General features: G+C 59.8%; 53 protein-coding genes and 1 pseudogene. 30 read left to right on the top strand and 24 right to left on the bottom strand.

Going from position 1 to position 50,099, the window contains the following annotated elements; genetic code table 11:
* Positions 1-101 precede the first annotated feature (101 nt).
* The 4 genes from ACVJNE_RS23300 to ACVJNE_RS23285 all read left to right on the top strand — a co-directional run bounded on the left by ACVJNE_RS23300 (position 102) and on the right by ACVJNE_RS23285 (position 1,269).
* Entirely contained in the window at positions 102-284 is a 183-nt protein-coding gene (locus ACVJNE_RS23300; RefSeq protein ID WP_499569128.1) for a DUF6894 family protein, read from the top strand.
* A gap of 77 nt (positions 285-361) precedes the next feature.
* Positions 362-535: a hypothetical protein gene (locus tag ACVJNE_RS23295; RefSeq protein ID WP_499569126.1), complete on the top strand. Its 174-nt coding sequence runs from the start codon at positions 362-364 to the stop codon at positions 533-535.
* Positions 536-579: 44 nt separating this feature from the next.
* Positions 580-855, top strand: a complete 276-nt coding sequence (locus tag ACVJNE_RS23290; protein WP_499569125.1) for a hypothetical protein — start codon at positions 580-582, stop codon at positions 853-855.
* A 99-nt stretch (positions 856-954) separates the two neighbouring features.
* Positions 955-1,269: a hypothetical protein gene (locus tag ACVJNE_RS23285; RefSeq protein WP_499569124.1), complete on the top strand. Its 315-nt coding sequence runs from the start codon at positions 955-957 to the stop codon at positions 1,267-1,269.
* A 1,005-nt stretch (positions 1,270-2,274) separates the two neighbouring features.
* Here the strand turns inward: ACVJNE_RS23285 and ACVJNE_RS23280 are convergent.
* Both ACVJNE_RS23280 and ACVJNE_RS23275 read right to left on the bottom strand, forming a co-directional pair.
* Complete coding sequence (locus ACVJNE_RS23280) at positions 2,275-2,553, bottom strand: usg protein (RefSeq protein WP_173194432.1); 279 nt, start codon at positions 2,551-2,553, stop codon at positions 2,275-2,277.
* A 27-nt stretch (positions 2,554-2,580) separates the two neighbouring features.
* Positions 2,581-2,928, bottom strand: coding sequence for a hypothetical protein (locus ACVJNE_RS23275; RefSeq protein WP_499569123.1), 348 nt, complete (start codon positions 2,926-2,928; stop codon positions 2,581-2,583).
* A gap of 334 nt (positions 2,929-3,262) precedes the next feature.
* On the opposite strand from ACVJNE_RS23275, the gene groES reads away from it, so the two are divergent.
* Entirely contained in the window at positions 3,263-3,577 is a 315-nt protein-coding gene (gene groES / locus ACVJNE_RS23270) for a co-chaperone GroES (protein WP_444727693.1), read from the top strand.
* 56 nt (positions 3,578-3,633) lie between these two features.
* Positions 3,634-5,262, top strand: a complete 1,629-nt coding sequence (gene groL, locus ACVJNE_RS23265; RefSeq protein WP_499569122.1) for a chaperonin GroEL — start codon at positions 3,634-3,636, stop codon at positions 5,260-5,262.
* Positions 5,263-5,956: 694 nt separating this feature from the next.
* On the opposite strand, the gene ACVJNE_RS23260 is transcribed toward groL, so the two are convergent.
* The 7 genes from ACVJNE_RS23260 to ACVJNE_RS23230 form a co-directional block, all read right to left on the bottom strand.
* Positions 5,957-6,094 carry a hypothetical protein gene (locus tag ACVJNE_RS23260; protein ID WP_499569121.1) on the bottom strand — a complete coding sequence of 46 codons (138 nt, stop codon included), beginning with the start codon at positions 6,092-6,094 and terminating at the stop codon, positions 5,957-5,959.
* Positions 6,091-6,753, bottom strand: a complete 663-nt coding sequence (locus tag ACVJNE_RS23255; protein ID WP_499569120.1) for a type IV toxin-antitoxin system AbiEi family antitoxin — start codon at positions 6,751-6,753, stop codon at positions 6,091-6,093. The genes ACVJNE_RS23260 and ACVJNE_RS23255 overlap by 4 nt, the downstream gene beginning before the upstream one ends.
* Before the next feature lie 24 nt (positions 6,754-6,777).
* On the bottom strand, positions 6,778-7,050 hold the full coding sequence (locus tag ACVJNE_RS23250) for a hypothetical protein (RefSeq protein WP_499569119.1): 273 nt from the start codon (positions 7,048-7,050) through the stop codon (positions 6,778-6,780).
* 167 nt (positions 7,051-7,217) lie between these two features.
* Entirely contained in the window at positions 7,218-8,396 is a 1,179-nt protein-coding gene (locus ACVJNE_RS23245) for an amidohydrolase (RefSeq protein ID WP_499569127.1), read from the bottom strand.
* A gap of 246 nt (positions 8,397-8,642) precedes the next feature.
* A complete protein-coding gene (locus ACVJNE_RS23240) occupies positions 8,643-9,545 on the bottom strand; it encodes a DUF4189 domain-containing protein (protein WP_499569118.1) in 903 nt (300 codons plus the stop codon).
* A 50-nt stretch (positions 9,546-9,595) separates the two neighbouring features.
* Positions 9,596-10,198, bottom strand: coding sequence for a hypothetical protein (locus ACVJNE_RS23235; RefSeq protein WP_499569117.1), 603 nt, complete (start codon positions 10,196-10,198; stop codon positions 9,596-9,598).
* A gap of 535 nt (positions 10,199-10,733) precedes the next feature.
* Positions 10,734-11,027, bottom strand: coding sequence for a DUF3175 domain-containing protein (locus ACVJNE_RS23230; RefSeq protein WP_499569116.1), 294 nt, complete (start codon positions 11,025-11,027; stop codon positions 10,734-10,736).
* Between the two features lie 116 nt (positions 11,028-11,143).
* Here ACVJNE_RS23230 and ACVJNE_RS23225 point away from each other — a divergent pair, with 116 nt between their 5' ends.
* Positions 11,144-12,136, top strand: coding sequence for a cation diffusion facilitator family transporter (locus ACVJNE_RS23225; RefSeq protein WP_499569115.1), 993 nt, complete (start codon positions 11,144-11,146; stop codon positions 12,134-12,136).
* Here ACVJNE_RS23225 and ACVJNE_RS23220 read toward each other — a convergent pair.
* Genes ACVJNE_RS23220 through ACVJNE_RS23195 form a run of 6 tightly spaced genes read right to left on the bottom strand, consistent with a single transcriptional unit; the run spans position 12,112 to position 18,842 of the window.
* Entirely contained in the window at positions 12,112-12,489 is a 378-nt protein-coding gene (locus tag ACVJNE_RS23220; protein ID WP_499569114.1) for a hypothetical protein, read from the bottom strand. The genes ACVJNE_RS23225 and ACVJNE_RS23220 overlap by 25 nt on opposite strands.
* Positions 12,486-15,056, bottom strand: coding sequence for a cytochrome c oxidase subunit I (gene ctaD, locus ACVJNE_RS23215; RefSeq protein ID WP_499569113.1), 2,571 nt, complete (start codon positions 15,054-15,056; stop codon positions 12,486-12,488). Before ctaD (ACVJNE_RS23215) ends, ACVJNE_RS23220 begins: the two co-directional genes overlap by 4 nt.
* Positions 15,053-16,123, bottom strand: coding sequence for a sodium:calcium antiporter (locus ACVJNE_RS23210; RefSeq protein WP_499569112.1), 1,071 nt, complete (start codon positions 16,121-16,123; stop codon positions 15,053-15,055). The genes ctaD (ACVJNE_RS23215) and ACVJNE_RS23210 overlap by 4 nt, the downstream gene beginning before the upstream one ends.
* Before the next feature lie 3 nt (positions 16,124-16,126).
* Positions 16,127-17,125, bottom strand: a complete 999-nt coding sequence (locus ACVJNE_RS23205) for a cytochrome c oxidase subunit II (protein ID WP_499569111.1) — start codon at positions 17,123-17,125, stop codon at positions 16,127-16,129.
* On the bottom strand, positions 17,122-18,261 hold the full coding sequence (locus ACVJNE_RS23200) for a c-type cytochrome (protein WP_499569110.1): 1,140 nt from the start codon (positions 18,259-18,261) through the stop codon (positions 17,122-17,124). Before ACVJNE_RS23200 ends, ACVJNE_RS23205 begins: the two co-directional genes overlap by 4 nt.
* Positions 18,261-18,842 carry a cytochrome c oxidase assembly protein gene (locus ACVJNE_RS23195; protein ID WP_499569109.1) on the bottom strand — a complete coding sequence of 194 codons (582 nt, stop codon included), beginning with the start codon at positions 18,840-18,842 and terminating at the stop codon, positions 18,261-18,263. Before ACVJNE_RS23195 ends, ACVJNE_RS23200 begins: the two co-directional genes overlap by 1 nt.
* A 164-nt stretch (positions 18,843-19,006) precedes the next feature.
* Here ACVJNE_RS23195 and ACVJNE_RS23190 point away from each other — a divergent pair, with 164 nt between their 5' ends.
* Positions 19,007-21,328 (top strand): membrane-bound PQQ-dependent dehydrogenase, glucose/quinate/shikimate family, encoded by a 2,322-nt coding sequence (locus tag ACVJNE_RS23190; RefSeq protein ID WP_499569108.1) that lies wholly within the window; start codon positions 19,007-19,009, stop codon positions 21,326-21,328.
* 128 nt (positions 21,329-21,456) lie between these two features.
* Here ACVJNE_RS23190 and ACVJNE_RS23185 read toward each other — a convergent pair whose 3' ends face one another.
* On the bottom strand, positions 21,457-21,645 hold the full coding sequence (locus ACVJNE_RS23185) for a hypothetical protein (protein WP_499569107.1): 189 nt from the start codon (positions 21,643-21,645) through the stop codon (positions 21,457-21,459).
* Between the two features lie 246 nt (positions 21,646-21,891).
* Positions 21,892-22,167: a hypothetical protein gene (locus ACVJNE_RS23180; RefSeq protein ID WP_499569106.1), complete on the bottom strand. Its 276-nt coding sequence runs from the start codon at positions 22,165-22,167 to the stop codon at positions 21,892-21,894.
* Positions 22,168-22,342: 175 nt separating this feature from the next.
* Here ACVJNE_RS23180 and ACVJNE_RS23175 point away from each other — a divergent pair, with 175 nt between their 5' ends.
* From ACVJNE_RS23175 to ACVJNE_RS23155, 5 genes are all read left to right on the top strand, one after another.
* Entirely contained in the window at positions 22,343-23,050 is a 708-nt protein-coding gene (locus tag ACVJNE_RS23175) for a gluconate 2-dehydrogenase subunit 3 family protein (RefSeq protein WP_499569105.1), read from the top strand.
* Positions 23,051-23,072: 22 nt separating this feature from the next.
* Positions 23,073-24,833: a GMC family oxidoreductase gene (locus ACVJNE_RS23170; protein ID WP_499569104.1), complete on the top strand. Its 1,761-nt coding sequence runs from the start codon at positions 23,073-23,075 to the stop codon at positions 24,831-24,833.
* Positions 24,830-26,080 carry a c-type cytochrome gene (locus ACVJNE_RS23165; protein ID WP_499569103.1) on the top strand — a complete coding sequence of 417 codons (1,251 nt, stop codon included), beginning with the start codon at positions 24,830-24,832 and terminating at the stop codon, positions 26,078-26,080. Before ACVJNE_RS23170 ends, ACVJNE_RS23165 begins: the two co-directional genes overlap by 4 nt.
* 9 nt (positions 26,081-26,089) lie before the next feature.
* Positions 26,090-26,542, top strand: coding sequence for a hypothetical protein (locus ACVJNE_RS23160; protein ID WP_499569102.1), 453 nt, complete (start codon positions 26,090-26,092; stop codon positions 26,540-26,542).
* Positions 26,543-26,677: 135 nt separating this feature from the next.
* A complete protein-coding gene (locus tag ACVJNE_RS23155) occupies positions 26,678-27,190 on the top strand; it encodes a CopD family protein (RefSeq protein WP_499569101.1) in 513 nt (170 codons plus the stop codon).
* On the opposite strand, the gene ACVJNE_RS23150 is transcribed toward ACVJNE_RS23155, so the two are convergent.
* Positions 27,160-27,675 (bottom strand): DUF2231 domain-containing protein, encoded by a 516-nt coding sequence (locus ACVJNE_RS23150; RefSeq protein WP_499569100.1) that lies wholly within the window; start codon positions 27,673-27,675, stop codon positions 27,160-27,162. The genes ACVJNE_RS23155 and ACVJNE_RS23150 overlap by 31 nt on opposite strands.
* Between ACVJNE_RS23150 and ACVJNE_RS23145 the strand changes: the two genes are divergently transcribed.
* The 5 genes from ACVJNE_RS23145 to ACVJNE_RS23125 all read left to right on the top strand — a co-directional run bounded on the left by ACVJNE_RS23145 (position 27,667) and on the right by ACVJNE_RS23125 (position 32,882).
* A complete protein-coding gene (locus ACVJNE_RS23145) occupies positions 27,667-28,359 on the top strand; it encodes a cytochrome c oxidase subunit II (protein ID WP_499569099.1) in 693 nt (230 codons plus the stop codon). The two genes, ACVJNE_RS23150 and ACVJNE_RS23145, sit on opposite strands and share 9 nt — an antisense overlap.
* The gene (gene ctaD, locus ACVJNE_RS23140; protein WP_499569098.1) at positions 28,356-30,839 is read left to right on the top strand and encodes a cytochrome c oxidase subunit I; all 2,484 of its coding nucleotides are present in this window, start codon (positions 28,356-28,358) and stop codon (positions 30,837-30,839) included. Before ACVJNE_RS23145 ends, ctaD (ACVJNE_RS23140) begins: the two co-directional genes overlap by 4 nt.
* The gene (locus ACVJNE_RS23135; RefSeq protein ID WP_499569097.1) at positions 30,836-31,156 is read left to right on the top strand and encodes a hypothetical protein; all 321 of its coding nucleotides are present in this window, start codon (positions 30,836-30,838) and stop codon (positions 31,154-31,156) included. The genes ctaD (ACVJNE_RS23140) and ACVJNE_RS23135 overlap by 4 nt, the downstream gene beginning before the upstream one ends.
* Entirely contained in the window at positions 31,114-31,758 is a 645-nt protein-coding gene (locus tag ACVJNE_RS23130) for a cytochrome c oxidase assembly protein (protein WP_499569096.1), read from the top strand. The genes ACVJNE_RS23135 and ACVJNE_RS23130 overlap by 43 nt, the downstream gene beginning before the upstream one ends.
* 368 nt (positions 31,759-32,126) lie before the next feature.
* A complete protein-coding gene (locus ACVJNE_RS23125; protein WP_499569095.1) occupies positions 32,127-32,882 on the top strand; it encodes an NYN domain-containing protein in 756 nt (251 codons plus the stop codon).
* 37 nt (positions 32,883-32,919) lie between these two features.
* Here the strand turns inward: ACVJNE_RS23125 and ACVJNE_RS23120 are convergent, their stop codons facing one another.
* Positions 32,920-33,426 carry a pyridoxamine 5'-phosphate oxidase family protein gene (locus tag ACVJNE_RS23120; RefSeq protein ID WP_499569094.1) on the bottom strand — a complete coding sequence of 169 codons (507 nt, stop codon included), beginning with the start codon at positions 33,424-33,426 and terminating at the stop codon, positions 32,920-32,922.
* A gap of 296 nt (positions 33,427-33,722) precedes the next feature.
* Between ACVJNE_RS23120 and ACVJNE_RS23115 the strand changes: the two genes are divergently transcribed.
* From ACVJNE_RS23115 to ACVJNE_RS23105, 3 genes are all read left to right on the top strand, one after another.
* Complete coding sequence (locus tag ACVJNE_RS23115; protein ID WP_499569093.1) at positions 33,723-34,694, top strand: YihY/virulence factor BrkB family protein; 972 nt, start codon at positions 33,723-33,725, stop codon at positions 34,692-34,694.
* Between the two features lie 175 nt (positions 34,695-34,869).
* Positions 34,870-35,118 (top strand): DUF982 domain-containing protein, encoded by a 249-nt coding sequence (locus tag ACVJNE_RS23110; protein ID WP_499569092.1) that lies wholly within the window; start codon positions 34,870-34,872, stop codon positions 35,116-35,118.
* The gene (locus ACVJNE_RS23105) at positions 35,111-35,515 is read left to right on the top strand and encodes a DUF982 domain-containing protein (protein WP_499569091.1); all 405 of its coding nucleotides are present in this window, start codon (positions 35,111-35,113) and stop codon (positions 35,513-35,515) included. The genes ACVJNE_RS23110 and ACVJNE_RS23105 overlap by 8 nt, the downstream gene beginning before the upstream one ends.
* 121 nt (positions 35,516-35,636) lie before the next feature.
* Here the strand turns inward: ACVJNE_RS23105 and xth are convergent, their stop codons facing one another.
* The 3 genes from xth to ACVJNE_RS23090 all read right to left on the bottom strand — a co-directional run bounded on the left by xth (position 35,637) and on the right by ACVJNE_RS23090 (position 37,773).
* Positions 35,637-36,410 carry an exodeoxyribonuclease III gene (gene xth / locus ACVJNE_RS23100; RefSeq protein WP_499569090.1) on the bottom strand — a complete coding sequence of 258 codons (774 nt, stop codon included), beginning with the start codon at positions 36,408-36,410 and terminating at the stop codon, positions 35,637-35,639.
* Complete coding sequence (locus ACVJNE_RS23095) at positions 36,407-37,042, bottom strand: alpha/beta hydrolase family protein (RefSeq protein ID WP_499569089.1); 636 nt, start codon at positions 37,040-37,042, stop codon at positions 36,407-36,409. The genes xth and ACVJNE_RS23095 overlap by 4 nt, the downstream gene beginning before the upstream one ends.
* Positions 37,043-37,302: 260 nt before the next feature.
* Entirely contained in the window at positions 37,303-37,773 is a 471-nt protein-coding gene (locus ACVJNE_RS23090) for an Lrp/AsnC family transcriptional regulator (RefSeq protein ID WP_499569088.1), read from the bottom strand.
* 123 nt (positions 37,774-37,896) lie between these two features.
* Here ACVJNE_RS23090 and ACVJNE_RS23085 point away from each other — a divergent pair, with 123 nt between their 5' ends.
* On the top strand, positions 37,897-40,284 hold the full coding sequence (locus ACVJNE_RS23085; RefSeq protein ID WP_499569087.1) for a thiamine pyrophosphate-binding protein: 2,388 nt from the start codon (positions 37,897-37,899) through the stop codon (positions 40,282-40,284).
* A 572-nt stretch (positions 40,285-40,856) separates the two neighbouring features.
* Positions 40,857-41,126, top strand: coding sequence for a DUF982 domain-containing protein (locus ACVJNE_RS23080; RefSeq protein WP_368805016.1), 270 nt, complete (start codon positions 40,857-40,859; stop codon positions 41,124-41,126).
* A gap of 526 nt (positions 41,127-41,652) precedes the next feature.
* On the opposite strand, the gene ACVJNE_RS23075 is transcribed toward ACVJNE_RS23080, so the two are convergent.
* Positions 41,653-41,862, bottom strand: a complete 210-nt coding sequence (locus ACVJNE_RS23075; protein WP_499569086.1) for a hypothetical protein — start codon at positions 41,860-41,862, stop codon at positions 41,653-41,655.
* A 367-nt stretch (positions 41,863-42,229) separates the two neighbouring features.
* Here ACVJNE_RS23075 and repA point away from each other — a divergent pair, with 367 nt between their 5' ends.
* The 5 genes and pseudogenes from repA to ACVJNE_RS23050 all read left to right on the top strand — a co-directional run bounded on the left by repA (position 42,230) and on the right by ACVJNE_RS23050 (position 46,953).
* Entirely contained in the window at positions 42,230-43,459 is a 1,230-nt protein-coding gene (gene repA / locus ACVJNE_RS23070; protein ID WP_499569085.1) for a plasmid partitioning protein RepA, read from the top strand.
* A gap of 250 nt (positions 43,460-43,709) precedes the next feature.
* Positions 43,710-44,720, top strand: a complete 1,011-nt coding sequence (gene repB / locus ACVJNE_RS23065) for a plasmid partitioning protein RepB (RefSeq protein ID WP_499569084.1) — start codon at positions 43,710-43,712, stop codon at positions 44,718-44,720.
* Positions 44,721-44,906: 186 nt separating this feature from the next.
* Positions 44,907-46,220 carry a plasmid replication protein RepC gene (gene repC / locus ACVJNE_RS23060; protein ID WP_444727671.1) on the top strand — a complete coding sequence of 438 codons (1,314 nt, stop codon included), beginning with the start codon at positions 44,907-44,909 and terminating at the stop codon, positions 46,218-46,220.
* A 214-nt stretch (positions 46,221-46,434) separates the two neighbouring features.
* Complete coding sequence (locus tag ACVJNE_RS23055; protein WP_444727670.1) at positions 46,435-46,683, top strand: plasmid stabilization protein; 249 nt, start codon at positions 46,435-46,437, stop codon at positions 46,681-46,683.
* Positions 46,680-46,953 (top strand): annotated as a pseudogene (locus tag ACVJNE_RS23050) (PIN domain-containing protein). Before ACVJNE_RS23055 ends, ACVJNE_RS23050 begins: the two are co-directional and overlap by 4 nt.
* Before the next feature lie 29 nt (positions 46,954-46,982).
* On the opposite strand, the gene ACVJNE_RS23045 reads toward ACVJNE_RS23050, so the two are convergent.
* Entirely contained in the window at positions 46,983-48,194 is a 1,212-nt protein-coding gene (locus tag ACVJNE_RS23045) for a site-specific integrase (RefSeq protein ID WP_499569083.1), read from the bottom strand.
* Positions 48,195-48,318: 124 nt separating this feature from the next.
* Here ACVJNE_RS23045 and ACVJNE_RS23040 point away from each other — a divergent pair, with 124 nt between their 5' ends.
* Positions 48,319-49,272, top strand: a complete 954-nt coding sequence (locus ACVJNE_RS23040; RefSeq protein WP_499569082.1) for a DUF1403 family protein — start codon at positions 48,319-48,321, stop codon at positions 49,270-49,272.
* Between the two features lie 2 nt (positions 49,273-49,274).
* A complete protein-coding gene (gene scpB / locus ACVJNE_RS23035; protein ID WP_499569081.1) occupies positions 49,275-49,958 on the top strand; it encodes an SMC-Scp complex subunit ScpB in 684 nt (227 codons plus the stop codon).
* The last annotated feature ends 141 nt before the right edge of the window (positions 49,959-50,099 follow it).

Raw genomic sequence — 50,099 nt, 5'->3', positions numbered from 1 at the left:
AGCTGGCGTCCACATCAGGTCTCTCCGAATAGGCTTCGACACCCAATTCGGAATCACGACCGCGCCAGCTACTCAACCCTTTCGAGACGGGCTCTAAGGGGCTGGAATTCAGGAACGAAGAAGAAGCGTTCCGCGAAGCGGTACAAGCAATAACCGAAATGGCCGTCGATGAGGTGCCGGAGGGGAACGATCGTACGTTCCGTATTGTCGTCCTCAATGCCCACAAACAGTCCTTGTTCGAATGCGAACTCACTTTCAAGGCTCGACGCCTGTCTCCCGACTAGCCGGTCATCTCGCGCAGCTTTATCTGGAACGGACTTGCTATGAGCGGGTTGGTGAACATCGGAAAGGAGGTTTTCAAATGAGCAAGACCGATAAAAAAGAGATTCAAGAACGCATCGAAAAAGTGGCCGAACACACAACCAGCGGCGGTCATCTGGGGGGAACAGATTTCGGTCAGAGCGCAGATGCAAAGACGACGACCAGCATCAAGAAGGGTGACAAGGCCCGCTCCAACGACGGCGGAAAATCGTAAGGCGGCAATCCGCTGAGAACAACTTGCGAGAAAGGGAGCAGACCATGAGCAGGCGAAACTATGACGCCAGAACTGATATGCCCAAGGCCCTTTTCGTCGAAGAGCAGGGTCAAGAAGAAGCAGAATCCGGCCCGGTCGTTTCAGACAGGTTGCTGGACGTTGGGGAGCTTGAGTTCAGTTCCGAAGAATCGAGCAAACCTCTAGAAGAGGATGACGACAACGCCTTCCAGCAGAGTGACGAGGCGTTGCCAAATGATGATGACGAGGCCGCCCTGTCGCGAAGGCCTTCGCGCGAAGGAAGTCGTTTCGACGAAGTGTGATGTCTTCGCCACTTCCCAGGATGCGGTGCAGTAGACGAAATGTCCCAAAGCAAGGATGAGTGGGCACGGTTGGTTGCGCTTCCACGGCAGGAGGGCACTATGGCTAGACAGCAGATCTTGACGGACCACAATGCGATACGAGCTTGGGCAGCGGCACGCATGGGCGTCCCAGCCGTAGTCGATGTGTCGTCACAACCGGGCGTTCAACCGCATCTCCTTATCGCCTTCGATCAAGTGGCCTATGAAGATCAGGATCAAGCGGAGCGACCTCCAAATGCCGGCGGGTTCGAGCTCGTGGGATGGGACGAGTGGTTTCGTCTCTTCGATGACGCGGGGCTGGCTCTGGCTGTCCTGACTGAGAAGCCCGGTGTTCTGGATAACAGCCATCAATTCATTAAACGCGACGACCGTTAGTTATAGCAACACGTCGAACGGTGCTGGGAAGCGTCGATCAGTATCCGAGGCGGCCTCCCGCCAGGGGCCGAAACCTGACTTGGGTGCGCAGACAGCGGTTGTTTCACAAAGCCGAGGTTGCCAGTCAGGGGTCGTAGGCCGCAGAGTTCATATCAGGCGCGGGGGCGGCGAACTGACGTGATATGACCGCAACGCCGATGTCCCCGGCATTTCTTCCAACTGAAGCAGGTAACTCGTCAAGGGTGCGAACCAGCCATCTCAACAGTGACAGAACATAATATCCTGCGTGAACCCCCCAGGCTGCCCGCCGACCGTAATATGAAGTGACTGGCCAGCAGGCCCGCAATCTGTGAGACTGGGTACATCGTCAGCCATTTTCTAAGGGCGCTGACGGCTGTTTGCGACCATCATGCTCTCGCCCCAAAGGTTCGGAGATGGCTACGATGTCCGCCAAACCCGTTAACGATGGTATATTCACACCGCGCGATCTCGCTTTGATGTGCGAGGAGTTACGGCGCTCGGAAGCTCCTGACGAAGGTCCTGCAGACCGTGAAGCGCGAGCTGAGATGCTGGTTCAAACCTGGAGCCGTCAGCGGCAAGCCCGAAACGCAGACCAAAGGGAAGGCGGCGAGAGCCGAAACACCTAAGCGGTGCGATCGACGGTTGTCGGTGGAGGACGAACAAGAACTCTATATCGTCTGGCTGCTGCCTTATCTGCGTTGAAAGACCTATCTCTGTTGCGGCGATAAGAAACACGCGGATGCTTTAGTGCCGAACGCCCTGCAAACCGTCATTGCCCAGGTCCACGCTGCTCCCAGCGGCGGAGTGCGCGTGGCTGGATAGCAGAGCTAGGGGCGAGGCCGGCACCTTCTTAGCAAAGTGGACGCAATTGTATCCTCGGAAAGACCTGATGAGACTGCGGCAATATAGGTGGTCACAAGGCATCCGCTGCGCAGCGACGCACCCTAAGCCGTCTGTCGCTCGGCCTACCGCCGACCTTGTCCCTCAATGAACTGATATGATGCCGTCGACGGCCCTCCATTCCGATGGTCTGATCAGACGGTGGTGGGCGACGCGCACGGAATGAAGCGGCCCTTCCAGCGTCTCGCGCCAGTATTCCAGGAACCCGCGCAGTTCGGGGAAGCCGGGCGCAAGGTCGTATTCCTGCCAGACATAGAGCTGAAGAAGGCTGGGATGGTCCGGCATGTGATAGTGGATTTCTGCCGTGGTCAGGCCATATCCTTCCATTTGCAAATGAAACTCTCTGCTCACCGTCTTGGCCATTCAAGTCTCCAAGTTCCCGTTTGAACGTCAGGCATCCAGTCGCTGCCAATGCCCATCCGGCATCGCCTTGCGCGCCATCGCTCTCGCCTCGTCCGGGTGATCCAGTCGATGCAGGGCATCCATGATGACATTAAATGAGATTGGCTGTGGAGTACCCGGCGGGCGGCGCAGGGTCGGCATCGATTCAACCGCGCACGCATCTGACACCCAGGATGACAAAATGGCGCGTTTCTCGCCCATATTTAGCTCCGGGTCGCGAACAACATCATCGGGATGCTTGTAATGGCGCGATGGGGACAACAGGCGATCAAGCGCGACATCCTCTGCTTCAGGCGCGAGTGACGGAATGATCGTTGAGAAATCGGTTCGGCCCATAGCTTACCTCCTTTCGGATTGCCGTTCCAAACTCCAGTTGCGACCATTTTTTGTTGGCGCGTTTCAATAACGCGACCATGGCGAAAATTTTGTCGTCTCCTTCGAAAAAATCAAGCCTTTTTGTGTTCCGGGTGCCGTAGAAAGTTGCACGATTTCAGGCCCCTAGCACTCGTAACGACCAAGTGCCAAAATTTTTCGCCAGCCCTCTTGAAACGTCAAATTTCTCAAACTAGCTCCATGTGCGCGCAATGCCGCAAGGGTTGCGCACCCCGTACCGGACCCGGTCCGGTGCGGAGGAACCTCTCAAAATTTGTTTGTCCTGAAGGAGAACGAGATGACGTTCCGTCCATTGCATGACCGTATCCTGGTCCGCCGCATCGAAGCCGAGGAAAAGACGGCCGGCGGCATCATCATCCCCGACACCGCCAAGGAAAAGCCACAGGAAGGCGAAGTCATCGCCGTCGGTTCCGGCGCCCGCGACGACACCGGCAAGTTGGTCGAGCTCGACGTGAAGGTTGGCGACCGCATCCTGTTCGGCAAGTGGTCCGGCACCGAGATCAAGCTCAACGGCGAAGACCTCCTCATCATGAAGGAGAGCGACGTCATGGGCGTGATCGAAGCGACCGCCGCACTGAAGAAGGCCGCGTAAGGCTTCTTCCATTGCTCAACCAGTCAACGAAAGCTGCCTACTGAAGGAGTGATCCAATGGCTGCTAAGGAAGTCAAGTTCCATTCCGACGCGCGCGAGCGCATGCTGCGCGGTGTCGATATCCTCGCCAATGCGGTAAAGGTCACGCTCGGCCCCAAGGGCCGCAATGTCGTGATCGACAAATCGTTCGGCGCCCCGCGCATCACCAAGGATGGCGTGACTGTCGCCAAGGAAATCGAGCTTGAGGACAAGTTCGAGAACATGGGCGCCCAGATGGTGCGCGAGGTCGCAAGCAAGACAAACGATCTCGCCGGCGATGGCACCACGACCGCAACCGTCTTGGCTCAGGCGATCGTGAAGGAAGGTGCCAAGGCCGTGGCCTCCGGCATGAATCCGATGGACCTGAAGCGCGGCATCGACAAGGCCGTCGACGCAGTGGTCGCCGAGCTCAAGGCGAATGCTCGGAAGATCTCGAAGAACGACGAGATCGCGCAGGTCGGTACCATATCGGCAAACGGCGATAAGGAGATCGGCCGGTTTCTCGCGGAGGCCATGCAGAAGGTCGGCAATGAAGGCGTGATTACGGTCGAGGAAGCCAAGACTGCCGAGACCGAACTCGAGGTTGTCGAGGGTATGCAGTTCGACCGCGGCTACCTGTCGCCCTACTTCATCACCAACCAGGACAAGATGCGCGTCGAGCTCGACGAACCCTACGTGCTGATCCACGAGAAGAAGCTTTCCAATCTTCAGGCACTGCTTCCGGTTCTCGAGTCTGTGGTCCAGTCCGGAAAGCCCCTGCTGATCATTGCTGAAGATGTCGAGGGTGAGGCTCTGGCGACTCTTGTCGTCAACAAGCTGCGCGGAGGCCTCAAGGTGGCTGCGGTCAAGGCACCGGGCTTTGGCGATCGCCGCAAGGCTATGCTCGAGGACATCGCCATCCTTACCGGCGGTACCGCAATCAGCGAAGATCTCGGCATCAAGCTGGAAAACGTCACCCTCCAGATGCTGGGCCGGGCCAAGAAGGTGGTCATTGAGAAGGAGAACACCACGATCGTGGACGGTTCCGGCTCCAAGGCTGGAATCGAAGGTCGCGTGAAGCAGATCAGGGCGCAGATCGAGGAGACGACCTCGGACTACGACCGCGAGAAGCTCCAGGAGCGTCTCGCCAAACTTGCTGGCGGCGTTGCTGTTATCCGCGTCGGCGGCTCGACCGAGGTCGAGGTGAAGGAGCGCAAGGACCGGGTGGACGATGCGTTGCACGCTACGCGCGCCGCGGTCGAAGAGGGCGTATTGCCTGGCGGTGGTGTCGCTCTGCTGAGGGCGGCCAAGGCACTGGAGACCATCCAGGTCGACAACGCGGATCAGCGGACGGGTGTGGAGATTGTCCGCCGCGCGATCGAGGCGCCGGTCCGCCAGATCGCCGAAAATGCCGGTGCCGAAGGCTCGATCATCGTCGGCAAGCTGCGGGAGAAGGCCGAGTTTGGTTGGGGCTGGAACGCCCAGACCGACGAATTCGGCGATCTCTACAAGCAGGGTGTGATCGACCCGGCAAAGGTCGTTCGTACCGCATTGCAGGACGCAGCCTCCGTAGCCGGTCTGCTGGTGACGACCGAGGCGATGGTGGCTGAGAAGCCGAAGAAGGACACCGCGCCCGCCCTGCCCGCCGGCGCAGGAATGGACTTCTAGATCAACTGCGAGGCCTGCGCCCGATTACGGGCGCAGGCATCATCGATCAGGGAGGCTGTCATGAACATGGTCCCCAATATCGGCACGATCGCTCCACCGAATTGTCCGCCGAGCGATTTCGTTGGCCATCAGGCGGAATGCCGCTCAACGTTCAAGCCGTGGCTTGAAGGGTTGCTTGCCAAGGCGGAAACTGCCGGGTGGAACCGCCGGACAGTGGCTTCGACACTGATGTTTCTGTCAGCGCAGAGCGCCTCACGGCCGTCACCTACGCGTAACCGCGAGGGATGAGCCCATGCCGCTCACAGCGGCTGGACGATTTTGACACCGACGAAGGCGGTAGACCCGACTGCCGCCTTCCGGAGCAGGGAGAAGGACGTTTCGGGAGACTGAAGATGATCGTGTATTTGCCACCGTGTGTGCAGCGATTCTTCGCCGTTTTTTGTCACCACCATTTTCCTGGCCTTCTCGGGGTGCGCCGTGGCCCCTGTCGCGGCACAATCTCCATTTGCGGAAACCGTCGAAGCGCGTCCCCTTGCCGAGGGCTGGATGATGTGCCGCAAGCTGTCAACAACATTGCCGTGACCTCGCGCGCCGGCAGAAACCAACCCGCTTTTCAACGCCCCTTATTATCGCCGCTTCTTCGACCTGCCGCAGATGCCGCAGTAGCGGCAGAAGATGAGTGCCGGCTCCGGCGTCAGCGCAGTGTGGGACCGCCCACAAGGTAAGCCGAATTTTTCCAAGGGCCGAGGCCGCGCAGCAGCGTCACGATAACCCGTTCGCAGTTCTCTGTGACCTCTTGTTTAAAGCCGCTGGCCTGAGCGGGTTTGTTCATCGGAAGCCAATCCTTTCTCGCCGCAGGTGTTCGGCCATTTCCTTTCCGGGCCCGCCGCTGCGCAGCAGGTCCAGATAGACCTGCACGGGGCTTGCGAGCCAAAGGTTTCCGGCCCGTTCCCGAAACAGAAACTCTCCGCGCGAACGGGTCTCTATGACATCGAGATTTGCGCCTTCGTTCACCGGCCTTACTTCCAGTTCCGCATAAAGGTCGTTGGCCCGGCGGCTGGAGAGCAAACGGCAGGTCACGCGCGATACAGAGGTAAGGTGCGGTGCATAGGCCTGTGCCGCGCTTTGCTCAGTCAGGACGTACTCAAGATCGAGGTGCTCGCAGGTATCGGCAAGCCGGTGGGCTATCGCCTCAGGATCGTGCGAGGACAGATAGAACCTGCGGTAGCTTTGGCGCCGCGCTGCGAGCCTCTGTTTCTGCCACTCGTCCAGCAGTGCGCCGGGATCGGTGAGCCTGCGTCCCTTGGAAGGGCCTTTCCCTTTCACGGTGAGCCGTTCAAAGCGCTCAAGCGCCGTGAGCGTCTCGGAAACCCTCGCGGGCGACACTTCGGCCAGCTCCGATAGCTCCTTCACGCCGAACCAGTCTTTGTGCTGCATCAGCAGCGCATGAAGAACCTGCGAGCGCTTACCCCTGAACAGGCCGCGTATCAATGCATGTTCAGGGAAATATAGGCATTACGCCACGCCGTCGAAGAAGCGCTTGCGATAAAGGGGATTGAATACGACGAGCTGAGAACTTCCCTCGTTCCAGACCGTAAGCGCAGGGAAATGGCCCTGGTCTTCGACACCCTGGTCATCGAGAACAGTTGGTACGGGCTGGAGGTCTTCCGGAGGCTCGTTGCGCTTTTCAGCCGGGACAGCAATCATTCCGTGCGGGCAGGCTATTACATCGATACGGGCGCAGGACAGGAGCTTCTGCTCGGGGCAATGCAGGATCGTAGACAGCAACGAGCGGTCGAATCGAAGCCCCTAAATGCAAATTTGCCAAAGTGCACAACGTGGGCAGGCGTGATCGGTCTCGATCTTCCCGTCAGATGCAACCTGGCAACGGCTATAAATCCTTGTTGCGCCGCCTGGCCAATATCGCGGAATGTGGGCCGTGTGATCCTGCCCCCTCATTGATTTTCCATGCAGCTCGCCAGCGTTTCCGAGAATATGCGGATGCCGATCGGGATCAACTCGTCTCGGAAGTCGTATTGCGGCGTGTGCACCCGCGGCCAGTCGGGCCCCGAGCCAAGGAAGAGCATCGCTGCTTTTGCACCGCTTAAACCGAACTGTCCGAAATCTTCCGACCCGACAGACGGTACAGTCTGGTTGATCCGCGTTACACCCGCGCGCTCGATACCATCGGCAAGAATGGCCGTCGCCTCTGCATCGTTGATCGAGGCGGTGAAGACATCGTCGTAGCTGACGTCGAACGACAAGCCATGGTCCCTAGCAGTATCGGCGATCAGGCCCTCAACATGTGAGACGAGATCTTCCATGTCGTCGTCATAGACGGTACGCAACGTCGCCATGATCTTCGCCTCCCCCGGCGCAACGCCGAAGGACTCCGCGCCCATGGATGCATGCGTTACGGTGACCATGGTGAAGCCCGGCCCGAGTGGCTTGTCGCTGCCGCAGCCTACCAGGGCGGGCATCAACTCACAAACGGCCGGCATCGGGGAGCGGCCGTCGGCGGGTCGGGAGGCATGCGCAGTGCTGCCCGTCAAGCGAATGCGGATACCGCGCGACGCGCAATTCGCCGGCCCGACGCCGAGCTTTGCAGAACCGAACTCCACCTCGGGTGCGTTGTGCAGCGAGAATGCCCAGTCCGGCTTGAATTCCAGATAGCGGGGATCGGCCACAACGGCGGCCGCACCGGCACCGTTTTCCTCCGCCGGCTGGAACATCAGCACTACCTTGCCGCTGGTCGGCCGCGCCTGTGACAGGATGCGTGCCAGGCCGAGCAGAATGGTGGAATGGCCATCATGCCCACACAGATGCGCCTTGCCTGGGACTGTCGAACGATGCTCTACGTCGCCGAGTTCCTGGATCGGCAGCGCGTCCAGTTCTGAGCGAAATAGAATTGTCGGCCCAGGAGCGCCGCTGTCATAGATCGCGGCGATACCGTGCCCGCCCACCCCGGTCAGCAGCTTGTCGGGTTTAGTGCGGGTCAGCATGTCGCAGACCCGGCGGGCCGTCTCGCCTTCTTCTCCCGAAAGTTCCGGGTGGCGATGAAGCTCCTGCCTGAAGGCGGTGAGTTCGCGCAGGTCCTCTTCGGAAGGCAACGGGAAGATGAGTCGGTTTGTCATCTCAGTGGGCGGACCGTACTGAAAAAAAGATTGACGGGCGGCCAAGTGACCTTCTTAGCAAAGTCGCAGGCAATTATGCCCCCGGAAGGATGGGAGGAAACGGTACAAGTTGATCGGCGAGGCTTTTTTCGCGACGAAGCCACATTCAATTAGGCGCGCTGTCTTTCGACCAGGCAGTCGTGTATAACGCATGGTGCAGGAGAGCGAGGTCCTGGGGTACCGTTCAGGTGGTCGTAAAGCTATGGGTCAAAACTCCCCAAGATCAACAGAATCAAGATTCAGTTTCGGGTAATTCTCAACCGGCAAAGAGCATATCATATCCCGATATTGCTCATATGTATCCTCGGAAGGCAGTATCATCTGGGCGCCCTGATACAGCACCTCATAATGAGGCGGATGAGTGCCGCCATCGAAATTGTGTTGGTAGCCGTTCGTCGCAAAGCGTGATTCACCTAACCCCTCCGGGTCCCGCACGAGCCGGTCGTCGAAGTATTTCGTTTCCTTCACCTTCTCTAGGAACCGCCTCGTGATCGGGCTAGCATCCAGCCTCCCCCTTTCAATACTGGAAAGATGCGTTCCCTCAGTCACCAGAAAATAGCCATATTCACTACCACCCGACGATAGCCACGAGTTGGGAATCCTGTCTATAGTTTCACCATACGCTGCGGCTTCTTCCAGCGGAACCTTGGTGTAGCCGCAATAGTGGACTTGACGATGTGCGAACGGGCTCGTGTCGTACTTGTGCGTTGTCGTCAGGATCAGCGAAGTAAGGACGAGTCGTGTGTTTTCGCTGTATGAAGCCAAGCTGCTTTTCTGTGTCGTGTTGCACCCCCACACACGAACGACACAATTACCCGTTCCGCCGGCCCGTTCTCGACAGAATGCCGTGGCTTCGTCTCTGACGGCTTCGGCAGTCTCTCCACGAGCCCATCCCCACGCACTGGAGCCAGGTACCTGATCAGCAGCCCATGCTCCACACCCGTCGCGAAACCCCATTACAGCATCACAATCTTCGCCGCACTCTTGCTTGGCACGCGCCATTGCTTGAGAGAGGGTCGGATAATCGACTGCCCAGCCCCATTTCTGTCCCTGACCGCCGTCAATATACAAAGCGGAATCGGCCTGCAAATCGCCGCTGGCTGCAAGCAAGAGCGCTAGCGTGACAAACGCATATCGGCTCCCAGAGGAGGATTGCCACGTCACCATATATCTCCCACCAGTTCTGCGTCACCGGGGATCTCCAACATTGGTGCGGGCTCACTCGGGTCGAATACAATTGCCTCTGGCGAGTGGCTTGCAGGATTGACATCACGTTCGGTCGGCAGCTGGACTTCAAGTTGAGGGGCCTTGGACAATGCGTTTGCCTCATAGCCATTCAGCAGGTGCGATATGCGCATGTCGACGTACTCATTCTGGGCAACAGCGTCGTAAGCGCGTCCAAGAAGACCAGAAAACACATATGCCAGCATGCCGCAGATGAAGCCCCAATACGCGAAGTTCTTTAATCCGCTGTAGACTCTATTCGCCCGGGGACTGCGACGAGACATGGGTTTGTTCCAGCCAAATCTCGGCATTATCGAAAAAAGTGGCTGCAGGGCCTTAATTTCTTGACCAGCCGATACTTCGAGATAGAGCCGCCCAGCGCGGGGGGCAAGGATTGTTGACACGCCTGTCTTTCCCTCAAGTGAGAGAATGTAGTCGCCCGATGCGACCGTTTCGCCATCCAGTTTCGGTCTGGTGACAAGGACGCGGGCGGGAAAAAACGCTTCTGGCGCGTCGCAGCAATAGCTATTTGATCCCATCGGTCCCCCCAATGTCTTTGCCTAAGCTAGCCACCCAGAAAGGGGCACACAAGAAGAGAGGCCTGTCGGTGGCCGAAGACCGGAGATAACCGAGGTAGGCGGGACACCCGCTACCTGCATTGAATCCCGGGTCCATGGAAGTGCGGGATGCGCTCGCCGCGATGGGGCGCAAAGCAAGCTCCGTTGGCTGATGAACCGATTGTGTCCAAACGATCGATGGTAGCCCAAGTAGCGGCGCTCGAAAGGCGTTGCACTCCCCGATTAGATGAATTGCAAGCGAGAGTCCGCCTTAAGCTCGGAGCCCGCATACTGCTGAATGGGGGTCAGCCGCGTGCGGGCTTTCTGCTTGGATCCACACCCTCCGACTTGCGGGTCTGCGCCTGCGTTTGGTCGACCGGTTCAGACAGACCGAAACGCCCGGCAGGTTTCCGGTTTTCTGCCGCCTCCTGAGAAAACTCGTGGGAGGGATCGTCGCTACGCACAGGCTTCGCGATCCGCTTTCCGGTCTCTCGCCTGTTCGCCGTCTGTTTCGCAGTCATCCGTTTTTCCTCTTCCTTCCATAGAGCGTTCGTAATTCGTCCTTCGCATCCTCGAGCACGCGGCGTTGTCTGGCGCGCAGGTTCTCGCCCGCACGGTTGATGTAGAAAGTCAGCATCGACATCGCGGAGCGAAACGGCTCGGTATTACGTCGGTCGCTTCGTTCAGCGGATCGTTTCAGCGACCGCGCGACGTCCTTGGGGTCGTCCCGCAAAAAGACATCTTCTTCGAGATCGAGCGCGTCACTCTCCTCGTTCACCTTTGCAGACCAGTTTTTTGTCGATCTAGCCATGGTCCTCTTCCAAATGTTTGGAACGGGTTCCATCGCCCGATGTTCCATACTGGGCGAACCCAACCGTCGCTCAAGCGTTCCGGCAGTACGGGTCGATCAGCCACGGAGGCGGGACCGTGAGAACCATCACCGCACATGAATTTCCGCAAGAGATAGCCGACGTCTACGTGCGGGCTCGGCGCCTAGAGTGGATCACGGTGGGATACATCGCCACTTCCACCACGTTTCTTTTCTTGGTGATGGGCAGTTCGCAGGCAATGCGCACGAGCTTCTTCGAGGACGCGGTTAGCGTTGTGCCGGCACTCGCATTCCTCGTCTGCACCAGGCTGGCGCGCCGCGCGCCCACTCACAACTTTCCCTACGGCATGCACCGCGCAACCTCGATCGGCCACCTCATCGCAGCATTGGCACTGTCGACGATGGGGCTGTTCCTCCTGATCGAGGGCGGCCTGAAACTGATTTCTCAGGAGAAGGCGACTATCGGCACAGTCACATTCCTGGGGCATTCGATCTGGGCCGGTTCGCCGATGCTGATAGCCCTGCTCTACACGGCGGTACCCTCCTTTTTCCTCGGGCGCATAAAGACGAGGCTTGCGCCCCGCCTGCACGACAAGATCCTGCATGCGGACGCGGCGATGATGCGCGCCGACTGGATGTCGGAAACCGCCGCCGCTGCCGGCGTGATCGGCCTGGGCCTTGGCATCTGGTGGCTCGATCCCCTTGCTGCGATGGTTGTCTCGGGCAGCATCATGCGCGACGGCTGGACCAACTTACGTGTCGCCGTAACCGACTTGGCGGATCGCAGACCAATGAAGACTGATGGATCAGACTGGGAGTACCTGCCGGAAGAGGTACGGCAGACGCTGGAAAATCTCGCCTGGGTGCAGCAGGCGGAAGTGCGCATGCGGGAAGAAGGTCACATCTTCATGGGAGAAGCCTTTGTTGTACCGAAAGCTGGTACGTCAGGACTCACGACCCTGATCATGGAGGCAGCAGCGAACGTGAAAAGACTGGACTGGCGCGTGCATGATACTGTCATCATGCCCGTGGAAAGCCTGTCGCAGATGAAGGCGGGCGAGCCTTCTCAACGAAGGGAAACGCAAGCCTGAACAATAAGCGCGGCCGTGCCGGTCCATATCGCGGCGACGAGAGAAAGTGCTCCGATGAGCCGCGCAATTAGAATGATCGCCTTCGTGTCCTGCCTCTGCCGTTCCAATCGAGTTAAGCGCGACACGTATGCAGGGGCGATGACGATTGGCGCGATTAATACAATTGAAAAAGCCGTCGCGATGCCGACAAGAATAGATGACGCCTGCTCTTGCCAGCCCAGCGCGCACAGCCAGGTGTGGCCAACATAGACGAGGGAAAACTGTAGTCCCCACACGATCAGGCCCCAAAGCAGAAAGCCGATCGTTGCGATGGTCGAGGGGCCTCGCCGAGGTGCAGGGAGATGTTGTGTCACGAGATCACTCTCGGAAAGCCGTGGACGAGAAGAAGACCGAACAGCATCTGCAGTAGTGCGTACCCGAAAAGCAGCGCTACGTTTTCATAGCTGACCCGGCGGATGCGATCGAGACGCCCGGCTAAACATCGCGCAGCGGCAACAGAAAGCATCATGACAAGAGCAAATGCGAGCTGCCCATCGAGCACGCCTGCCATATAGACCATGGCGCCGTAGGCATTTTCGGTCGGGCGCAGCCCGCTCTGCCAGTGACCCCAGAGATTGGTGGCAACAGCCGCCACGAGGCAGGCAGCCGTGAACACGAACAGCAGCGGGGCGGCAACCCCGCGTTGGCCCGGTGCCGGCAGCACGGCGTTGGCAGCCATGAGCGAGACACCACCGGCCAAAACAAGCCCCGCCGACGTCCATGGCCAGACGACATCAGGAAGCGATGGTGAGCCACTCGGCGCCCATACCTCGGGTGAGACCACCCAAAGATAGAGATAGGAAAAGACGTATGCGAGATAGAGCGAACCGGCGACCAGAACGAGGACGACAGTCGCCCACCACGCATGCGAGGATGGCCCGCTCATATAGGTCGGCAGCTTGACGCCCGCCCCGATGTCGACCTCGCCTGCGCCCGGCCCCTTGTCCAGGCACCAGGTCCAAACCAGCATCGCACCGATCGCGACGACGCTGCATATGGCCGCCATCGTGACTGCCTTGATGGTGAGCAACAGGAAGAATGCTGCGGTGAAGATCGCCGCAATCACATGCGCGAATCCCGGTCCCGGCATGCGGATGATATATTGTGGCCGTCCTTCGATGGCGCTCGTCACGATCGTCTCGCGGCCGCCGGTCGGGGCGTTCGGCAGGAAGTGATGTCCTTTCTCCACCTCTTCAGACAGATTGGGCTGGTCCCACAGCGGGTCGCGGCTGGTGACCAGGGGAATGCTGCGCGTTGAATAGACGTCGTTTGGAAGCCATTCGAGTGTGCTGGCGCCCCATGGATTATCCGGTCCCGCAGACCCCGTGATGACGGGACGGAAGCGTCTTGCCAGGTCCACAACGAAAAGGGCGATGCCCGCGGCAAATATATAGGCGCCTATGGTGGAGATCATGTTGAGCGCGTCCCACCCGACATTGCCGGGATAGGTCCAGACACGCCGTGGCATGCCCCGCAGTCCTGTAATGTGCATTGGGAAAAAGGTAACGTTGAAGCCGATGAACATCAGCCAGAACACCCAACGCCCTACGCGCTCGGAAAGCATGTTCCTGCTGGCCATTGGAAGCCAGTAATAAAACGTCGCGAACAAAGGGAAGACCATCCCGCCGATCAGCACGTAATGGAAATGGGCAACCACGAAGTAGGAGTCGTGCACCTGGAAATCGACCGGCACCAGCGCCACCATGACGCCGGTCAGCCCGCCGACAGTGAAAATGAACAGGAAGCCCAGAACGAATAGCGAAGGCGTGTTGATCCGGAAGCGCTCCTTGCTGGCCGCGATCGTTGCAATCCATGAAAACACCTGAATGCCGGACGGTACGGCAACGGCCATGCTCGCTGCCGAAAAGAAGGCGAGACTCAGCGACGGTATCCCCGTCGTGAACATGTGGTGAATCCAGAGGCCGAACGAGAAGAAGCCGGTGCCTATGAGGGCGACGACGATAAGGTCGTGCCCCACCAGCGGGCGTCGCGCCATCGTCGATACGATCATCGAGACGAGGCCAGCCGCCGGCAGGAAGATGATATAGACCTCCGGGTGGCCAAAGAACCAGAATAGATGCTGCCACAGCAGTGGATCGCCGCCTCGGTGGGCTGAGAAGAAGGGCCAATCAAATGACCGCTCGATTTCGAGGAGCATGGTGCCCAGGATAACGGCGGGAAAAGCGAAGATGATCATCGCCGCAAAAATGAGCATCGCCCAGGCGAAGATCGGCATCTTGGCCAGCGACATACCTGGCGGCCGGGTCTTGAGTGTGCCCACCACGATTTCCACGGCGCCGGCAATCGCCGATATTTCGATGAAACCAATGCCGAGCAGCCAGAAATCAGCGTTGTCGCCTGGTGAGAATTCCTTGAGTGTCAAAGGCGTGTACATGAACCAGCCGCCTTTGGGCGCCAGATCGTAAAACACGGTCGAGAAGAAGACGAGGCCGCCCACGACATAGGCCCAGACTGCGAAGGCGGAGAGCCGTGGGAAGGGCAGGTCACGCGCCGCAAGCATCTGAGGCAACAGCATCACGCCAAGGGCTTCGACCGCGGGAACGGCAAACAAGAACATCATCGTGGTGCCGTGTACGGTGAATAGCTGATTGTAGAGATCCTGACTGATCAGATCGTTTTCCGGCACGGCAAGCTGCGTGCGCATGACGAGCGCCAGTATGCCGGCAAGAAGGAAAAACAGGAACGCAGTGCCGATATAGAAGATGCCGATGACGGTGTTATTGACTGCCGTGATGATCCTCCAACCCCTCGGTCGTGCCCAAATCGATAGCAATTCCTCGACCTCGCCATCCGAACGAGGGTCCGGATTGGGCAGATCGTATTCGGCAGGCGGGCGCCCATTCGCCAGCGTATGGGTCATTGATCCGGTCTCAACGTGTAGAGGATGGCAACGCCGACCGCATACGTGACCATTACGGCAATGGAATCATAGCCCATGCGCAGCAGCGAGCGGTCGCGTCGCTCCGACAGACCGGCCAGAAACAGGGCCGTCAGCACGATGGCTAGCAACGCGCCAAAGATGGCGAAATCGTCCATCCGGTTGAGGATCACCTCCTCATTTGTATCGAGCAGGTCAACCACGAAGAGAAGCGCGACATTGATCAGGTTGGTCCCCAGAATGTCGGAGATCGCCATGGTGTAGAGACCACGCCGTGCCGCCGTAAGCGCCGTACTCAGTTCGGGCAGCGACGTTGCCAATGCCACCAGAACGAAACCGACAAAGCTCTGGCCGAGCCCGCTTGCCTGAGCGATGGCGTCGCCGCTACGGGCAAGCACGAAACCTGCGGCGAGGATCACAGTGGCAGTGGCGCCTGTTTTGATGAGCAGCGGACGCAAGCTGGCACCTTGTGCATCGTCGGCTTGCCGATGTCTTTCATCGGCGTGGATCAGCCGTTCGTCGATGCCGCCGTTGCGCGCGGCAAGCCATGGCCGCTTGCCGCGCACTGCAGCCAAGCTCCATACCGCAGCCACATACAGAAAGAGGCAAGCCCAGGCCCATAGTCCAACACCGAATATGCCGACGTCGCCGGCAACCATCGCCGCCGCCGCGACGGCCAGCAGAAGGACGTTCAGCGCGCCCTGGAGCATCACCGTGGGGTCCGGAACCACGGCGGTGAGCGCCTCCCGGCCAATCATCAGATCGACCACTGCAAGCAACGCGACCTGCAAGGCGATGCTGCCGAACAGATTGTTGACGGCAAGCTGGGCATCTCCGGCAATCGACGCGGTTGCGGTCACGCCGATTTCAGGCAGAGAAGTAACGCCGGCCAGAAGAATGATGCCGATCACGGCCTGCCCCAGCCCGGTTATGCGGCTGATCGCGTCGGCATAGCCGGTGAGACGGGCACCGGCGAACCAGACCGCCACCGCGGCGACCGCAAACAGCAGCATATTAATGGGAAGGCCAAGCTGAACGAAATCAAGCATGGCCTATTCCAGACCCTCGAGATAAGCGGCGATGGCGTCCAGTTCGGAATCCGAGAAGACGTCATACTCCGGCATGAAATTGTCGGGCTTGATGTGCTGGTTGTCCGTCAGCCATCGGCGAAACGACCGCAGGTCGTTGGGCAGCCTTGCGGCGGCGAGCGAGTGCCTGCTGCCCACATGGGTCAGGTCCGGCCCGATCGTTCCGGCTGCCGGCGTGCCACGAACCGCATGGCAACCTGCGCAGCCATGCTCCATGAACAGCCGCTGCCCTTCGCGCCTGATCGCATCTGCCGGTTCGGTGGCGGGCCTCGCCTCGGCTTCAAGCCATTGCCGATAAGCGTCCGGCTCCATGGCGACGACGTACATTGACATAAGGGCATGCGCGCCGCCGCAATACTCCGCACACTGCGCCCGGCTGACGCCGGGCTCAGTCGCTTCGAGCGTGAGCGTGTTCGTGCGCCCGGGAATCATATCAAGCTTGCCGCCGAGCTGCGGCGCCCAGAAGCTGTGGATCACATTGTCGGACTGGAGCCGGATGGCTACCGGTCGCCCGACCGGCAGACGCAGTTCGTTGGCACTGACGATCTCTTCGCCCCCTGGGCCATCATAGATCACCCGCCACCACCACTGCTCACCGACGATCGTGATGCCGGGCCCCTCGGCGGACCTTGAGCGCGCCGAACCCGCCTGCATGACGAGGAGCCCATAAGTCAAGAGACCGCTGAGGACGAATACCGGCAGGAAGATGCCGAAAGCGACGACAAATCTCTGGGACGTCAGGAGACGGCGCCAATGAACCGGCGCAAGAATTGCGATTGCCGCGACCGTAATGACCAACACCGTCACGGCCACGGCAATCCAGGTCACCGTCCAAAAAAGTGGCATGATCTCGCGAGCTTCGGCGCCGCTGGCGTCGAAGACCGATTGCGGGCCGGAACACCCCCCCAGTACGGCGCCGGCGCCTAAGGTGAACCCAAGAGTTGGAAACCCGTGCCTGGTCATCTTGAGGAACTCGCGCGCGCGGTAGCTTCAATGGACGGCAAGGCGCTCACCCGGGCGAGATAGGTCGTAACATCGTCGATCTGTTCATCGGTCAGCTTCCGCGCCACGGTCTGCATAATCTGCCCGTAGGCCGAGTCACCGCGTGTCCCCTGCCGGAAAAGACGGAGTTGCGTCGCCAGATAAGTCTTCGATAGCCCGGCCAGCCTGGGGAAAGTGGCTGCCGATGTCTCACCATGGCAGCTCGCGCAAGCCGGCACGTTTTGCCGTGGAATACCTCTCATTGCTATGTGGTGCCCGCGTTCGCGCTGGTTATCTCCTCCTTGTCCGGTCGGCGTCTGCTCGAGCGGTCGCCGGGCCATCGTGGCAAAACGTTCGGAAAGCACTTTGATCTGCTCGCTCGTCAATGCAGCCGCCAGCGGCTCCATCATGCCGCTCTGACGCATGTCGAGCGCATATTCTTCGAGGGCACGGCGAAGATAGGCCGGTTTCTGTCCGGTCAATGACGGCACCGTCGCGGAGACTGGTTTGGATGCGGCATCGCCGTGACAGGTAATGCACTGTGCGAATAGCTCTTCACCGGCAACGTCCAGCGCGAATCCGGACCGGGATCCTGCAGCGCCTGCAAGCTCGTTGTAACGTTGCTCCGACATGCCCGGTAACTCACGCAGGAAGGCGACAACCGCCCAGACCTCGTCATCCCGTCCGTCGCCGATCCACTGCGGCATGCCTGTAAATTTCAGGCCGTGCCGAACGATCCAGAAAAGTTCATCCTGTTCCCAATCGCCTACCTTTGCGCCCAAAGGCGGAGGGGACGGATACATTCCAGTGACGATCGGGTCCTGGCGAGATCCGGGCGCTGAATGGCAGGGCTGACAGCCATTGGCGAAGTGGCGCGCTCCAAGGCGTACCAGGTTAGCATCATCAACGTCTGGAACTCTAACGAACGCGCTGTGCGTATCGATCGAGCGCCGGAGAGTCAGTTTGATGAGCTTGTTGGTAATGTCGAAATGGCGGGCCGAGGCCGCAACGCTATAGCCGCCCGAGAGAACAAATGCGGCCCCGAGTGCCAACCCTCCCGCAATGACCATTATTGCGCCGAGTGCGACAGCCCGGCGACGTGGCAGAAAGATCGCCATCAGCGCAACTCCGGGTGCGGATGCCAGCCATTAGCCAATTTTGCGGACTGGAGCCACCGTTTGGCAGCAACGATTGCGGCGCCGACAAAAACTGCGGGACACGCAACAAGCATGAGCAGGCCGGCGAGCTGCTGATCGACCAGGGGAGCGGCCTGGGTGCCGAAACAGGATTGCATAAGTGCTAGCTGCCAGTAGATGGCGCGCGGCGAAAAGGTGAGCAGCACGCCGAGCAGGCAGAAGAGCTTGCCGGTGACGAGGAGCGCCGCCATCGAGGACCATTCACCCTGTCTGATACCGCGGATGACCGCTGCCCAGAACCAGAACGCCACCGCAAAGAGCGAACCATGCATTGTCAACATCAAGGATGGGCTCTGCAGCGCCGCCCCGAGCATTGCCGGGATATGCCAAATCCAGAGCAGGGCAGTCTGAAGGCCGGTCGCAAGAGCGAGACCGCCCCCTCCCCCTCCGGCCAGCCGAACAGCGGACTGCGGGACCGCTAGTACTACGCAGGGCGCAAGCACGTTCATGGCCGTGATATGCACGACCATATGCTGCGACAACATCCCCTCGAAAATCGCCATGGATCAATAACAAGTGTTGGAACCCTATGTTCCATTCGACTGTCGCAGAAGGGATAGCTATCGCAAAACGGCCCTCCAATATCACACTGTCAGCTGGAGACGGGCTATGGTTGGACTTGGGAACAAAGTGCCTCGCCGCCGATTAGGCCCCGAGGAGGTTCTCCATGACGACCGTGCTCGCAATCGTGCTTCTGCAGCTGGGATTTCTCGTTGGCGGGGGCGGAATCTGGCTCATCGCACTGGGAGGGTCGTGGTACTACCTGCTTGCCGGGGCCGGCTTTGCATTTACGGGCTTCGCCCTTTGGCTGCGTAATCCGATCGCTCTCTATGTCTACGCAGCCCTCGTCCTGGGATCGCTTTTCTGGGCTCTCTACGAAGTTGGAATGGACTGGTGGGCGCTGGCGCCCCGTGGTGGGCTGATCGTTGTGCTTGGCATCATCCTGCTGGGGTTGCTCATCGGCAGGCGGCCTCGGAGTGTGGCTGGCGCGTGGAGATGGGGCGGTGCGACGCTGGGCGCGACTTTGGTTGCAACGATCGCGGTCGCTGTCTTTGCGATGCTTGGCGAGTCTCACACCGTCAAGAGCCAGGTGGCGGAAGCCGGCGAGATTTCCTTGCCGCCCAGCGAGGCGAGCGTGCCGCCCGAGCAATGGGTCGCCTACGGTCGAACAATCGGTGGCAGCCATTATTCGCCGCTTGCAGCGATAACGCCCGCAAATGTCGGGCAATTGGAAGAGGCCTGGGTGTATCGCACAGGTGACGTTCGCGACCCGGAAGTCGACCCCGAGGAAACGACATACGAAGTTACACCGACCATGGTGGACGGTCTGCTCTACCTGTGCACGCCCCACCACATCGCAATCGCCCTGGATCCCGTTAGCGGCGAGGAACGCTGGCGATATGACGCAACCGTCGGCCACAATCAGATGCGGCAGCACCAGACGTGTCGCGGCCTCACCCACTACCGTGTGGAGGCAAGTGCCGATGCCGACTGCGCCAGCCGCATCCTCCTGCCGACGGCGGATGCCCGCCTGATCGCGCTGGACGCGAAAACGGGGGCAGAATGCGTCGGTTTCGGCCAGGACGGTGCGGTCGACCTGAGCGCCAACATGCCCCATTTCTACGCTGGATCGTATTATTCCACATCCCCGCCGGTCGTGGCGGACGGGTTGATTGTCATCGGCGGTGCGGTCAACGACAACGTCTCGACCACGGAGCCATCCGGTGTCATCAGAGCATATGACACCGAAACCGGCGAACTCGTCTGGAACTTCGACAGCGGTAATCCCGAACAGACCGAACCGTTGGCTGAGGGCGAGACTTACGTCGGCAACTCGCCCAACGCCTGGTCCATGCTATCGGTCGATGAGGAACTGGGGATCGTCTATGCCCCGATGGGCAACGCTCCGCCCGACCAGTATGGCGGCGACCGGACCGAGGAAACGGAACGGTTCTCCTCTTCCGTTACCGCGCTTGATCTTGCGACCGGCGAACTACGCTGGGTGCGCCAGCTCGTCCACCACGACCTGTGGGACATGGATACGCCCTCTCAACCCCAGCTCGTCGATATCCGGCGCGACGGCGAGGTGGTGCCGGCGCTGGTTCAGGCCACAAAACAGGGTGACATCTTTGTGCTCGACCGACGGTCCGGCGAACCGCTGCTGCCGATCACTGAGGACCCAGCGCCGCAAGGTGCGGTCGAAGGCGATTTCACCGCCCCCACCCAACCGCGCTCAGCCATGAGTTTCGCGCCCGAGCCGCTACGCGAGAGCGATATGTGGGGAGCGACCATGCTCGATCAGCTCTATTGCCGCATTCGCTACCGGGAACTCAATTACCAAGGCCGCTATACGCCACCCTCGGTCAACGGCACCATCGTGTATCCGGGTAATTTCGGGACCTTCAACTGGGGCGGGGTGGCAGTCGATCCTGTACGCCAGGTGGTAATCGCCAATCCGGTCTACCTGGCGTTCATCGTCAAGCTGATTCCTCGTGCGGATGACACAACCAGCTACGTGTCGGAACAAAAACCGGGCTTCAACGAGAATTATGGTGCCCCCTATGCTGCCGAAATGCGCCCGTTCTGGTCGCCGATTGGTCTCCCCTGCCAGCAACCGCCATGGGGTTATGTCGCTGCTGCAAGCCTGGAGGACGGCAATGTAGTTTGGCAGCATCGTAACGGTACCGTTCGAGATCTGTCGCCCTTGCCGCTGCCGTTCGAAATGGGCGTCCCCGCCATAGGCGGCCCGATTGTCACCGCGGGAGGTGTCGCCTTCCACAGCGGTACATTGGACTATTACGTCCGGGCATTCGACGTAACGACCGGCGCCAAGCTCTGGCAGGACCGACTTCCGGCCGGCGGACAGGCGACGCCGATGACCTACGAGGGAGCTGACGGGCGGCAATATCTCGTCGTGGTCGCCGGGGGGCACGGCTCGACAGGCACGAAGCCGGGGGACTATGTAATCGCGTATTCTTTGCCGGAATAACGCTCCGGAACCGAACTGATCTGGCAGCGCGCCTCCTACGTTCAGAGTTAGCGATTGGCGCCGTTCTCACTGCTTCCAATCCCGAAACTGGTGAGGCCGTTTGTTATCTGCATCGACACGGGTCGAGCTCAACTATCGCCCCTGAGTAGCGCGAACAACGCTACCGCCCCAAGCACAGCGATCTGAGCCAAGCGCTCGGCGACCTGCCTTCGCGAGGCTTGCGCATCCGGCCCGACAGAGGCTAGCCAGATCGCTGCCGCTGCAAATAGCATGGTCACAGCGAGCGTTGTGGAAATGGCGAAATCGAACTGCATCATTTTTGATCTCCAACAAATCATCTGGAGGCCATGATGCATCGAGGCTGATGGAGGTGGATAAGCGAGTAACAAGCGACGAGCTATGCAAGGCGTGTCGCGGCAACTCGCAACAGAAACCCTTTGCGAGACAACGCCGTCCCACCAGAGCCTTGCGATGCACCGCAACAATCGACTTTCAAGTCATCGGAAGCGATGGGTGGCTAATGCTGTCCCCCTATGCCCCGGGGGCAGCATTAATCCGTTCAGCTACTGGCGCCTCCAGCTCTTTTCAGCTTCGCTGGCGCTCAGCAGTGACAGCGCCTCCCCAATGGGATCCCTGACGTCGTGCATGTTGCCGCAATCGACTGCATTGATTTGGATGAGACACAGGAACGTCTCGACCAGCTCGTGAGCTGAAGCAGGATCAGCCAGCCGCCCGGCGGCTGCTTCGATCAACCGGCGCGCATGGCCTATATCGATTGCCGCATCCGCCAGAAGCAACGCTCGTAGCTGCACGACAGCCGCTCGCGCATCAACTGACATAGTGTCCCTCGCAAGTCGCCTATCTCAATGATGTCGCAGAACACAGGTAGATTGGCAATCCGCCCAGACTCCACGGAAGCGGCGCGTCAAAAGATTGTTGGAACCTCTTCAGGCGTTGGCGGTTGTGTCTCAAAGAGGGAGGCATATCGTGCATTCGTTGACGCGGCGCCATGTAATGAGGCTCATGCTTCTTGGCGGAACCGCACTGGCAGTACCACACGCATTTGCTAAAGAGTTTGGACGCGGCGCCGGTGTGCCATGGGAGCCCTCAAGGGGCGAAATCCCATATTACGGCACCTCGAATGACAGGTTCTTCACACCTGAGGAACGCGAAACGGTCGCGGCGATCTGCGCCAGGCTCATTCCAAGCGACGAGGATGGTCCAGGCGCGACGGAAGCGGACGTCGTTACCTTCATCGACCGCCAGATGGCTGGATTCTACGGGCGCGGACAGCACTGGTACATGAAGGGGCCCCATGGCGAGGGGACTGCCACACAAGGCTATCAAAGCGAACATCCGCCGGCGACCCTTTACAGATTGGCGCTTGCGGAACTCGAGACTTACTGCGCGTCCCACCACAAAGCACGCTTCGTGGACCTGACCGACGACCAGCAAGACGCTGTCTTGACCGGTCTCGACGACGAAGAAATCGAATTCGACGGGGTTTCCGGAAAAGTCTTCTTCGACTTGCTCCTCAAGAACGCGATCGAAGGCTTTTTTGCAGATCCCATCTATGGCGGCAATCGCGACATGATCGCGTGGCGCTACGTCGGTTTTCCAGGAACCCGCTACGACTACCGCGACTTCGTGAACCATGATGGCAAAGCCATACCGCTTGAGCCGGTCAGCCTGATGGGCCGGCCCGGCTGGGACCGACCATAAAGCATAGTGTTCAGAGGTTTCGATGACCAAGCAATTGCCAGGCGTCGACGTCGTTCTAGTCGGTTTTGGCTGGACGGGCGCAATCTACGCCGAGAAACTGACCGCTGCAGGGCTGGAAGTGCTGGCACTGGAGCGCGGGCCTTGGCGCGACACTCCAAATGACTTCGCTACGACGTTCGCGCAGGACGAACTACGCTACTACTGGCGGCACGGTATGTTTCAGGAGGCATCCCAGGCTACCCTGACCTTTCGCAATAACAGTGCGCAAACCGCCCTTCCGATGCGCCACTGGGGATCGTTTCTTCCGGGAAACGGCGTTGGAGGGGCTGGCGTTCACTGGAACGGGCAGACATATCGCTTTCTGCCATCGGACTTCGAAGCCCGCACCCATAACGAGGAACGGTACGGTCCTCTACCCGAACACCTGACAGTTCAGGATTATGGCGTCACATATGACGAGCTCGAACCGCATTTCGACTACTTCGAGAAGATCTGCGGCATTTGCGGCCAGGCCGGCAATTTGAATGGCGAGACCGTTGAAGGCGGCAACCCGTTCGAAGGCCCGCGCAGCGACAACTACCCCAACCCCCCGATGCAGATGACGTTTTCGCAAGACAGATTTGCTGCCGCGGCACGGGAACTGGGGCTGAGCCCGTTCCCGGTCCCTTCGGCAAATATGTCGCGGGCCTACGTCAATCCCCTTGGTCTCCAGTTGGCTCCCTGCACCTATTGCGGATTCTGCGAAAAGCATGGCTGTGGAAACTACTCGAAATCGTCACCGCAAACGACGATCATCCCGGTGCTGATGCAGCGTCCGAACTTCGCTCTGCGCACCAATTCGGCGGTGTTGTCGGTCGAGAAGGCTGCCGACGGCTCCCGGGCTTCCGGTGTCACCTTTATCGACGCCAACGGCGACACCTTCTTTCAGCCGGCAGAGGTGGTCGTGCTTTGCGCATACCCGCTAGAAAACACCCGTTTGCTTCTGCTTTCGCAGATCGGGGAGCCCTATGACCCGCAAAGTGGCGAAGGGGTTGTCGGAAAGAATTACTGCTATCAGGTGATGTCGTCAGCCACGGTGTTCTACGACGAGGAATTCACCAACGGCTTCGTCGGCGCCGGTGCACTCGGTATGGTTGTCGATGATTACAACGGCGACAATTTCGATCACTCGGGCCTCGGTTTTATCGGAGGCGGCTATATTGCCTGCCACACGACCAATGCGCGGCCCATTGAGAGCCATCCGGTTCCCGACAATGTGCCCAGTTGGGGCAGTCGCTGGAAGAAAGCTGTTCGCGATAATTTTTTGAAGACGACCAGCGTCGGCGTGCACGGCGCATCGATGGCCCATCGCAGCAATTATCTTGACCTCGACCCGACCTATACCGATACCCACGGTCGGCCGCTATTGCGCATGACCTATGATTTCACGCTCAACGACCGGCGGCTCACGCAACACCTGACACCCGTTGCAGAGCAGATAGCAAACGGCATGGGTGGCCGCGAGGTCAAGGTCAACATTCGCCGCGGCTCCTACGACTCGGTGCCCTATCAGACCACCCACAATACCGGCGGCACGATCATGGGTGCAGATCCGAAGTCCAGCGTCGTCAACAGATACTGTCAGAGCTGGGATCTGCCGAACCTTTTCGTCGCCGGCGCGGGACTGTTTCCCCAAAACGCCGGTTACAATCCCACTGGTACTGTCGGAGCGCTGGCCTACTGGTCGGTCGATGCGATCATCAACCAGTACCTGCGGCAGCCTGGCCCGTTGGTGCAGCCATGAGACCGCTGTCTCCCACACTCTTAAGCATCGCGGCGCTGGCTCTCATCGGCAGCACAACACTCACGCTCGGATCGTCCCAGGCTCAGGAGTTGTCTTATTCGCAAGTTGAGCGTGGCCGCTACCTGACCGTGGCAGGAGACTGCAAAGCGTGTCATACCGATCTGGAAAATGACGGCGTGCCGTTTGCTGGCGGGCGCGGCCTGGGCACTCCCTTCGGAACCATTTTTTCGTCCAATCTGACGCCCGACGACGAAACCGGGCTCGGCCGCTGGACACGGGACGATTTCTATCGCGCCCTCAACGAGGGCGTGGATCGTGACGGGCACCACCTCTACCCGGCGATGCCGTACCCCTATTTCACGTTGATGACGAGAGAAGACACCGATGCGATCTTTGCATATTTGCGAACGCTTGACCCGGTAACGGCCCAGGTGCCGGAAAACGAACTTCCATTCCCCCTGAGCGTCCGGCGGTCCGTGTGGGGTTGGAAACTGCTCTTCTTCGATGACGAGGAATTTGCGAGCGACCCTGACGCGTCGGATGCGTGGAACCGCGGCCGATATCTCGTCGATGGACCCATGCACTGTGGAGGTTGCCACACCGGAAAAAATGCGTTGGGCGCCGACGATTCCGACGAATACCTTCGTGGCGGAGTGCTGGAGAACTGGTACGCCCCCAACATTCGGGGCGGAGAGAACGGTGGGATTGCCGACTGGAGCCCGGACGATATCGTCGAGTTCCTTCGCGACGGGCGTTCGCGGCATACCGCACCAATGCAGCGCATGGGCGAGGTTGTCGCCCTTTCAGCTCAGCATTTACATCAGGAAGATCTAGACGCCATCGCTACCTACCTAAAGAGCCTTGATGACCAACCCCGAGAAAACCAGGCCGAGCCGGATGCAGCGCGCGTCGAGATCGGCGAAGCCATCTACTTCGACAACTGTGCCGCCTGCCATGCATCAGACCGGTCGGGTGTTCCTTACCTGTTTGCTCCCCTTAGAACTTCAAACAAGGTGCTGGCCGAGGACCCGTCAACCGCCATCCGCATTATCCTTGGCGGAGCGCGCGCCCAACCGACGGAGGCAGTCCCAAGCGTCCTCGCAATGCCGCCGTTCGACTGGAAGCTGTCCGACGACCAGATCGCGGATCTTTTGACCTACCTTCGCCATTCCGGCGACAGAAATGCCGGGCCGGTCTCGGCCTCGCAGGTCAGCGAGATGCGCGAATACCTTGCAGGTGAACACTGAGGCCTTGAGATGATGCGTGTATCCACGTGCTCCTTTTTGCTGCTGGGGTCCATCGGTGTCGGCTTCGCACAGCCGATTTATCTCGGCGAGGCGAAGTTCGAGACTGAAGACCGCAGCGCCATGGCTGCCCTTATCGACCACTGCACCCAACTCGCCTCGAATGAACAAAGCGACATCGAAAGCTCTGAATCTCGCGCGCAGGATGCGTCGGAACGCGCTGACGCGGAGCAAGGTGCCGTCACACCACCTGTACCGCCTGGCACCGAAGCAAAAACACGCGACGACCCTGCGACCCTGTCGATCGACATTGATGGGCTTGCCTCGGTCAGTAGCGAACAGGCTCCCGCGGGAGAAGGCGCAAATGCAGCCGCCCCGCCGGGGGAAACGTCGGAGGCCGAGACGGAACCGGATGTCTCAAGCATTACATTGCAGTCGTGTCGGGAAGCGGGTCTTGTCTATTAGCCGCCCCGCCCGGGTATCTGCTGCCGGGCTGACCGGTGATTGTGCAGACCGTAACACCTTCACAGCCACCAAGAACAGCTATCATGTCTTGTGGCATCAGTCTTGAGAGGATGAACAAGCCATGGTCCTTACGCAGTGCTAGAATGGCTGGCGTCTACCATTCCCTTGTGGAAAGCCCTGCATGTGACCGCACTCTGTGTCTGGTGCGGCGGGCTCATCACGCTTCCATTAATGCTGACAAGGCACGATCCCGCCATCTCGCAGAACGACTACCGCCTCATCCGACATGCAACCCACCTGACCTATACGATCGTGGTCACGCCGGCAGCAGTCATTGCTGTGGTCGCCGGGACCTGGCTGATCTTCCTGCGAGAGGCTTTCGTTCCGTGGCTTTTCGCCAAGCTGGTTTTCGTCGCGTTGCTGCTTGTGCTTCATGTATGGATCGGCAGTAGCATCGTGCGCATCGCCGAAGAGCCGGGCGATCACAAGCCGCCGAACCCATACGTGCCTGTGACAGGCATAACCGGTTGTGCCATTGCAATATTACTGCTTGTTCTCGCAAAGCCCGAGCTTGACTGGATCGCGTTTCCGGACTGGTTGACGGAACCGCGCGGCGGTCAGCTGCCTTTCGCTGTGCCCAACCGATAGTCGAAGACGAGCTTGCCGCCATGCCAGCCCGTGAAAGCCACGACCGCGACACACACTGCCGAGAGCAGTATGCCGTATGGCAGCACCGCGGCTTCGTAGCCATACAGCCGGTAGCCCCAGTTGGCTCCGAGAAGCGAGAGCAGGGTCACCGCGATGATGAAATGGGTCCATGCGGCGGCACGGGCTCGAATGCCGGACACGAGCAGCAGCTCTGCGGTGCCCGAAAAGCCCGCGAACATTCCGAGCAGAAAACCACCCCCGACCGCCCACAGCGCAGCACGCGCCCAGAAAGAATCGCCGGTCCACCAGTACAGCAGGTCAGCAGCGAAGGTGCAGAAAGTCAGTGCCACGGGGAACGCGACGCTCATGGCGTGGATAGGGTGACCGAGAATGGCGATGCGCGACTCGGTGTCGTCAAAGCCGGGTTGCTCCGCAACCGGGTCGATAAGCTGTTCGTTCTCGCCCTCGAATTTCTGGTGGGCCATTCCGCACCCCTCCTCAAGGTCTTTCTGCTTTCCACAACGGCCGTCGTCGTGTCCGGTTGCGCCGGTCCGCTGTCGACACTTGACCCAGGCGGGCCAGCCGCCCGCATCATTGCCCACTTGTGGTGGGTTATGCTGGTAGGCGCAACGGCCATCTTCGCCCTGGTGATGGCGCTGCTGGCGCTCGCATTCCGTAGCAAGCGGCTACAGGGTGAACCGGCTGCAAGCGAACGCGTCTGGATCGTGGGGCTGGGTCTCGCCTTCCCGTCGGCGGTGCTTCTGTCGCTTCTCGCCTACGGTCTTTGGGCGGGTGAGCGACTACTGCCACGCGAGTTTGCAGATGTCGCGCGGGTCAACGCCCAAGCGGAGCGATGGTCATGGACTTTCTCGTATGAAGATGCTCCGGGCCGGACCACCACCGACATACTGCACATACCGGCCGATCGGCCTGTCGATGTCGCCATAACGGCCGCCGATGTGATCCACAGTTTCTGGGTGCCGCGTCTGGCCGGAAAGCTCGACGCCATCCCCGGCCATGTCAACGTGCTGCGGCTGGAAGCCGATGTGCCGGGCACCTATGCGGGCCTGAGCGCGGAATATAGCGGGCCGGGCTACGACAGTCATTCCTTTACGGTCATCGCGCACACCCCCGACTCCTGGCGGGCATTCCTGGAGGTTGACGAATGAACGCGCTGGCCCGCCACCGGCGGCTGACCGCGATATGGTCTTCTGAACCTGGCTGGAAGGGCTGGTTGACCACAGTCAATCACAATGACCTGGGGCTCATGTTCCTCGTCACGGCCTTCTTCTATTTCCTGATCGGCGGCGTGCTGGCCATGCTCATAAGGGCGCAGCTTGCCACCCCTGATTCCGCATTTGCCGGGCCGGAAATCTACAGCCAGCTTTTCACCATGCACGGGACCGTCATGATGTTCCTGTTCGCCATCCCCGCAATCGAGGGCCTGGCAATCTATCTGCTGCCGAAATTGCTTGGCACCCGCGATATGGCGTACCCGCGCCTGACCGCCTACGGCTACTGGTGCTACTTTTTTGGCGGCGCCATGCTGCTGGTCTCGCTGCTGCTTGGCGTCGCGCCGGACTCCGGCTGGTTCATGTACCCGCCCCTCACCGGGCGCATCCATTCACCCGGCATCAATACTGACTTCTGGCTCATCGGCATAACCTTCGTGGAAATTTCGGCAATCTGCGCCGCCGTGGAGCTGACGGTTTCGATCCTGCGATACCGCGCGCCGGGCATGTCGCTTGACCGGATGCCGATCTTCGCATGGTACATTCTGGTGGTGGCGCTGATGATCCTGACGGGGTTCCCGCCGCTGATCCTGGGCTCGATCCTGCTGGAGCTGGAGCGCGCCTTTGGCATGCCCTTCTTCCAGGTTGAACTGGGCGGCGACAGCCTGTTGTGGCAGCACCTTTTCTGGCTGTTCGGCCATCCAGAGGTCTACATCATCTTCCTCCCGGCCGCCGGTGTCATCTCGACCATCCTGCCTGTCATGTCCTCGACGACGCTGCTTGGGTATCGATGGGTGGTGGCTGCGACCGTCGCACTTGCGATCCTCAGCTTCGGGCTTTGGGTCCACCACATGTTCACCACGGGCATTCCCCATATGGGTCTCGCCTTCTTCTCGGCTGCTTCGACACTGGTGGCCGTTCCGACAGCCGTGCAGGTGTTCGCCTGGATAGGCACGATGTGGAAGGGCACGCCTCGGCTACGCCTGCCGATGCTCTACATTCTCGGCTTCTTCGTCACCTTCGTCATTGGCGGGCTGACGGGGGTGATGGTCGCCGTCGTGCCGTTCGACTGGCAGGTGCACGACACCGCCTTCGTGACCGCCCACCTCCATTATGTGCTTTTTGGAGGCTTCGTCTTCCCACTGCTGGCCGGCGTCTACTACTGGCTTCCGCTCGTTACTGGCAGCAAACGGTACTTCCGATTGGGACAAGTGGCCTTCACGCTGATATTCGTCGGCTTCCATGTGACCTTCCTCGCGATGCATTGGGTGGGCCTGATGGGCCAGCGGCGGCGCATCTCGACCTATACGCCAGAGGACGGTTGGACTGCGATCAACCTGATCTCCTCGATCGGAGGCTTCGTGCTCGCGTTCGGTCTCGTCATCGTGCTCTTGGAGGTGGTGCTCAACGTCATCGTGCGTCACAGGTCACTGCGCAACCCATGGCGCTCCGGGACGCTCGAATGGGCAACGACGATGCCGGCTCCCGCATATAACTTTGCCAGTCTTCCGCAGGTTAACTCGCGCGAACCGCTGTGGGACGATCCGAACCTGCCCACACGTATCGCGCGCGGCGAGTTTTATCTCGGCGATCCCGCCAGTGGACAACGCGAAACGCTGATCGTGGACGTTGCCACCGGCACGCCGCAGCAGCATGTCGTCTATCCCAACAACACGCGGCTTCCGATCTGCATGGCTGCCGTGACCGGGATTTTCTTTCTGTCCATACTCCTCAAGGTTTTCTGGCTGGCCCCATTCGCGATGGCAGGTGTCGCCGTGCTTGCCATGCGTTGGGCCTGGACGCTCGGTTCGAAGAAGGACCTCGGCGACCAGCCTATCGGTCGCGGGGTCCGGGTTCCCAACATCGCCGAAGTCGACAGACCGCCGGGCTGGTGGGGTTCAGCTTTCCTGCTGGTGGCGAACGCAACCCTGTTCGGCTCGCTGCTGTTCGGATACGCGTTCCTCTGGACTATCGCGCCGGGGTGGCCGCCGCCATTCTTCGTGACTCCATCGGCTCTTGTCTTGATAACGGCCATCATCGGTACGGCTGCGGCGGTCGCCGGCATTGGCCATGCCGTCAGCAGCAATCGCAGAGGCGCGAAACCGATGGCCGGCCTCTTGATCGCACTGGCCGGCATTGCCGCGCTCGGAGTCTCGCTGTTGGCCTTCCTCACGATGGCTCCATCTCCCACGTCGCACGCCTATGGCGCGACGCTGTGGGTGCTGGGCAGTTACGGTCTCGTGCATGTGCTGGTGGCAGCGCTGATGCTGGTCTTCCTTCTGTTGCGTCTGCGGGCCGGCTACATGTCTTCGCGGCGACGTGCAGAACTGGCCGTCGCGCCGCTCTGGATCGGCTATCTATGCGTAACGACCGCCCTGATCCTCTTCTGCGCTTATCTTCCGGGCATGGTGGCATGAGGGACCTGCTGCGCATACTCGTATCGCCCGTTGTCTGGCTGGCAGCGTTCAGCGCGGTTTACGGCCTGCATGGCGTTCTTTGCGAAATCGATCCCGGCGCGGCATTCGCCGGTGCGTCGTGGCGGCGACTATCGCTCGCCATCGCCTTTTCGCTTACCATCCTGGTTCAGGTCGTTCTGCTGATGATGCTCCACTCCGACCGGTTTGGAGCCGCGCCGGGATTTTCGCGAGTGGTGAGCCGGGCTAGCGGCTGGGTTGGTCTGGTGGCGGTGGTGTGGACGCTGTTTCCCGTGCTGACCACAACGACATGCGGATAAGCCGCGGCTGGCCGCTTGCAGCCGGGCTGGCGCTGCTCGCCTGGCTGTGGATGGGCCCTCTGCCTGATTTGGCCCGCAGAGCCTTTTCCCCGCACATGATGCTCCATCTTGCCGTCGCGGTGGTCGCTGCGCCAATGATCGTCATTGGCCTGTTGCGGCTTTTCCCAAACATGCGAGCGCCGCGCCGCCTGCTGCTGGTCGCACTTGCTGCTTCGGCTTTGGAGTTCGCTGTCGTCTGGGGCTGGCATGCGCCGGCGATGCATGAAGCGGCCGCGCGTTGGCTCCCTATTTTCGTGGCCCAGCAGCTCACCTTTCTGCTTGCGGGCATGGCCCTGTGGTGGGTCTGTCTTGCCGATCGCGACCGGAGAGGCCTCGCGATCGGCGCCGGCGCCATGCTGTTCACGTCGATGCACATGGCAATGCTAGGCGTGCTGCTGGTGCTCGCACCTGCGCTAATCTACGCACCGCAATACTGCCTCGGCGCTTTCGGTCTGGATCCCCTTGCCGACCAGCAGTTCGGAGGCGGCATGATGGCATTGTTCGGAACGATGCCGTTCGTCATCGGCGGTTCCTGGCTGGGCTGGAGACTCGTCGGCGAGTAGGTGAACGCCGTTTTTTTTGCAGGCTGGAAAGCCGGATGACGTCACGAGGTCGCGCGCAGACAGGCGGAAAATGAACGTATCGCCGCGTGGATCGAAAGCGACGGCAACGTCGGCGAAGTGGCTGGGCATTTCGCGAACGAAGCGCCGGGCAAGCAATTAGCGCGGTCAACGAATACCGGGCCTGCCGCCATACTCCGCAAAAGATGCCAGACGGTCGCGAAGAACCGATAGTACGTGCCGGAGCCGTTCATCGCCGCGATGGTCAAGCCCTGACCGACCTCAACGGCATACTTCCGCCCCCGACATCGCGGCGAGAGAATGTGCGTGCTAGGCTGCACCATGTGCATGCCTCGAAGGACTTGTTGTTGATGGTTACCGAAACACGCTCTCCCCGCCTCGCTGTGCTGATCGACGCAGACAACACGTCAGCAAAGATCGTCGATGGCCTTTTCGACGAGATCGCGAAGATAGGTGAAGCGAGTGTTCGGCGCATCTACGGGGACTTCGCCTCCCCAAGATCGAAAGGGTGGACCGACGTGTTGGCGCGACATGCCATCATCCCACAGCAGCAGTTCGCCTACACCACCGGAAAGAACGCCTCCGACATCACGCTTGTCATCGATGCGATGGACCTTCTGCACAGCGGTCGGTTCGATGGCTTTTGCCTGGTTTCTTCCGACAGTGACTTCACGCGGCTCGCGGCTCGTATTCGTGAACAGGGCGTCGATGTCTTCGGGTTCGGAGAGCAGAAGACGCCTGAGTGCTTCCGGCAGCCTTGCCGCCGCTTCACATATACGGAGAATCTGATGCCCGACGCACCCGCCAACGTCGAGTCTGCTGGTAGCAGTACCAAACCGCTTCAGTCGCCGAACGCCGCTGCGCCGATCATCCGCCGCGTGCTCGACCAGATGGAGACGGAAGACGGCTGGGCACCACTTGGTGCTGTTGGAACCCAACTGGCCAACCTGTCGTCGGATTTTGATCCGCGTAATTTTGGGTTTCGCAAACTTAGCGATCTCGTTCGCAAGACCGACGCGTTTGAGATAGAGCACCTCGAAGGAGGCGGGGTAAGAATCCGAAAGAAGCCGGCGCCGACGAAGGCCTCGGCAAAACGGAGATCATAGTTGGCCACGGCTGGCTGACATCGGAGAGCCCTGACTGTCAAAGGTCTACCTTGGCGTTGTCCCCGAAATCTGGCTTGGTTCCGGTCACCGCAGCCAGCGCCATCTTGGCAGCAGCGACAAACCTGCCCGGGCTGTCCCAAAGCTCCCCTTCATCCGGCGTCACCGTTATGAGACGGATATCGGGATCCTGGGCATTATCCCACCACGCCTCGTCCGTCTTCTCCCAAAGTTTTGCGATCTTTTCGCGATCGTTGGAGACCATCGCGTGCCCGGAGACGGTGACGAACTTGTATCTGCCGGTGTCCGCCCAGGCCATCGTGACTTTCGGATAGCTGGCCAGTTGCTCGTTCTTCGGGCTGTCATCATTGACGAGGAAATAGATGGCATTCTCATCACGATGAACGCGTGCAGAAAGTGGTCTCGCTCGGTTGTACTCGCCATCCCACGTCACGAACATGCAGATGTCGATCTCATTGGCGAGCTCCCATATCCGATCCTCGACTTCGGCAGGTGAAAGGTCGGACTGTTGTTCCCGCTTGTCCATTGGAGCCCCTTGCGGCTGGTTGATCCGCAAATCAACTCGCGGGCTAGCGCAACGTTCCTCACTCGAGCTGAATAATAGACGTGAAAGTCAAAACGCCGAAAACAGCGACCAACACATCAGACCAACGCCCTGCCCGAATAACCGAATTCGGGCCTCTCTGGGTTCATTCAATTGCTGTTGCCGACACAATTCCTGCCGGACACAGGCAAGCAGCAAAGGGTTCGACCGTCGCCGGAAGGAACACCGGGCATCGATGAGGGTTCTTTAGGCAGAGGCGAAGATATGGGAGGGTTTCAATGGCTGCGGCGCAAAGTCTCGACCGTGACGATCAGGGACGATCAGCTGCATCGCCTTCCGATATGCCGGCGGGTGGATGGTGGTCGGTCATCAAGAGGGTTTATGCTGAAGTCATCGATGATCGCGTCATGCTCACCGCGGCAGGGGTCACTTATTACCTTCTATTGGCCCTGTTTCCTGCCTTGGCCGCATTTGTCTCCTTGTACGGGTTCGTGGCCGATCCAACCACGATCGCGGACCACATCTCTTTCTTGGGCGGCCTGCTTCCGTCCGGCGGCGTAGAGATTATCGAGAGCCAATTAGACGCATTGTCACGGCAGGATACGGATGCCTTGAGCTTCGGATTTGCGTTGGGACTGTTAATTGCGATCTGGAGCGCGAACAGCGGCGTCAAAGCGATTTTTGACGCAATGAACGTGGTCTATGAAGAAGCCGAGAAACGCAGCTTCTTGAAATATAATTTCATGGCCTTCGCATTTACCATGGGAGGCCTGATGGTCGGCACCCTGTTCCTCATCACTGTCGGCATCGTCCCCGTCTTGCTGGCATCTCTCAGACTGGAAGACTGGACCGAAATTCTTGTCCGTTGGTTGCGCTGGCCGGTTCTGTTGTCGGCTGTGGCCTTGGCTATATCAGCAATCTATCGGTGGGCCCCCAGCCGCGCTGAAGCCAAATGGCGCTGGATTACCTGGGGTTCCGCTGCTGCCACAATCGTGTGGGTCGCAACCTCCGTCTTGTTCTCTTGGTATCTTGAGAACTTTGCGAACTATAACGCCACATACGGCTCGTTGGGCGCGGTTATGGGCTTGATGGTGTGGACGTGGATATCGGTCACCATTTTGCTGATCGGAGCCGAGATCAACGCGGAACTCGAACACCAAACCTCGAAAGACACGACAACGGGCCCCGCCCGCCCCATGGGAAAGCGCGGAGCGGAAATGGCGGATAGAGTCGTTCCGCCAAAGCTCTGAAGCAATGTTGCCGATGAGCGTAACGGTTGGTGCGGGGGGGACAGACATGCACCATCGCGGGCGCAGATGCGGTGCCCTGGCGATCGGCCCACTCCATTGATTGATCATTCGCTTGGCGGGGGGCAACCGTTCCCGATCGGTTGCGTTGATGCAAATTGCAACCGGGGAGCATGTGATGAAGGATTGGTGGGATGAGCCCGTTCGCGTGGCGATCAGTGACGGCGGCATTCGCAACGTGGAGCGGTTGGAGAAGGCGGCAGAGAAGCTGCTCGGCGCGTGGCCGAAACAGAATGGCCCTGCCTACGCTAATGCCAAAGAAGCGCTGGCAAAGGCGCTGCAGGACCCCTCAAGTGACAGCGCTCGCGTAGCGGCGCGCATGGCCTTCGCCGCCGCTGCGGATGAAGCAGGGATACTTCGTGAGTGACATTAGGAAAGCAGCTGGAACTATTTGCTGTTTTCAAGGTTTAGAAGCGCTGCCGCGCTCGCGGCACCCGCAAAAAAGACGTCACAACAAGAAGGGCTTCAATATGCGCAACGACACTTTTCAGAATCCCGTCGCAATTCTGGTAGGGCTCGGTTTTCCCCGCTCCATCACTGGTGTCCGTGACGCGTTCGCATATCTGGAGGAAGTGCCCAAGCTCCTCCGCGACGAGGTTTATCACGCCACCTGCGATGCCTGTCGCGATGCGCTGACTGAACGTTGCTCCCCACAGGAAGCCCATGACGTCTTCGTCGCCTACGCGCGTCGGCGAGGCGTATTGCTTGATGAGCCGCCTGCAAAAGCGCCTCTCCTTGCACGCGACCAGCGGCTTCGCGCCTGACATCCATCGCCATCACTGGCGATGCGCTGCTCTGGATGCCGGGCCGGGGCAGCGCGACCATTCCATCCCGCCTCCAGCTTCGCACATGTACTCGCGTGAACCGCTCCGTCAGGGCTTCTAGCTAGTCCGCCAGGGTGAGCCAGGCCGGTGCATGATCACTGGCGGCCTCAAATCCTCTGACCTCACGGTCGACGCCCGCTCCTACCAGCCTCCCGCGAAGATTGGGGCTGACCAACAGATGGTCGAGACGCAGGCCAGCATCACGTTGCCATCGCATACGCTTGTAGTGCCAGAACGTGTAGATCCGCTCGCGCGGATGAAACTGCCGCACCGCGTCGGTCCATGTCCGTCCAATGAGGCGGTTGAATGCTGCGCGACTTTGCGGGTGCACGAGCGCATCGTTATCCCACGATCTGGTCGGATAGATATCGAGGTCGGTCGGGGCAACGTTGAAGTCCCCGGCGAGCACGATTGGCGCGCCCGTCTTGCGCAGAGCTGTGGCTCGCCTGTGCTGTCGTGCCATCCAGGCGAGCTTGTAATCGAACTTGGCGCCCGGTTGCGAATTTCCGTTGGGCGCGTAGATTGACGCGACCAGCACCCCCGCGACTGCCGCCTCAATGTAACGTGCCTGTTGGTCGGACGGGTCGCCTGGAAGCCCTTTAAGCGTAAGTATAGGCTGACCAATGCGGGAGAGGATAGCAACACCGTTCCAGCTACGCTGCCCCACCCACACGGAGTCGTACCCCCGGGCTGCGATCTGAGCCTCGGGAAAGGCATCATGCTCAGCCTTTAGTTCCTGCAGACACACGATGTCGGGCCGGGTGGCTTCCAACCATGCCAGCAAATTGGAAAGGCGACGGTTGATGCCATTGATGTTGAATGTTGCGATCTTCACGGGCCGATACGCCGCTGGATCCAGTCCTGAACTGTCCGCGCAAGAGTTTCGAGATGATCTGCTGGCGAAAAGCCGGAGAGCTTCTTGCGTGGCTTGAGGTCATGGTCGCCATCTTCGAGCCAAAGGATCTCGATCTGATCCGCCAGCCTGTAGCCCTGCACCTCCCCGCGGGTGCCAAACTGATCGCGGGTACCCTGGCAGATGAGCGCAGGCGCTCTCAGTTCCTCAAGATGCCCGGTACGAAGCTCATGCGGTTTAGAGGGGGGATGAAAAGGATAGCCAAGGCACAGGAGACCGGCCACCTCCCCTTTGTCGAATAGTTCATCAGCGACCATCGATGCTACGCGACCTCCCATCGACTTGCCGCCAATTACGAGCGGGTTGCGACAATTCAACTCCGCGACGGCCAGACGATAGTTCGCTTTCAAGAGTTCCGCTTTCGGTGGAGGCTTGCGGCCACCGCTGCGTCGGGCTGCCATATAATCGAACTCAAAACGCACGATTCGAAAGCCAGCACCGGACAAGGCACGAGTGATGGCATCCATCGCGGTCGAGTCCATCGGTGCGCCCGCGCCGTGCGCGAGCATGATGGTGACCAGCGCGTCCTCACTCCCGTCAATCAAAAACCGCATCGACCGTTCGCGTTTGCTTTGCTCATCTGCTGATGGATTGTCTGCCAAGTTGCGGCAGAAGTGGCCTCACAATCAGCTTTCCCGCTCGGAAAATCCCATTCACGCCTATCGCCCTACTCTACCGAGTGGCCGGAGGTGAGAGAAGTGTTTGATCAATTGTCATCGGAAACCCGAGCACACCGGCAGCGCCGCGATGTCGACATCGAGGCGAACTTGCATTCCGGCGGTGACGGGCTGAATTGGATGCCTTCCACACATGTTTACTGGATGGGGAGTACTTCGGAACGTTTGACCTGACCAAGAGCGAAACTCGTCTCGATCGAGGCGATGTTATCGAGGCGTGTCAGCTTGTCCTTGATGAAGCGTTCATAGGCAGCCAGATCCGCTGCAACAATGCGCATGAGATAGTCGCGCTGGCCCGTCATCAAATAGCAATCCAACACCTCCGGCCAACGCGAGACCGCGTCTTCGAAACGATCGAGATCTTCCTCACGCTGGCGTTCGAGCTTGATCGAGGCAAAGGCATTAATCGGCAGGCCGACCTGTTCCTGGTCGACAATCGCTGTGTAGCCCTTGATGGTTCCGCCTCGCTCCAGCAAACGGATGCGCCGGGCACACGGTGACGCGGATAACCCAACCTCGTCAGCAAGCTCGCTCAATGAGACTTTCGCATCAAGCTGCAGTGCCCGGAGAATTTTCCGATCGATATCGTCAATTTTCTGATTTGGCACAATTCACCATCCTGCCGGCGGAAACGCTCGCTTCCTGCTAATCGCGGCGATTGAGGAACGCAACTATGGCAGCACCTGCTCCGGCCATCAATGTACCGTCGGCGTCTGTAGCGGGAGAATGACATGGCCGACTTAAAGATGCTTGGTGAACTTGAACGCAAGGCATTGTGGCTAGCCACATGGACAATCCATCACGCCAATCATCTGCGCGAAAACGCTGATGGTCTCAAGGTCGGCGGCCATCAGGCGTCCTCGGCATCGCTAGCGACAATCATGACCGCCTTATACTTCCATGCGCTCCAGCCGCAGGATCGCGTCGCGGTTAAGCCTCATGCAAGCCCCCTCTTTCACGCGATCCAGTACCTGCTTGGCAACCAGACTCGCGACAAGCTGGAGAACTTTCGCGGCTATAAGGGTGCGCAATCCTATCCGTCTCGCACCAAGGATGTCGACGACGTCGACTTCTCGACAGGCTCGGTTGGACTGGGAGTGGCCCAGACGATCTTCGCTTCTCTGGTGCAGGATTACGTGTGCGCCAAAGGATGGGCGGATAGGCAACCGGAGGGCAAGATGGTGGCCCTCGTCGGTGACGCTGAAATGGACGAGGGCAACATTTTCGAAGCACTGCTGGAAGGCTGGAAGCACGGATTGCGCAACACGTGGTGGGTGATCGACTACAATCGCCAAAGCCTCGACGCTGTCGTGCGAGAGGACCTTTGGGCCCGCTTCGAAGCGATTTTCCATAACTTTGGCTGGGACGTTGTCATACTCAAATATGGAAAACGGCAACAGGCTGCCTTTGCGGAGCCGGGCGGCGAAAAGCTGCGCGAATGGATCGATGCCTGTCCCAACCAGCTCTACTCCGCCCTGACTTTCCAGGGAGGGGCAGCGTGGCGAAAGCGCCTGCTGGACGATCTTGGCGACCAGGGGCCGGTCTCGCAACTGATTGAGGGGCGCAGTGACAGCGAACTGGCGCAGTTGATGTCCAATCTCGGCGGCCACGATATCGAAGCACTGCTCGCAGCCTTTGAGAAAGCCCGCTCACATGACCGTCCCGTCTGTTTTCTTGCCTATACGATCAAGGGCCACGGATTGCCGCTTGCCGGACATAAAGACAACCATGCCGGATTGATGACGCCCGGCCAGTTGGAGACTTTCAGGGAGTCCATGAACGTTCGGGAAGGCCACGAGTGGGATCCGTTCGAGGGCCTGTCTGTCGGCGAGGCTCAGGCGCGCGCCTATCTTGCCCGGGTGCCATTTACCCAACGCGGCCGCCGCAGATTTGTCGCCCCCGATGTTCCCGTGCCCGAACGGCTTGCCCTTGGCTACCAGCCCACCATGTCAACCCAACAGGGTTTCGGTCTGATCATGCATGAGATTGCCAAGGCCGGTGAGCCATTGGCAGATCGCATAGTCACGACGTCGCCAGATGTAACGGTTTCAACGAATCTGGGCGCCTGGGTCAATCGCCGTGGTCTTTTCTCCAGGCAGACCACTCCCGATCTTTTCAAATCCGAGCGCATACCCTCAACCTACAACTGGACATCCTCCCCGCGCGGCCAGCACATGGAACTGGGCATAGCGGAGATGAACCTGTTTGTTCTGCTGTCGGCACTCGGGCTCTCACATTCGATTTTCGGCGAGCGAATACTACCAGTTGGGACGCTCTATGACCCGTTCATTGAACGCGGCCTCGATGCTCTGAATTATGCCTGCTATCAGGACGCAAGGTTTATGATCGCCGCCACGCCGTCAGGCGTGACTCTTGCTCCCGAAGGAGGAGCGCATCAGTCGATCGCAACGCCTCTCATCGGTATGTCTCAAGACGGATTGGCGAGTTTCGAACCAGCATTCGTCGATGAACTTGCGACCATCATGCGCTGGGGCTTCGAGTACATGCAGCGGTCTGGCGAGGGCGAGCGAGATCAAATGACATGGCTGCGTGACGCGATCGGCGGCTCCGTCTATCTGCGCCTGTCAACCCGCACGCTCGACCAACCCAAACGGGAAATGACCCCAGAACTGCAAGCAAACATCATCAACGGCGGCTATTGGATGCGAAAGCCAGGTCCCAATGCTCAAGTCATCATCGCCTACACCGGCGTGGTCGCGACTGAGGCAATAGAAGCAACCGGGATGTTAGGTGAGGACCGACGCGATGTAGGTCTCCTTGCGATAACTTCGGCAGATCGCCTCAACGCCGGATGGACAGCGGCACAGCGTGCGCGCGAAGCGGGCCTCGCCGACGTGACAAGCCATGTCGATAGACTACTCAGCGATATTCCTGCTCACTGCAGCATCGTTACGGTCATAGACGGTCACCCCGCAACGCTCGGCTGGCTCGGTTCGGTGCACGGTCATCGCGTGAGGCCCTTGGGTATCGAGCATTTCGGTCAGACCGGATCGATAGCCGAGCTTTATCGCCACTACGGGATCGACGCGCTCGGGATCGTTGCAGCAGCCGAGACGCTCACGCCGGGCAGACCGATCAGGCGGTTCCGCACCATCTAAAGCCTAGCGGATCGTCGAAAATCGCTGATCTAGATCATGCGCTCCTTTCCCCAGTCCTCCGGATTCGAAGAGCCACAATTCTAGCCTACGCCAACCAAGCCTCTTTCGCTTGACGTTTCGATCGTTCCGCCTTTACGTCGCGAACATTGTTTGGGGGCGTGGGCCATGCATTACTTCATCTACGAGAACCGGGCACAAGGCCGTGTTCGGATCCACATCGCTGACTGTGGCTTCTGTGCGCCCAAAGAAGGGTTTCAGCAACTCGATCCATCCAGAAATGGCCAATGGCACGGCCCTTTGGAGCGCGAGGCTGCCTTTGCCAAAGCGGCTACGCTGGGTTGGAGTGACGTGAGGTCCTGCCCTACCTGCCGACCCTAGCGAATAGCCGACTGGTTGAGGCGAGCCATCTGATGCTTGGGATCTGTTAGCGAAGCGGAAAGCAGCTTAAGCCCTTCGATTGCCATTTGGCAGAAGGATTGCACTGCTCGATAGACAGGTCGCGCCGTTGCCGCCCCCAAAAGGGTACCGGCCCGCCACTTGCAAATTGGCCATGGGCTGCCCTAACATTAGGAATGAGTAAATTGCGTTTCCACAAGCCGGTCCGCGTGCAGCCCGGTCGGATCGATCGAGACAAGGTCGTGCTCTCCACCAAGCACGCCGCGGAAATACTCCTCAGGGATTGGCCGGACCGGGGCCAAAAGAAGCGGGAGAGAGCCATGCGGGCCTGTCTCGAAGTCATAAAAGGTCGCAAGCCTCCCAGCTATGCGCGAAACGCATTCATATCTGCCGCACGCGACGCCCGAATTCTGTTGGATGACTGGACGTCCCCCCGGGTCTGTTAACTGCGCTGGCACGTCTTTCTTTGCCGATCGAATCTGGTCGTTTCCAAAACGCGGCCTCTGTCGGCGCAGTTGCTTGAGGCTCGCGTCTGTCGGTCCTGTGAACGTCACCAGTCCCTGGGGCCGCTGCACCGGGGGGCGCAAGCCAGTATGACATAGTGCTACCGAATCCGATGGCAGGTGAGTTGATCGCCACCCCGTCCGGGCCAACGCGCCGGCAATGATCGCCGCCGATCGACGTTGGAAAGGACGTGCCTATTCCGCCTCCGCTGGCTTCGGTCGGCGCTCAGCAGAAGATTGGGTCGCGATAGCGCGGCGATGGATCGGCGACCGGGCAGCGGGCTCAGACATGCCCCCTCCCCTCCTCTATCCGCTGATCAGGGGAGGTGCCGCGAAATAGAGGGTAGAAGTTCCTCGAATCCGTCGTCTCCTATCGTGAGTTCGCCTGAAACAATGGGGCGGCTATCGTCGGCATGGGCATCGAGCACATGTGCGTCACATCCAATTACGATCTCCGCTGCACCGGTAGTCAGCGCCCCAGTTTCTCAGATCGTTGACCGAGCCTTTCGATAAAAAGGCGACCGTCGGGATTGGACATGATCTCGACCACGTCAGGATCGGAGAAAGCGCCGCAGATGTCCCGGTCAAACGCATCTTCCAGTTTCGTGTGCAGTCGCCGCCGCGAACTGGTGAGAGGCAGGCTTGTTGTCTGTGATCGGTCAAGTGCGGAACCGAGCATGCTTGGCTTCCCGCAAACGATGCAAACAATGTGGCCTCGGCCGCGGTCCCGGATCACCTCATCGAATCTGAGAGGTGTGTGAGTCGCTGCGATTCTCAGCGAAACCGCTCCGTTCTACGCGCCCTAAGGCATCTGCGGTTGCGGTTACCCCCTTGAATCCGCTGGGGACCCTCACAGGCATACGCATTTTCATGTTCATCATAAGTAGCGGAAAAAACGGGATAAATGGCCAAAAAACCGCGAATGGCGCTCGGCAGAGCAGTTTGCGGCAACGAGTCGTTAACCATTAAGTCCTTGCAAGGTAACGCACCTTAGGTATCGTCACGGAGAATTTGCGCGAAATGCGCTTCCACCGTGATGAGATACTATGTCCGTGACTGAAGCCGTCAGTGTGAACGCTGGCACGACATTGGCAGCAGATGAGGCCATCGGCGCGCATGCTGAGCTGTTGAGCTCGCAATTGCAAGCGATGAGCGAGATGTTGTTTCCGCCGACGTCTCACAAGACCCTGCGCCTTTTCACCTCGGGTGAGGCGGCGAAGCTCATGGGAATTTCGGACTCTACGCTACGCAAGATGACGCTCGCTGGCGAAGGGCCTCAGCCGAAGACCACTACGAACGGCAGGCGGCTCTACACTCTCGGCCAGATCAACGAGATCAGGCAGATTCTGGCCAGCGGCACGCGAGGACGTGACGCAGGAGATTTCATTCCCCACCGACGCCCCGGTGAGCATCTCCAGGTTTTAGCGATCACCAACTTCAAGGGCGGGAGCGGGAAAACCACCACCTCCGCCCACTTGGCGCAGTTCCTCGCTCTCCAAGGTTATAGAGTCCTGGCTGTCGATCTCGATCCGCAAGCGAGTCTGTCGGCGCTTCTTGGTGTGTTGCCTGAAACGGATGTGCGTGCGAACGAAACGCTATACGCCGCAATTCGCTACGACGAGCTGCGCCGCCCGCTCAACGAAGTAATCCGTCCCACCTATTTCGATGGCTTGGACCTGGTTCCTGGAAATCTGGAACTGATGGAGTTCGAGCACACCACACCTAAAGCCCTGACCGACGGGTCGAAAACTAGGGATGGAATATTCTTTGCGCGTGTCGCGACCGCGATCGACACAGTTTCTGACAATTACGATGTGGTCGTCATCGACTGCCCGCCGCAGCTAGGCTTCTTGACGCTGTCTGGCCTGTGCGCGGCAACGTCGATGATCGTGACCGTACATCCGCAGATGCTGGACGTCTCCTCGATGAGCCAGTTCCTGCTGATGACGCGCGATCTCCTGAGCGTGGTCCGGGAAGCTGGCGGACGACTGGAGTACGATTTCATCCGCTATCTGCTGACGCGCTTCGAGCCTCAGGATGCTCCGCAGACCAAGGTCGCGGCTCTTTTGCGGAACCTGTTTGACGACCATGTGATGACCAATCCCATGGTGAAGTCTGCGGCGGTCTCCGATGCAGGCCTCACCAAACAGACGCTGTACGAGATTGGCCGGGAGAACCTTACCCGTGCCACTTATGATCGGGCGATGGAATCGCTCGATGCGGTCAACTCGGAAGTCGAAGGGTTGATGAAGGCAGCATGGGGGCGAACCCGATGAAGGCTTCAAACTGTCAGTTGGGAGCTCCCAACTCGGTCGTAGCAGAACGAACCGGGGTCGCCTTCACGCACTTAGCGACATCACCTGCGCGCCACTGTGATGATCACGAATGGGGGGTTGATCGTAACCCCGCCGCCTGGCCAGATGACCGTCTCGACAAGCAGCCTATGCTTCATGGATCGACTGTTGGGAGCTCCCAACACGCACCGCTGTTGGGAGCTCCCAACACGAGCGGAGCCGAGGTGGGCAGATGAGCCGAAAAGACGCCATCAACAGCCTGTTCCTCAAGAAGGCGGACGCCCCTGCCCCGCATGGCTCGCCAGCGAAGGATCCTGAGCGCGTTCGCACCGGTGCGATTGGCGCCATGGGTACGTCGCTGCAGGAACTGACCCAAGGTGCCCGTGCCGCAGCGAAGCTCCAAGAGCAACTGAGTGCCGGTGATCACGTCGTCGAACTCTCACCAAACCTGATTGATCCGTCGCCGATCGCCGACAGATTGCCCGCAGATGGTGATCCTGGATTCGACCAGCTGAAGGCGAGCATAAAAACACATGGCCAGCAGGTGCCGATTCTGGTGAGGCCGCATCCAACGTCGGAAGGGCGTTATCAGATCGCCTATGGCCGTCGACGCCTTCGCGCGATCGCGGAGTTGGATCGCAACATCAAAGCGATCGTTCGCAAGCTTTCCGATGAGGAATTGGTCGTCGCCCAGGGACGCGAAAACCTGGATAGGGCCGATCTTTCATTCATCGAGAAGGCTCTTTTTGCAAAACATCTCGAGGACGCCGGCTACGATCGAGCCGTCATTATGGCGGCGCTCTCAAGCGATAAGGCCGATCTAAGTCGCTACATCGCCGTCGCCAGACGTGTGCCAGAAGCCTTGGCCCGAAAGATAGGGCCGGCAACGAAGGCCGGCCGTGCGCGATGGGTCAAACTCGCCGAGGAACTTGAGAAGCCGGGGCAGTCGCGTCGTGTTGACGACGTTGTCGAGTCCGTCGGGTTCCGAGAGGCGGACAGTGACGGGCGTTTTTTGCTTGTCCTGAAGGCGATATCGCCCGGTACGCGACGCGTGGCGAAATCCCAGCCCTGGTCTACACCTCACGGGCGCCAGGCTGCGAAAATTATCAGGCAGGGAACGCAGACCGCAATCACGTTCGACGAAAGGCGCGTCCCCGAATTCGCGAGCTTCGTAGCAGCGCGGCTCGACCGACTTTACGACGAGTTCTCACGGGCAAAGGAGGAGGATGATACAGACAGCTGAAAAGCCGGGCCATTTGCGCGGCAATATCTGAACGCAAAAGAAAAAGGCCCCCAAAGCGAACCTCGGAAGCCCTTTCTCATGTGTAGCAACTAGAGAATCGCACTTCCCAGAATCGCAGTCAAGCCCGATTTGGGCTGAACCGCTCAGGGCGGCCGGATTTCTTTTGCCTGATCGTAGGTGAGGGAAATGCAGACACATGTTGCAACGACGCCCTTTGGGCGGCGATCAATGACGCTTGGCCAGATATCTAGCCAGGTTTCAGCGAAAGCCATGCCGACCGAGGCTATGGTTAACAAATGGGAAGTGTTCCAGCATATCCGTGAGGCACGGGAAATGCTGGGCGCCACGGACCGGGCTCTGGCGGTCCTCAACGCACTTCTGTCTTTTCATAGGGATGCAGAGCTCCGTGCGGACGGCGTAATGATCGTTTGGCCGTCGAATGAGCAGCTTATGGCGCGTGCCAATGGCATTTCCCCGGCGACGTTGCGGCGGCACATCGCCATACTCGTCGACTGCGGACTGGTGATCCGGCGGGACAGCCCCAACGGGAAACGCTTTGCACGGCGCGGGGCGGGCGGAGAAATCGAGCAGGCTTATGGATTTGATTTGTCCCCCATCATCGCGCGAGCACAGGAATTCAAGGACCTTTCTGATGCTGTGCAGGCTGAAAAGCGCGCCTTGCGCGTCGCAAGGGAACGCCTGACACTGCTGCGTCGTGACATCGTGAAGATGATCGACGCCGGCATTGAAGAGAATGTGCCTGGGAATTGGGGCAGGGTACTCCAGATCTATCAAACGACAGTGTCACGGCTACCGCGCAGCGCGCCGCGTCAACACATCGAGGATATCTGCAACGAGCTGCAGGAGTTGCATGCAGAGATCCGACACACGCTGGAATCGTTCGTCAGAACGCAGAAAATGAGCGCCAATGAGTCTCACTCTGAGCGCCATATACAGAATTCAAATACCGAACCACATACTGAATCTGAAAAACGCTCTCGAGAAGAAAAAGAAGCGAGCGCCAGCGGGGCGAATAATCGCAACCTGCACAGCTTGCCCGCACGGGAACTGCCATTGGGTATCGTGCTTGACGCCTGCCCGGACGTGAAAGCGTTGGCGATAGGGGGCGAAATTCGCCACTGGCGGGATTTTCTGGCCGCCGCAGAAGTCGCGAGACCGCTCTTGGGGGTCAGTCCCAGCGCTTGGCACGAAGCCTGTGAAGCGATGGGCGAGGTCCAGGCTGCGATCACGCTCTCCGCAATCCTCCAGCGATCGGACCAGATCAACAGCGCCGGCGGCTATTTGCGCAATCTGACCGACAAGGCAAGAGAAGGGAAGTTCTCCACCTGGCCAATGGTCATGGCGCTTTTGCGCGCCAAACTTGATGCCAGCAGATCACCTGCACACAAGGCATCTGATCCACGAAATGAAGGGGAAAGTCAGGGCGAGCGTTTGGAGGTATCAGATGCGCTATTGCGATCATTGAAGCGGCCGAGGTGAGGCGGAACAAAGATCGTAATAGCGCTGTCGAGGCTGGCTCTCTCGAGGTGCCGAGGCCGATAAATTGAACCTCGGATTTTGGGGGCGCGGAGAGGACCACCTCATCAACTAAGGGATCTCCGATCCGCGTCTGTCATAGCGGTGAGACTTCCTGAAGCGCGAGGAGAGGGGACTCTCAAGCTCCCGCGGTTTGTTTCCCGGAGGGAGGTGACAAATGGCCGAACCACAACTCTGCGTCCGGAGCTCCAAGGCTAGGGATTTGGCCCTCCGTCTGGCTCTACGGGAAAATCGATCTATCGCCGATATCGTCGAGCGCGCTCATGAGGCTTATAAAGTCCGCGAAACCGGTCGCGAAGCCGCAGCAGAATTTCTTGCCCGCCTTGCGGCACGATCCGGCACGGATATCGATCTGGAGGCGGCCGTCCGCGAGAGCCAGAGACCGCATCAGGGCGGTCAGCTTTGATATTTCTCTACAATGTCGTGGCGGAGACGCTGAAGAAGTCCCCTATCGAAGCGGTGGTTGCGTGGCTGGTAAGGCACGACGCCGAGCTTGCGTTGCCGACAGTGACGATCGCGAAAATTGCCTACGAATCTCAGAAAATCCAGCCGGATCACCGCGCCGGACGGCATGATTGCTGCAATCGCACGCGTAAACGGCAGCCAATTGGAAACGCGCAACCTTGCCGGTTTCGAGACGACCTGCTTCGAACTCATCTCTCCATGGGATTATTGACGGGGCAGGGGAGGGGCCTTTCCGTTCCTCTACAGGCCACTTGCTTTGGTGAGATTGATACGGAAGCGGTCGCGCCGCCGTTGATACTTGCGGGTCATCTCGGCGCTCGCATGGCCGAGATGCTTTTGCACGTAGCGTTCGTCGACTTCGGCCGAGGAGGCCAGACCGGAACGCAGCGAGTGGCCGGCAAATATCATCCCTCGGTCGCCTTCCGGCAGGTCGCTGCGTACACCGGCCGCCAGCGCAGTGCGCTTGACAAGGCGGGCAACCTCCTGGGCGTTCAACCGATTGGCGCCAACCGCCTTGCCGCGGTCGGTGACGCGCCGGAACAGAGGGCCGTGGGCGATGCGTGCAAGATGGAGCCAGGTCTCGAGCGCCACTAAAGGGCAGGTTGCGTCGGATGAACCGCGTCCGATTTCGACCTCGCGCCACCCTGTCTTGCCACGCAGCCGCAAAAGCATGCCCTTGTCGAGGATTTCTATCCAACCGGAAGAATCTTCAGTCTGGTCGCGACCACGATCGAGGCCTACAATTTCCGAACGGCGCAGACCTCCGGCGAATCCCAGCAACAGCATGGCACGATCTCGAAGCCCGCGCAGGGTGCCGCGATCGAGCGTTTCCAGCATGGCGACGAGGTCCTCCGGCAACACCGCCTCCTTCTGCCGCGGCGGTGAGGCGTGCTTGTTACGGATGCCGGCCATAACGGTGGCGATATGGCGGTCCGTCCTGTCGAGCGGCTGGCCGCGCTGTCTGTAATTCCACGTCAGCGCTGAAATCCGCCGTTCAATCGTCGCAACCGAGTTGGGTTGCTGGCCGTCGGTTACCGTTCCCGATGCGCAGGCGGTTATGTAGAGGCCGACCAGCTGCGGATCGGGCGGAAATATCTCGATACCCTGGCGTCGGCACCAGCTTGCAAAGTGCTTCCAGTCAGACGCGTAAGCGCGGCGCGTGTTTGTGGAACTGGCCGCTTCGACATAGTCGCGTGCCCGGTTCGCGAGCGCATCGAGTTGCGATGGTCGGCGCGACGGCGCGACGGCGGGAAGGGAAGGTGCGGGGGCTTTGTCCTCCTCGCCTGGCTCGGACTCCAAGTCCTCCCTGAAAAGCACGTCCAGTTCGATATCCGGTAAGTCGTTTGCGGAGCCGCTCGCTTCGGCCCCGCCGTCATTAGAGGAGGCTCCCTGTGGTCGAGCGGAGCGTCCGTCAGCACGCTTTTTGAGGTTTTTATCGACTAGAGAGGCCATTTTGTGGGGTTCGCACAGAATGAACGATAATGCAAGATTATCAATCGTATTTCTTTGTCGACATGTACGGCGCTTTTTGTCGCTAATGCTGGTGCAAAGCGCCGCAGCGTGATACCGGTTTGGGATGAAGCCAGCCGCTGATTTGCTATTTGACAACCCGCCTGCCGTGCCAAAGGTGCCGGCGTGGGCGAGGCCGCATCGCGACATTCATCACGACGTTGACGCGGGCTATCTGGCCGGCGCAGCGTTGAATTCACTGGATAACCTTGTACGCAGCGCGCCGATCTGGGCCGGGGTGTGGCGGCAGCGGCTGGCCCTGAAGTCCGCAGCGGCGGCGACGCGTTTGCACGGGCGGACGGAAGAGGAATCGGCGCTCCGCGACGCGCAGCTGTTTCGCGCCGATGGCGACGATCCAGGACCCGCCGGAAAGGTGTTGTTGGCTTGGCGGCGCCTTGCGAGCCGATCGACGACATTGGACGAACACGTCGTGCGATCCATCGCCGACCTGCTCGATCTCAAATGGGACGATGCGCTAGCTGAGGTCGTCGCCAATGCCGAGGATTTGGCATCGTCGTCCCGACCGGCGCCTGTCGTGGCGGTTGAGCTTGCGGCCGAACTCTATCGGGCGCGGCCCGATGCGGAGCTCCTGGCGTTCTGGCTCGCTGATGCGGCGCTCGCGCGGAAACTGCGCTGGCCTATGCCGGTACCACTGCTGGCCGGGCAGGTGGCGTCGTCGCAGTTCAAGACCGGCGAGCCGCGCCGTCGCATCCGGCCAGGAGGAGAAGGCTGGGGCAGGGCAGTGCTGCTCGCCTATTCACAAGCGGCGGCCGAGGCTTGCGACATCGCCGCCGATCTCGCGAGGCGGACATCGCGCCTTCTCGAGGTCGCTCCGAAGCTACGGGCCAAGGGCTCGGCCGAGGTTGTCAAACTGCTGCTCGATGACGATGCGCTGCCCGCCTCGTGGTCGAGCGCGAAACTGTCGGCACGTGGGGCAAGGCGGCTGTTCGAACGGCTGCACGAGCTGGGCGCGGTGCGCGAGCTCAGCGGCCGGCCGACCTTTCGGCTCTACGGATTGTGACGATGGCCAGGTCCGCGAAACAATCCCCAAGCCTGGCTTTCGATCCCGAGCTCGCCGAGCTACCGCCCGAGATCCGTTGGCGGGAATGGATGAATCGCATCGAGGCGGTGCTGTTCGCCGCGCCGCAACCTGTCGAGCGCTTGGCCCTGGCGCGCATCGTTGGTCGCCAGGCCAGTATCGAGCTGCTCATCGACGACATCCGCGCCGAGCTCAAGGGCAAGCCCTATGATCTCGTCAGCGTCGCCGGCGGGTGGCAGCTGCGTACGCGGCCGGCCTATGCCGACGCGATCAACGCCTCGATGGCCTTGCCCGAGCGACATATCGACTTTACCCAGACCGAGCTCATGGTGCTCGTGTCGATCGCCTATCATCAACCGATCACACGGGCAGGTGTGTCCGACATCATCGGACGCGAGGCTACGCGCGACACCATTGGGGCGTTACGCGACAAGAACATGATTGCAGCCGGGCCGCGCAGTCCAACACCCGGCGCGCCCTTCACCTATGTGACGACCAAGCGCTTTCTGGAGCATTTTGGGCTGGAGACGCTGCGTGACCTGCCGGAGCTCGAAGCACTTCAGGATGCCGGCTTGCTGGCGGAGGGTGGGGCCGGGTCAGAACGCGGGATGTTTCCAGAGACCCACGCTGAAGCGCCGGGTTGGCGCGAGGAAGAGATTTCGACTTAGAAGTCTGCGCTCATCAGACCTGGTCCCAGGGCTATGTCACGTCCCGCTTAGAGTCCGTGCCGAAACTGCTCATGAGTGGCGTGCGATGCGTCTGACGAGGATCATGACGGCCGCGGCGTAGAGGAATGCGGTGGCGGATTC

Source organism: Mesorhizobium sp. DxT (assembly GCF_058448885.1).
Note: the sequence above shows the minus strand (reverse complement) of the source record. Positions and strands in the feature narration are given on the sequence as shown.

Excerpts from the sequence above, each read along its gene's own strand:
- ACVJNE_RS23295 (WP_499569126.1), top strand. The coding sequence starts at position 362 with ATGAGCAAGACCGATAAAAAAGAGATTCAAGAACGCATCGAAAAAGTG.
- ACVJNE_RS23290 (WP_499569125.1), top strand. The coding sequence starts at position 580 with ATGAGCAGGCGAAACTATGACGCCAGAACTGATATGCCCAAGGCCCTT.
- ACVJNE_RS23285 (WP_499569124.1), top strand. The coding sequence starts at position 955 with ATGGCTAGACAGCAGATCTTGACGGACCACAATGCGATACGAGCTTGG.
- ACVJNE_RS23280 (WP_173194432.1), bottom strand. The coding sequence starts at position 2,553 with ATGGCCAAGACGGTGAGCAGAGAGTTTCATTTGCAAATGGAAGGATAT.
- ACVJNE_RS23275 (WP_499569123.1), bottom strand. The coding sequence starts at position 2,928 with ATGGGCCGAACCGATTTCTCAACGATCATTCCGTCACTCGCGCCTGAA.
- groES (WP_444727693.1), top strand. The coding sequence starts at position 3,263 with ATGACGTTCCGTCCATTGCATGACCGTATCCTGGTCCGCCGCATCGAA.
- groL (WP_499569122.1), top strand. The coding sequence starts at position 3,634 with ATGGCTGCTAAGGAAGTCAAGTTCCATTCCGACGCGCGCGAGCGCATG.
- ACVJNE_RS23260 (WP_499569121.1), bottom strand. The coding sequence starts at position 6,094 with ATGAACAAACCCGCTCAGGCCAGCGGCTTTAAACAAGAGGTCACAGAG.
- ACVJNE_RS23245 (WP_499569127.1), bottom strand. The coding sequence starts at position 8,396 with ATGACAAACCGACTCATCTTCCCGTTGCCTTCCGAAGAGGACCTGCGC.
- ACVJNE_RS23235 (WP_499569117.1), bottom strand. The coding sequence starts at position 10,198 with ATGGGATCAAATAGCTATTGCTGCGACGCGCCAGAAGCGTTTTTTCCC.
- ACVJNE_RS23230 (WP_499569116.1), bottom strand. The coding sequence starts at position 11,027 with ATGGCTAGATCGACAAAAAACTGGTCTGCAAAGGTGAACGAGGAGAGT.
- ctaD (WP_499569113.1), bottom strand. The coding sequence starts at position 15,056 with ATGACCCATACGCTGGCGAATGGGCGCCCGCCTGCCGAATACGATCTG.
- ACVJNE_RS23210 (WP_499569112.1), bottom strand. The coding sequence starts at position 16,123 with ATGCTTGATTTCGTTCAGCTTGGCCTTCCCATTAATATGCTGCTGTTT.
- ACVJNE_RS23205 (WP_499569111.1), bottom strand. The coding sequence starts at position 17,125 with ATGACCAGGCACGGGTTTCCAACTCTTGGGTTCACCTTAGGCGCCGGC.
- ACVJNE_RS23200 (WP_499569110.1), bottom strand. The coding sequence starts at position 18,261 with ATGGCGATCTTTCTGCCACGTCGCCGGGCTGTCGCACTCGGCGCAATA.
- ACVJNE_RS23195 (WP_499569109.1), bottom strand. The coding sequence starts at position 18,842 with ATGGCGATTTTCGAGGGGATGTTGTCGCAGCATATGGTCGTGCATATC.
- ACVJNE_RS23190 (WP_499569108.1), top strand. The coding sequence starts at position 19,007 with ATGACGACCGTGCTCGCAATCGTGCTTCTGCAGCTGGGATTTCTCGTT.
- ACVJNE_RS23185 (WP_499569107.1), bottom strand. The coding sequence starts at position 21,645 with ATGATGCAGTTCGATTTCGCCATTTCCACAACGCTCGCTGTGACCATG.
- ACVJNE_RS23180 (WP_499569106.1), bottom strand. The coding sequence starts at position 22,167 with ATGTCAGTTGATGCGCGAGCGGCTGTCGTGCAGCTACGAGCGTTGCTT.
- ACVJNE_RS23175 (WP_499569105.1), top strand. The coding sequence starts at position 22,343 with ATGAGGCTCATGCTTCTTGGCGGAACCGCACTGGCAGTACCACACGCA.
- ACVJNE_RS23170 (WP_499569104.1), top strand. The coding sequence starts at position 23,073 with ATGACCAAGCAATTGCCAGGCGTCGACGTCGTTCTAGTCGGTTTTGGC.
- ACVJNE_RS23165 (WP_499569103.1), top strand. The coding sequence starts at position 24,830 with ATGAGACCGCTGTCTCCCACACTCTTAAGCATCGCGGCGCTGGCTCTC.
- ACVJNE_RS23160 (WP_499569102.1), top strand. The coding sequence starts at position 26,090 with ATGATGCGTGTATCCACGTGCTCCTTTTTGCTGCTGGGGTCCATCGGT.
- ACVJNE_RS23150 (WP_499569100.1), bottom strand. The coding sequence starts at position 27,675 with ATGGCCCACCAGAAATTCGAGGGCGAGAACGAACAGCTTATCGACCCG.
- ctaD (WP_499569098.1), top strand. The coding sequence starts at position 28,356 with ATGAACGCGCTGGCCCGCCACCGGCGGCTGACCGCGATATGGTCTTCT.
- ACVJNE_RS23135 (WP_499569097.1), top strand. The coding sequence starts at position 30,836 with ATGAGGGACCTGCTGCGCATACTCGTATCGCCCGTTGTCTGGCTGGCA.
- ACVJNE_RS23125 (WP_499569095.1), top strand. The coding sequence starts at position 32,127 with ATGGTTACCGAAACACGCTCTCCCCGCCTCGCTGTGCTGATCGACGCA.
- ACVJNE_RS23120 (WP_499569094.1), bottom strand. The coding sequence starts at position 33,426 with ATGGACAAGCGGGAACAACAGTCCGACCTTTCACCTGCCGAAGTCGAG.
- ACVJNE_RS23115 (WP_499569093.1), top strand. The coding sequence starts at position 33,723 with ATGGCTGCGGCGCAAAGTCTCGACCGTGACGATCAGGGACGATCAGCT.
- ACVJNE_RS23110 (WP_499569092.1), top strand. The coding sequence starts at position 34,870 with ATGAAGGATTGGTGGGATGAGCCCGTTCGCGTGGCGATCAGTGACGGC.
- ACVJNE_RS23095 (WP_499569089.1), bottom strand. The coding sequence starts at position 37,042 with ATGCGGTTTTTGATTGACGGGAGTGAGGACGCGCTGGTCACCATCATG.
- ACVJNE_RS23085 (WP_499569087.1), top strand. The coding sequence starts at position 37,897 with ATGGCCGACTTAAAGATGCTTGGTGAACTTGAACGCAAGGCATTGTGG.
- ACVJNE_RS23080 (WP_368805016.1), top strand. The coding sequence starts at position 40,857 with ATGAGTAAATTGCGTTTCCACAAGCCGGTCCGCGTGCAGCCCGGTCGG.
- ACVJNE_RS23075 (WP_499569086.1), bottom strand. The coding sequence starts at position 41,862 with ATGCTCGGTTCCGCACTTGACCGATCACAGACAACAAGCCTGCCTCTC.
- repA (WP_499569085.1), top strand. The coding sequence starts at position 42,230 with ATGTCCGTGACTGAAGCCGTCAGTGTGAACGCTGGCACGACATTGGCA.
- repB (WP_499569084.1), top strand. The coding sequence starts at position 43,710 with ATGAGCCGAAAAGACGCCATCAACAGCCTGTTCCTCAAGAAGGCGGAC.
- repC (WP_444727671.1), top strand. The coding sequence starts at position 44,907 with ATGCAGACACATGTTGCAACGACGCCCTTTGGGCGGCGATCAATGACG.
- ACVJNE_RS23055 (WP_444727670.1), top strand. The coding sequence starts at position 46,435 with ATGGCCGAACCACAACTCTGCGTCCGGAGCTCCAAGGCTAGGGATTTG.
- ACVJNE_RS23045 (WP_499569083.1), bottom strand. The coding sequence starts at position 48,194 with ATGGCCTCTCTAGTCGATAAAAACCTCAAAAAGCGTGCTGACGGACGC.
- ACVJNE_RS23040 (WP_499569082.1), top strand. The coding sequence starts at position 48,319 with ATGAAGCCAGCCGCTGATTTGCTATTTGACAACCCGCCTGCCGTGCCA.
- scpB (WP_499569081.1), top strand. The coding sequence starts at position 49,275 with ATGGCCAGGTCCGCGAAACAATCCCCAAGCCTGGCTTTCGATCCCGAG.